49 protein-coding genes and 3 tRNA genes (1 of these 52 only partly in view) are annotated in these 57,671 nt (G+C 67.4%); 29 read left to right on the top strand and 23 right to left on the bottom strand.

Features of this window, described 5'->3' with window-relative positions; genetic code table 11:
* Positions 1–4,686: 4,686 nt before the first annotated feature.
* The 8 genes from BLV63_RS02420 to rpmH all read right to left on the bottom strand — a co-directional run bounded on the left by BLV63_RS02420 (position 4,687) and on the right by rpmH (position 10,500).
* Positions 4,687–5,961, bottom strand: a complete 1,275-nt coding sequence (locus tag BLV63_RS02420) for a ParB/RepB/Spo0J family partition protein (protein WP_066213582.1) — start codon at positions 5,959–5,961, stop codon at positions 4,687–4,689.
* 75 nt (positions 5,962–6,036) lie between these two features.
* The gene (locus BLV63_RS02415; RefSeq protein ID WP_139244723.1) at positions 6,037–6,924 is read right to left on the bottom strand and encodes a ParA family protein; all 888 of its coding nucleotides are present in this window, start codon (positions 6,922–6,924) and stop codon (positions 6,037–6,039) included.
* Positions 6,925–7,243: 319 nt separating this feature from the next.
* Positions 7,244–7,948 carry a 16S rRNA (guanine(527)-N(7))-methyltransferase RsmG gene (gene rsmG / locus BLV63_RS02410; protein WP_082724113.1) on the bottom strand — a complete coding sequence of 235 codons (705 nt, stop codon included), beginning with the start codon at positions 7,946–7,948 and terminating at the stop codon, positions 7,244–7,246.
* Between the two features lie 97 nt (positions 7,949–8,045).
* Positions 8,046–8,567, bottom strand: a complete 522-nt coding sequence (locus BLV63_RS02405; protein WP_066213580.1) for a Jag family protein — start codon at positions 8,565–8,567, stop codon at positions 8,046–8,048.
* Positions 8,564–9,526 carry a membrane protein insertase YidC gene (gene yidC, locus BLV63_RS02400; protein WP_066213578.1) on the bottom strand — a complete coding sequence of 321 codons (963 nt, stop codon included), beginning with the start codon at positions 9,524–9,526 and terminating at the stop codon, positions 8,564–8,566. Before yidC ends, BLV63_RS02405 begins: the two co-directional genes overlap by 4 nt.
* 14 nt (positions 9,527–9,540) lie before the next feature.
* Positions 9,541–9,930, bottom strand: coding sequence for a membrane protein insertion efficiency factor YidD (gene yidD, locus BLV63_RS02395; RefSeq protein ID WP_066213575.1), 390 nt, complete (start codon positions 9,928–9,930; stop codon positions 9,541–9,543).
* Entirely contained in the window at positions 9,927–10,325 is a 399-nt protein-coding gene (gene rnpA / locus BLV63_RS02390) for a ribonuclease P protein component (RefSeq protein WP_074783944.1), read from the bottom strand. The genes yidD and rnpA overlap by 4 nt, the downstream gene beginning before the upstream one ends.
* Positions 10,326–10,362: 37 nt before the next feature.
* Complete coding sequence (rpmH, locus tag BLV63_RS02385) at positions 10,363–10,500, bottom strand: 50S ribosomal protein L34 (protein WP_003800212.1); 138 nt, start codon at positions 10,498–10,500, stop codon at positions 10,363–10,365.
* Between the two features lie 463 nt (positions 10,501–10,963).
* Between rpmH and dnaA the strand changes: the two genes are divergently transcribed.
* The 12 genes from dnaA (at position 10,964) to BLV63_RS02330 (ending at position 24,124) form a co-directional block, all read left to right on the top strand.
* A complete protein-coding gene (dnaA, locus tag BLV63_RS02380; protein ID WP_066213572.1) occupies positions 10,964–12,394 on the top strand; it encodes a chromosomal replication initiator protein DnaA in 1,431 nt (476 codons plus the stop codon).
* A 563-nt stretch (positions 12,395–12,957) separates the two neighbouring features.
* On the top strand, positions 12,958–14,082 hold the full coding sequence (gene dnaN / locus BLV63_RS02375) for a DNA polymerase III subunit beta (RefSeq protein ID WP_066213569.1): 1,125 nt from the start codon (positions 12,958–12,960) through the stop codon (positions 14,080–14,082).
* Between the two features lie 25 nt (positions 14,083–14,107).
* Positions 14,108–15,016, top strand: coding sequence for a phosphogluconate dehydrogenase (NAD(+)-dependent, decarboxylating) (gene gnd / locus BLV63_RS02370; RefSeq protein ID WP_496559492.1), 909 nt, complete (start codon positions 14,108–14,110; stop codon positions 15,014–15,016).
* 9 nt (positions 15,017–15,025) lie between these two features.
* Complete coding sequence (gene recF, locus BLV63_RS02365) at positions 15,026–16,276, top strand: DNA replication/repair protein RecF (RefSeq protein ID WP_066213567.1); 1,251 nt, start codon at positions 15,026–15,028, stop codon at positions 16,274–16,276.
* Complete coding sequence (locus BLV63_RS02360; RefSeq protein WP_066213565.1) at positions 16,266–16,808, top strand: DciA family protein; 543 nt, start codon at positions 16,266–16,268, stop codon at positions 16,806–16,808. Before recF ends, BLV63_RS02360 begins: the two co-directional genes overlap by 11 nt.
* A gap of 360 nt (positions 16,809–17,168) precedes the next feature.
* Positions 17,169–19,223, top strand: a complete 2,055-nt coding sequence (gene gyrB / locus BLV63_RS02355) for a DNA topoisomerase (ATP-hydrolyzing) subunit B (protein ID WP_066213563.1) — start codon at positions 17,169–17,171, stop codon at positions 19,221–19,223.
* A gap of 79 nt (positions 19,224–19,302) precedes the next feature.
* Positions 19,303–21,972, top strand: coding sequence for a DNA gyrase subunit A (gyrA, locus tag BLV63_RS02350; RefSeq protein WP_066213560.1), 2,670 nt, complete (start codon positions 19,303–19,305; stop codon positions 21,970–21,972).
* A gap of 104 nt (positions 21,973–22,076) precedes the next feature.
* Positions 22,077–22,721: a DUF3566 domain-containing protein gene (locus BLV63_RS02345; protein ID WP_066214110.1), complete on the top strand. Its 645-nt coding sequence runs from the start codon at positions 22,077–22,079 to the stop codon at positions 22,719–22,721.
* A gap of 131 nt (positions 22,722–22,852) precedes the next feature.
* Positions 22,853–22,926 (top strand) — tRNA-Ile (locus BLV63_RS02340).
* Positions 22,927–22,956: 30 nt separating this feature from the next.
* Entirely contained in the window at positions 22,957–23,073 is a 117-nt protein-coding gene (locus tag BLV63_RS18750) for a DLW-39 family protein (protein WP_217640435.1), read from the top strand.
* An 11-nt stretch (positions 23,074–23,084) separates the two neighbouring features.
* Positions 23,085–23,160 (top strand) — tRNA-Ala (locus BLV63_RS02335).
* A gap of 67 nt (positions 23,161–23,227) precedes the next feature.
* Entirely contained in the window at positions 23,228–24,124 is an 897-nt protein-coding gene (locus BLV63_RS02330; protein WP_066213557.1) for a DMT family transporter, read from the top strand.
* A gap of 45 nt (positions 24,125–24,169) precedes the next feature.
* Here BLV63_RS02330 and BLV63_RS02325 read toward each other — a convergent pair whose 3' ends face one another.
* On the bottom strand, positions 24,170–25,000 hold the full coding sequence (locus BLV63_RS02325) for a glycosyltransferase family 2 protein (protein WP_066213554.1): 831 nt from the start codon (positions 24,998–25,000) through the stop codon (positions 24,170–24,172).
* A gap of 123 nt (positions 25,001–25,123) precedes the next feature.
* Positions 25,124–26,176, bottom strand: a complete 1,053-nt coding sequence (locus tag BLV63_RS02320) for a hypothetical protein (protein ID WP_066213551.1) — start codon at positions 26,174–26,176, stop codon at positions 25,124–25,126.
* A gap of 218 nt (positions 26,177–26,394) precedes the next feature.
* On the opposite strand from BLV63_RS02320, the gene BLV63_RS02315 reads away from it, so the two are divergent.
* Both BLV63_RS02315 and BLV63_RS02310 read left to right on the top strand, forming a co-directional pair.
* Positions 26,395–26,937, top strand: coding sequence for a peptidylprolyl isomerase (locus BLV63_RS02315; protein WP_066213542.1), 543 nt, complete (start codon positions 26,395–26,397; stop codon positions 26,935–26,937).
* 6 nt (positions 26,938–26,943) lie between these two features.
* On the top strand, positions 26,944–27,798 hold the full coding sequence (locus tag BLV63_RS02310) for a rhomboid family intramembrane serine protease (RefSeq protein WP_066213539.1): 855 nt from the start codon (positions 26,944–26,946) through the stop codon (positions 27,796–27,798).
* Between the two features lie 507 nt (positions 27,799–28,305).
* On the opposite strand, the gene BLV63_RS02305 is transcribed toward BLV63_RS02310, so the two are convergent.
* Entirely contained in the window at positions 28,306–30,348 is a 2,043-nt protein-coding gene (locus BLV63_RS02305) for an NADPH-dependent 2,4-dienoyl-CoA reductase (protein WP_066213536.1), read from the bottom strand.
* Positions 30,349–30,645: 297 nt separating this feature from the next.
* Positions 30,646–30,897 carry a cell division protein CrgA gene (locus BLV63_RS02300; RefSeq protein ID WP_066213533.1) on the bottom strand — a complete coding sequence of 84 codons (252 nt, stop codon included), beginning with the start codon at positions 30,895–30,897 and terminating at the stop codon, positions 30,646–30,648.
* Positions 30,898–31,079: 182 nt separating this feature from the next.
* Here BLV63_RS02300 and BLV63_RS02295 point away from each other — a divergent pair, with 182 nt between their 5' ends.
* The 3 genes from BLV63_RS02295 to BLV63_RS02290 are packed head-to-tail and all read left to right on the top strand — an operon-like array spanning position 31,080 to position 32,606.
* Entirely contained in the window at positions 31,080–31,796 is a 717-nt protein-coding gene (locus BLV63_RS02295; protein WP_255218037.1) for a class E sortase, read from the top strand.
* 4 nt (positions 31,797–31,800) lie between these two features.
* Positions 31,801–31,971, top strand: a complete 171-nt coding sequence (locus BLV63_RS18585) for a hypothetical protein (RefSeq protein ID WP_169795514.1) — start codon at positions 31,801–31,803, stop codon at positions 31,969–31,971.
* Positions 31,968–32,606 carry an anthranilate synthase component II gene (locus BLV63_RS02290; protein ID WP_066213527.1) on the top strand — a complete coding sequence of 213 codons (639 nt, stop codon included), beginning with the start codon at positions 31,968–31,970 and terminating at the stop codon, positions 32,604–32,606. Before BLV63_RS18585 ends, BLV63_RS02290 begins: the two co-directional genes overlap by 4 nt.
* A gap of 134 nt (positions 32,607–32,740) precedes the next feature.
* Here BLV63_RS02290 and pknB read toward each other — a convergent pair whose 3' ends face one another.
* Genes pknB through BLV63_RS02255 form a run of 7 tightly spaced genes read right to left on the bottom strand, consistent with a single transcriptional unit; the run spans position 32,741 to position 42,307 of the window.
* A complete protein-coding gene (gene pknB, locus BLV63_RS02285; protein WP_066213524.1) occupies positions 32,741–34,696 on the bottom strand; it encodes a Stk1 family PASTA domain-containing Ser/Thr kinase in 1,956 nt (651 codons plus the stop codon).
* 44 nt (positions 34,697–34,740) lie between these two features.
* The gene (locus BLV63_RS02280; RefSeq protein WP_066213522.1) at positions 34,741–36,456 is read right to left on the bottom strand and encodes a protein kinase domain-containing protein; all 1,716 of its coding nucleotides are present in this window, start codon (positions 36,454–36,456) and stop codon (positions 34,741–34,743) included.
* Positions 36,453–37,916: a peptidoglycan D,D-transpeptidase FtsI family protein gene (locus tag BLV63_RS02275; protein WP_066213517.1), complete on the bottom strand. Its 1,464-nt coding sequence runs from the start codon at positions 37,914–37,916 to the stop codon at positions 36,453–36,455. The genes BLV63_RS02280 and BLV63_RS02275 overlap by 4 nt, the downstream gene beginning before the upstream one ends.
* The gene (locus tag BLV63_RS02270; RefSeq protein ID WP_082724112.1) at positions 37,913–39,388 is read right to left on the bottom strand and encodes an FtsW/RodA/SpoVE family cell cycle protein; all 1,476 of its coding nucleotides are present in this window, start codon (positions 39,386–39,388) and stop codon (positions 37,913–37,915) included. The genes BLV63_RS02275 and BLV63_RS02270 overlap by 4 nt, the downstream gene beginning before the upstream one ends.
* Positions 39,385–41,073 (bottom strand): protein phosphatase 2C domain-containing protein, encoded by a 1,689-nt coding sequence (locus tag BLV63_RS02265; RefSeq protein WP_066214107.1) that lies wholly within the window; start codon positions 41,071–41,073, stop codon positions 39,385–39,387. The genes BLV63_RS02270 and BLV63_RS02265 overlap by 4 nt, the downstream gene beginning before the upstream one ends.
* A 2-nt stretch (positions 41,074–41,075) precedes the next feature.
* Positions 41,076–41,567 carry an FHA domain-containing protein FhaB/FipA gene (locus BLV63_RS02260; RefSeq protein ID WP_066213514.1) on the bottom strand — a complete coding sequence of 164 codons (492 nt, stop codon included), beginning with the start codon at positions 41,565–41,567 and terminating at the stop codon, positions 41,076–41,078.
* The gene (locus BLV63_RS02255; protein WP_066213510.1) at positions 41,564–42,307 is read right to left on the bottom strand and encodes an FHA domain-containing protein; all 744 of its coding nucleotides are present in this window, start codon (positions 42,305–42,307) and stop codon (positions 41,564–41,566) included. Before BLV63_RS02255 ends, BLV63_RS02260 begins: the two co-directional genes overlap by 4 nt.
* Before the next feature lie 339 nt (positions 42,308–42,646).
* Here BLV63_RS02255 and BLV63_RS02250 point away from each other — a divergent pair.
* The 3 genes from BLV63_RS02250 to BLV63_RS02240 all read left to right on the top strand — a co-directional run bounded on the left by BLV63_RS02250 (position 42,647) and on the right by BLV63_RS02240 (position 44,049).
* Positions 42,647–42,729: transfer RNA gene (locus tag BLV63_RS02250), tRNA-Leu, on the top strand.
* Positions 42,730–42,914: 185 nt separating this feature from the next.
* Positions 42,915–43,346 (top strand): VOC family protein, encoded by a 432-nt coding sequence (locus BLV63_RS02245; protein WP_174521266.1) that lies wholly within the window; start codon positions 42,915–42,917, stop codon positions 43,344–43,346.
* A gap of 25 nt (positions 43,347–43,371) precedes the next feature.
* The gene (locus BLV63_RS02240; protein ID WP_066213502.1) at positions 43,372–44,049 is read left to right on the top strand and encodes a winged helix-turn-helix transcriptional regulator; all 678 of its coding nucleotides are present in this window, start codon (positions 43,372–43,374) and stop codon (positions 44,047–44,049) included.
* Here BLV63_RS02240 and BLV63_RS02235 read toward each other — a convergent pair.
* Entirely contained in the window at positions 44,046–44,729 is a 684-nt protein-coding gene (locus BLV63_RS02235; protein WP_066213499.1) for a TetR/AcrR family transcriptional regulator, read from the bottom strand. The genes BLV63_RS02240 and BLV63_RS02235 overlap by 4 nt on opposite strands.
* A gap of 170 nt (positions 44,730–44,899) precedes the next feature.
* Here BLV63_RS02235 and BLV63_RS02230 point away from each other — a divergent pair, with 170 nt between their 5' ends.
* Positions 44,900–46,300 (top strand): flavin monoamine oxidase family protein, encoded by a 1,401-nt coding sequence (locus BLV63_RS02230; RefSeq protein WP_066213496.1) that lies wholly within the window; start codon positions 44,900–44,902, stop codon positions 46,298–46,300.
* A 191-nt stretch (positions 46,301–46,491) separates the two neighbouring features.
* Here BLV63_RS02230 and BLV63_RS02225 read toward each other — a convergent pair whose 3' ends face one another.
* Positions 46,492–47,661, bottom strand: coding sequence for a serine hydrolase domain-containing protein (locus tag BLV63_RS02225; RefSeq protein WP_066213493.1), 1,170 nt, complete (start codon positions 47,659–47,661; stop codon positions 46,492–46,494).
* A 157-nt stretch (positions 47,662–47,818) separates the two neighbouring features.
* Here BLV63_RS02225 and BLV63_RS02220 point away from each other — a divergent pair, with 157 nt between their 5' ends.
* On the top strand, positions 47,819–48,196 hold the full coding sequence (locus tag BLV63_RS02220; RefSeq protein ID WP_066213491.1) for a VOC family protein: 378 nt from the start codon (positions 47,819–47,821) through the stop codon (positions 48,194–48,196).
* Between the two features lies 1 nt (position 48,197).
* Positions 48,198–48,983, top strand: coding sequence for a LysR family transcriptional regulator substrate-binding protein (locus BLV63_RS02215; RefSeq protein ID WP_066213487.1), 786 nt, complete (start codon positions 48,198–48,200; stop codon positions 48,981–48,983).
* A gap of 122 nt (positions 48,984–49,105) precedes the next feature.
* On the opposite strand, the gene BLV63_RS02210 is transcribed toward BLV63_RS02215, so the two are convergent.
* Positions 49,106–50,602 carry an amino acid permease gene (locus BLV63_RS02210; protein WP_082724111.1) on the bottom strand — a complete coding sequence of 499 codons (1,497 nt, stop codon included), beginning with the start codon at positions 50,600–50,602 and terminating at the stop codon, positions 49,106–49,108.
* A gap of 402 nt (positions 50,603–51,004) precedes the next feature.
* Positions 51,005–51,973 carry a bile acid:sodium symporter family protein gene (locus BLV63_RS02205; protein WP_066213485.1) on the bottom strand — a complete coding sequence of 323 codons (969 nt, stop codon included), beginning with the start codon at positions 51,971–51,973 and terminating at the stop codon, positions 51,005–51,007.
* A gap of 269 nt (positions 51,974–52,242) precedes the next feature.
* On the opposite strand from BLV63_RS02205, the gene BLV63_RS02200 reads away from it, so the two are divergent.
* The 6 genes from BLV63_RS02200 to BLV63_RS02175 all read left to right on the top strand — a co-directional run.
* On the top strand, positions 52,243–53,040 hold the full coding sequence (locus tag BLV63_RS02200; protein WP_066213482.1) for a MoaF C-terminal domain-containing protein: 798 nt from the start codon (positions 52,243–52,245) through the stop codon (positions 53,038–53,040).
* A gap of 121 nt (positions 53,041–53,161) precedes the next feature.
* Complete coding sequence (locus tag BLV63_RS02195; RefSeq protein ID WP_066213479.1) at positions 53,162–54,328, top strand: ABC transporter substrate-binding protein; 1,167 nt, start codon at positions 53,162–53,164, stop codon at positions 54,326–54,328.
* A 9-nt stretch (positions 54,329–54,337) separates the two neighbouring features.
* Positions 54,338–55,198: a branched-chain amino acid ABC transporter permease gene (locus BLV63_RS02190; protein WP_066213476.1), complete on the top strand. Its 861-nt coding sequence runs from the start codon at positions 54,338–54,340 to the stop codon at positions 55,196–55,198.
* Entirely contained in the window at positions 55,185–56,951 is a 1,767-nt protein-coding gene (locus BLV63_RS02185; RefSeq protein ID WP_066213473.1) for a branched-chain amino acid ABC transporter ATP-binding protein/permease, read from the top strand. The genes BLV63_RS02190 and BLV63_RS02185 overlap by 14 nt, the downstream gene beginning before the upstream one ends.
* Positions 56,948–57,637 (top strand): ABC transporter ATP-binding protein, encoded by a 690-nt coding sequence (locus tag BLV63_RS02180; protein WP_066213470.1) that lies wholly within the window; start codon positions 56,948–56,950, stop codon positions 57,635–57,637. The genes BLV63_RS02185 and BLV63_RS02180 overlap by 4 nt, the downstream gene beginning before the upstream one ends.
* Before the next feature lie 30 nt (positions 57,638–57,667).
* Positions 57,668–57,671 carry the 5' portion of an amidohydrolase gene (locus tag BLV63_RS02175; RefSeq protein ID WP_066213467.1) on the top strand. Its footprint extends 1,625 nt past the window's final position, so 4 of the gene's 1,629 nt are visible here — the first part of the coding sequence; it begins with the start codon at positions 57,668–57,670; its stop codon lies off the right edge, out of view.

Here is a 57,671-nt window from a genome sequence, read left to right as displayed (position 1 = left end):
CCCACTGCGCCTCGAGCTCGGCCAGGTCAGGAGAAGAATCCTGCAGTATCCGTCGGGCGCCCCACCGGCCATCGCGCAGCCTAACGGCATCCTCTCGTCCGAGGCGCGGCGCGAAGGCTCCGCCCGGTCACCATCCGATCATTCCGACCGTCACCATTCCGACATGGCGGAGAGACCGGCCCAGCCCACTCGGCGCCCTGGCTGGCTGGTTCTCCGGACGCCCCACCCCAGGGCGACTGGGGGGTCCATCGGATCACGGAACAGCACTCTGACTGCCCCTGAACGGCGTGATGCACCCATCTGTAGCGGAGGGTCGCCTCGCACTCATCGCGCGCTCTGTGTCAAGGGGTCTGGGTGGCAGATATAGTCCAGCGCGTCCTTGAACGACACTCGTCTCAGATGCTCAACCGACGGTGACCACTGGGGTGCCGGGGAAGGCGCATCTGCAAGCGCAACCATGGGGGATCTTCAGCCGCTGAGCGCCTCTCAGGCTGCCGTAGAACCGGCGGGGAGACGTACCGCACCTCCAGGTCTCCTCGCGCCTTCTGCGCCTCCTGACGCCCTACGGAACACCACGAGGGACCAAAACCCCAGAGCCTTCGCACGACGACGCCAGCAGGCACTCAGTCGCGACCACCTACAGTTTCACGTGAAACACACGGGGACGAGCCTTGCCATGTCGGAGCTGCATCCCAACGCGGGCATTCACATCCTGCCCGTCGACTCCGCGCCTCGACCTCACCACCAGCCCACAACGGTCAGTGAGTACCCACACGCCGAAGAATCTCGAAGGCTCCAACCGTTCCACAGAAGTCCGAGCGCCCATCAGCTCCAGCTTCCAGACATCGCGCAGGTGAAGCCGTCCAAACACGAGATCTGGACCAAGGACTCGCCTCTCTTGCGCTCGATGGTCCTCACCGTCAGGCGCACCGCCAAGCCTGAGACCCGCGCCTGGTGAGTGACATCTCCGATGCCTAGGCATCGCCCCAACCGCCAGGGGACGATCATCCAGAGGCGACCAGCAGCGTGCAGGCTTTCAATCCTTTGTTTCACGTGAAACAGGAACGTCGGCCCTGCCCCGGCCCACCAGCCTTGGCTTAGCACTCAGACCAGCGGTTCGCCATGCGGCCCGTCTTCCAGGTTGGGAACGTTCGAAACGAAGCGCCGTGAGACCGGAAGTTTGGCCAGGTGATCGCCACACCGCTCCGAATTTCAATCCCTGACAGACGGCCCAAACTATCGAATTTCCACTATCGCCCGCCCACCCAGCAGCAGGTGACCAACGGTCCCTGAGGCAGAACATGCTTGCCTCCAGCGCCACGGAAGTACCCACTGTCGCCACTGCGCCCCACGCTACGCCTAGCGCGGGTAGCCACACCGTCATACTTCAAGTCTGGGCTGCAGCGAAGAGAACTTCGAACGGGAGAACGCTGCCCCACATGGCGATCGGCGAAGCGCAGAGCCTCACGAGCGCGCCACGGGGGATTGGAATCCGGCCACACTCTCCACTAACCCAGGACCGCGGCCACGATGGCCGACCGGGGCCAGAGGGTCCTTACGTAGCCCAGGACCCACAGGCGCGCTGAGCCGGGATTGACCGAGCCTCCAGTTCCTCCGCCCCACCGGCCTCCACGGGGTCCAGACGCGGCTTCTCTCAGGATCTGACCCACGATGAACTCAACGCACTCGCTGCCGATACATTGAACCGTGGCGAGACCAGCCGGGCCACCCCAACCCGCTCCGCGTCGCCACGGCCCAGGGCAATCTAGGCCATCCACATCCAGGCCACACGCCTCAGTCCGCTTCCGACCAGTCACGGCCCCTTCAGTTCCTTTCTGATGGCTTGACCCAGATCGGTTCACCTCGGATCAGGTCGGTTGATCTCGTGCAGGTCGGCGCCCATCGACGAACTTTCCAGTAGACTTCGAGGGACCTGTTCGGAGGCTCCACCGAAAGCCGTCCCGAAGGAGGTTGGGCCGATCGGATCTCTTCAGGGCAGCGAACCACACCTCAGGTTTCCACAGGACTTATCCACAGATCTGTACACAGGCATCCCGAGGTACCGGAAGAGAGTGATGTGGATCATCGTAACGTTATCCACAGCGGCTTGTGGATAGAAGTAGGCCTCCCGTTTCACGTGAAACGCCATTTCTCTCACCCGGGCCCGCCTCCTCCAGACATATTCGGCAAGGCGTAGGGGACAGAGATCAGACTCGAACTGTGGGCCCAGTAACGACTCCATGAAGGTGCACGATTCCGCGAGATCACGCCGATTCCGGGCCTAAAGCGCTGCTCAGCCATCCGTTCCTCCTCCAAAACGGACAGATCTGACCGGCCGGCTGAGAGTGGTCGCCGTAGGCCAGTGAGCGTCCAAAGGAGGCCACGCATCGTCGCTGCGGAACGGGCGCACCGGCAGATCCATCCACAGTGACGAAAGCCGGGAATCATCAGGGCCGGTCCAGTGCGCATATCACCCCTCTGCTGTCCACAGAGTTATCCACAGAGTCTGTCCACAGCGTGCAGGCGGACCTCTCAGGAGGGGACGGTGGCCTACAGAGCGGCCTCTCGCGGCCCATCTTGCCGAACTCGAGCTCAACGGCGGACTGCTATCGACAGGTGCTGTGCGCCATGCTCAGCGAGCGTGTGCAGCCGCAGTACCTTCCACAGCCATCGCGATGGTGGCGCGACCTCACCAACAGCCTCTTCCGGCACACTCCAGCACAGCCGTCCGCCGAGCTAGGTGAAACATCCTCAGCTACGCAGATCGATCCGGTGATGACGACCAGCCACCACCACGTTGCCGGAACAATGGAGTCACGGCCGCCCGGGCGCAGATATCCGCCCTGGTTCACACCGGCAAGACGGAATAGTCCGAGCTCCGCAAAACTTGGAAGCGCAGGGAGCTACAAGTTCAAAGGACGTTTCACGTGAAACACCAACAGGAGCCCTGGCCGACTCCACACGAGTTCGATGAGGTCGCCATTGCTCCTCCGCACCGAGAATCCCACGGAGAGCCCCACGACCGCGGCATGTGATGATGTGAAGACCAACCAGGGGACCTGACGCCGCCCTAGAGGGCCCATGAGACGCCCTCCTCGGGTCTCTCGCTGTGGAGCCCCCTGAGACCCGGCGTCCCTCGCGCGAACGACCCACAGAGCCTCCAACGGGTCACGCGGTCAGGACTGGGCCGTGGCGAATACGACCGAGGAGCGCGACGGCGATTCAGACGCTCGGAGTCGCGCCTTCCCGCCTCCCGTCTGGTTCCTCCCGGCGTCACTGCGGTCTGGACCAGCGATGACGAGCCGCTCATGCGCTACCGTGACCCTGCCAGCGCACCACCTACATCGCACAAGCGGTCGATCCTGGGTTGTCTAACAACCCGTCACGCCGCAGGGGAGCAGTCCGTGACTGATGACCCTCGGTTGGGAGAAGCGCGTCGTACGGGACGACCATGATGGCAAGTACCAAGAGAGCAGAGGCGGTCAGAGCACTAATCGAAGCTTGCTGCGTCGCGATTGGTGGCCCTATCTGCTGCCCGCCGGAAGAGAAGCTCGCCGGCGCACCCAGCAACAACTGACCACGAACGATGAGCCGTAGGCATGGCCTGGTACCCTGCTGAAGTTAATTTCAATCTACCATCTGAATCCCGATGGAAAAGTTCCGAGCAGGGGTGAAGCACTGTCGGCTGTCTCGAAGAGCCGGTTCAGAGGGTGTTCCTCAAGGTCGTCGTGCTGAGTCGGACCACCTGCGGAGTCACATCAGAGTGGACGACCACGTCTCACAAGTCTGTGCGGCACCACAACGCCCCACATTCGGCGCCAACTTCGCCGCTGCACGTGTGGATAGTGCTGTGTCGCGCAAGGGCGGGCGAAATGCTCCAGGAGCTGCTGATGTTTCACGTGAAACAGCATCCCCGAGAATGCAGTGGAGCGAGACCGGCCCGGAATTCTGGCACCGGCCTTCCGATCGCAGCTCACGGATCACCCACGGCAAATGTTCGGCGGGCTCCCCAAATTGGGTGTATGTGACTGCCCCACAGGGATCGCCTGGGCAACCAACCAGGCGATGACGGCAATAGGAGCCGAATGCGGGTATGTCATATCGGGCGAGGCTGATGGGTATTCATGCCCGCACGGGGACATCCCCGAAGCCGAGCCGAGTCGGTTGAAGTTGGTTCGAATTTCATCGGCATTCCTCGGATCCTGCGCAGAAACTGAGGTGATCAGATGTGCCCTGGACGACGGGCCATGGGCCAGGCAACCGGCATTCACGAGTCCCATCAGCGTTTCACGTGAAACATATCGGCCTCGGGATTGAGTCGGCGGAACCAATGGGCAACGCAACCCGTGTGCCGGGGGAGCGCGCCTCTCGACGGCGGGGAGCGCGCCTCTCGACGGCGGGAAGCACCCCTAGCACAACAGATCCGACCGCCGATGGATTCGCCCGGTCGGGAACAGTCGACGGACAGCTCCCCTAAAGCAGCAAGCCGCGCAGTCCCGCCACGAAGCACAGGGAGCTCTCCGTCGTCAGCCATCGCAGAATTCAGGTACCGCACGCCCTTCAGACCGATCCGAGAACTCACGTCGGCTGGGTCGAGGGCATGACAGCACCCCGGAACTCATCCCGGAGACACCAAAGGGGGCCTGTGTTTCACGTGAAACACAGGCCCCCTCCGGAGGCACGACGCTAGGACGGGTTGATGACATCCATGATTCGATTGAGATCATCGACGCTGGCAAACTCAATGCTGACACGTCCCTTTCGGGCGCCAAGAGTGATCTTGACGTTCGTATCAAGGCGATCCGCGAGCGAAGTGGCCAGGTAATCCAGCCGCTCGTGCCGTGCGGTATTCCGCGGGGCCGCGGGCTTCTTGGGATCTCCGGGATCCTGGAACAGCACCACGGCCTCTTCCGTCGCTCGCACCGAGAGACCCTCGGCGACGATGCGCTGTGCCAGGCGTTCCATGGCCGGAGCGTCCGGCAGACCCAGCAGCGCACGCGCGTGCCCTGCTGACAGCACTCCGGCGGCCACGCGTCGCTGGACCAGGGGAGGAAGCTTCAACAGGCGAATGGTGTTCGACACCTGAGGACGCGACCGGCCGATCCGGTCGGCGAGCTCTTCGTGGGTGGCGCCGAAGTCCTCCAGAAGCTGCTGGTACGCGGCCGCTTCTTCGATGGGATTCAGCTGGCTGCGGTGGAGGTTCTCCAGCAGAGCGTCACGCAGGAGGTCGTCATCGGTGGTCTCACGGATGATCGCGGGGACGGTCTCCAGGCCGGCTTCCTGCGTCGCACGCCAACGCCGCTCGCCCATGACCAGCTCGAAACCGGTTCCCTCGGGCTTCCGGCGGACCACGATCGGCTGCAGAACACCGATCTCGCGCACGGAATGAACGAGTTCCGCCATGTCCTGCTCGTCGAACTCCTGGCGGGGCTGACGAGGGTTGGGGGAGATGTCGCCCACCGGGATCTCAGCGAACTGAGCACCGGGCACCGGAACCAGCCCGTCCTGCGCGCCGGCGTCGTCTGTGACAGGGGCGGCGGCCGACGCTGCGGTGTCAGGGGTGGACGCTTCCGAAGCCTTCGGACGACGCGTGCGCGTCGGCTTCTCGGACGCAGGAGCAGCCTTTGCCTCTGGATCCTTCGCCGAGCGGGCGGGTGCCCTCTTCACGGCGCTCTCCTTGGCGGCCGCGGCCTTCCCGGAGTCCTCGACGGCCTCGGAACTGTCGGCCACCTTGGTGGGCCGCTGAGCGGCCTTCTGCGGCTTCTCAGTGGGAGCAGCCACCTTCTGCGACGCCGGGCTGGTTTCCACAGCCTTCTTCGCACCATCCTCTTCGCGGGTCCGCTGGGGAGCGGGGAAGAACAGATCCACCGGTCGGGTGGTGGGCGCTGCACTGCCCGCATCGGCAGCATTGGGGATCAGGGCACCCAGACCACGGCCCAGGCCACGTCGCTTTTCACTCATGTGGGATTCCTCCCTCCTTCCGATGGCGCGAAATCAATCGCAGGGGTTTTTTCTCTGGTCGTTCTGCTTCACGCATCAGCTGCGCTCGGCGATCTCAGCAGCTGCTTCCAGATAGGAGAGCGCTCCGCTTGAGTTCGGATCATACGTCAGCACCGTCTGCTGGTAGCTCGGGGCTTCCGAGATTCTCACCGAGCGAGGAATGACAGCTGAGAGGACCTCCTGGGGGAAGTGCTCCCGGACTTCGGCTGCTACCTGGGCCGCGAGGTTGGTCCGTCCGTCATACATCGTCAGCAGAATCGTCGAGACCCGCAGATCACCGTTGAGGTGCTTCTGGATCATCTCGATGTTCTTCAACAGCTGGCTCAGACCCTCCAGAGCGTAGTACTCGCACTGGATCGGAATGAGGACCTCCTGCGCAGCGCAGAAAGCGTTGACGGTCAGGAGCCCCAGGCTGGGCGGGCAGTCGATGAAGATGAAATCGAGCCGCTCCAGACCCTGCTGCTCACGGTGCTTGGCATACACGTCGATCGCGCGGCGAAGCCGCTGCTCACGGGCGACGAGAGAGACGAGCTCGATCTCCGCGCCTGCGAGGTGAATCGTGGCCGGCGCACACTGCAGACGATCGATGTCCGGGCAATCGGCCACGACGTCGGCGAGGGGGAGGTCGTTGATGAGGACGTCGTAGATGGAGTCGACCTCAGCATGGTGTTCGATGCCGAGAGCCGTCGACGCGTTGCCCTGAGGATCGATGTCGATGACGAGGACATTCAGTCCCGCGGACGCCAGAGCGGCCGCGATGTTCACCGTCGTCGTCGTCTTGCCGACGCCGCCCTTCTGGTTCGACACCGTGAAGACGCGAGTGGCTTTCGGCTTGGGCAGTACGCGGCCCGCAAGCTTCTCCCGCCGTCGCGTCTCACTCGCCAGTTGCCGCGCGATGGGGCTTGACTCGTCAATCGAATCGATCACAGTACTCGCCTTCTTGCCAGGCGTTTCACGTGAAACGCCTTCTTTCGATGCATTATCAACCGAATCAGGTTTCTTAGGCGCGGGTCGAGTCGGTACGCTGCGGACCTCCGTGGAACGTGCGGAACCCAGCTGAACGAAGGGCGGGATCCGGTGCACGGTACTCTCGCGTTCACTCACGGGACACACTCTTTCTCCTGGACATCTCTCCGACCGACTTCTAGCCTAACCGCTCGGCCCTCCGGCCGACGGGCGGCCTTCACAGAGCGCGCGCCCCGCCCACCCTGAAGGAAGGCATCCCCGAGGGCGTGCGCAGCCGTCAGTTCTGCTTGCCGACCTTCACCCGGACCACCGTCGTGGACTCCTCGAGGAGGTCCTCGCCGCACACCACGATGTCCGTCTTCACGGCGCCCAGCTTCTTGAGCACTTTCTGGGCCTTGTCGATCTCATCCTGAGCGCTCCGGCCCTTGATCGCCACGAGTTCTCCACGGCCTTCCAGGAGGGGCAGCGTCAGGCGTGCCAGCTTGTCCAGCGCACTCACCGCCCGGGCGGTCACCACGGTGAAATCCTCGAGTCCCACGGCGGCCTCGGCCCGGCCGCGCCACACCACCACGTTGTCCAGCCCGAGATCGTCAATGACCTCCTGCAGCCAGATGCAGCGGCGTTCCAGCGGTTCGATCAGCGTGAGTTTCAGATCAGGCCGTGCGATGGCGAGACAGAGACCGGGAAGGCCGGCGCCGGATCCGACGTCCGCGACCACGGCATGCTCGGCGATGCAGGATTCGATGACCGCGCAGTTGAGGACATGGCGGCTCCACAGACGCGGGACTTCGCGAGGGCCGAGGAGACCGCGTTCGATGCCCGACGTCGCCAGGTGTTCCACATAGCGCTCGGCGAGCGGCAGACGGTCGCCGAAGATGCGCTGCGCAGCCTCCCGCTCTCCGTCGGTCAACGTGGCGTCGGCTGCGGACACCTCAAGGGCGTTCTCAAGGTCCTGTGCCGACTCGTCCTGGATGGGGGACATCCGTTCCTCTCCTGATCTGGTTCGAGGGCCGTGCGGCCCGTGATCTCCTGTGGAAAAAAGCGACCCGCCCGGTCCTGAGGGCCGGGCGGGTGGAAAGTCAGTCTGCGCTGACCACGATGTGCCGTCGGGGGCCTTCACCCTCGGATTCGCTCACGAATCCGAGTTCGGCCACCGCGTCATGCACGATCTTGCGCTCGTAGGCGCTCATCGGCGCGAGGGCGACGCGGCCGCCGTCGCTCTTGACGCGATCCACGGCGTCCTGGGCGATCTTGGAGAGCTCCACGGTGCGGCCACGGCGGTAACCGTTGATGTCCAGCACGAGGCGCGAACGGTTCTCCGTAGCGGACAGGACGGCCAGGCGGGCGAGCTCCTGCAGGGCCTCCAGCACTTCACCGTCCTGGCCCACGAGGCTGTCCAGCCCGTGGTCCTCGCCGTCGGCCTCGATGGAGATGTAGGTGCGGCCGTTGCGGACCTCGATGTCGATGTCCCCATCGATGTCGGCGATGTCCAGAAGCTCTTCGAGGTAATCCGCGGCGACGTCGCCTTCCTCGTCAAGACGGTTCACGTTCTCCGGAGCCTCGGTCACGGCGGTCTCCTCGGCGGGCGTCTCTACACTCACTTCTTCTTCTTCCGGTTGTTCTTGCGGCTCGGCTGGTAACGCTGTCCCTTGGGCTTCTCCGGCTCGGCCGGGATGTCCTCCGGGGCGACCTTCTTACCCGTGGTGACGTCGATCGGAGCGAGGCCCTTGGCCTTGCGGCGCTCGTTGAGCTCGCGGGCCGCCTGGGAACCGGGGGTCGGCATGCGGCGGATGACGTAGAACTGCTGGCCCATGGTCCACAGGTTGGAGACGGTCCAGTAGATCAGGACACCGATGGGGAAGTTGATGCCACCCACGCCGAAGACGACCGGCAGGATGTAGAGAAGCATCTTCTGCTGGCGCATGAACGGGCTGGCCAGAGCTTCCTCGGACATGTTCTTGGCCATGATCTGCTTCTGGGTGATGAACTGCGAAGCGGTCATCGCCAGGATCATGATGATCGACAGGATCCAGACGGACACTCCGCCTCCGTGGAGCAGTGCCGAAGAGAGCGGAGCGCCGAAGATGGAGGACTTGTCGAACTCGATGACGTTCTCGTGGCTCAGGGCGCTGATGCCCTCCCCCTTCTCCTTGGCCTGCGAGATGCCGGACAGCACCTGGAAGAGGGAGAAGAAGAACGGCATCTGGATCAGCATGGGAAGACAGGCCGAGAACGGGTTGGTGCCGTGCTTCTTGTAGAGGGCCATCTGCTCCTGCGCCATCGCCTGGCGGGAGAGCTGGTCCGTCTTGCCCTTGTACTTCTCCTGGAGCTTCTTCAGGTCCGGCTGCAGGAGCTGCATGCCGCGCTGGGCGCGGATCTGCTTCACGAACACCGGGATCAGGGCCGCACGGATCACGACCACCAGGCCGATGATGGACAGGGTCCAGGTCCAGCCGGATTCACTGGGCAGGCCCAGGAACGTGAAGGCTTCGTGGAAGCCCAGCATGACAATGCTGACCAGCCATTTGAAAGGCGCCAGTATCGCCCCAAAGATGTCCATGATGTGTCCCTCAATCAGGCCGCGGAGCGGCGCTCTTCTTCAGTGGTCTTGGCTGCGGCCGAGCCGGGCCCGGTGTCCTGCGGCAGGTAGTCGTGCGGGTGGTTCAGCATGACGATCCGCGGCACCCGGTCCGCCGGCCACGAACGGCCACCCTCCGGCACCGGATCCAGGCCGCCGTCGCTCCACGGGTGGCAGTGCAGCAGGCGCCGGCCCGCAAGCCAGCTTCCCTTGACCGCACCATGGACGGTGACCGCTTCCAGCGCATAGGCGGAACAGCTGGGGAAGTACCGGCACACCTGCCCGTAGAGCGGTGAGACCGCCAGGCGGTACAGCTTGAGCGCGCCGATCAGGATGTTTCTCGGCAGATCGATGACACCGCGCGCGACGGCGAACGCCACGTTCACGCTCGAGCCTCGCCGGTGGCGGAGTCCGCCCCGGACCGCTCGCGCGTGCGCGCGGCAAGACGGCGCTGTGCCACGGCGAATGCCTGATCCATGTCCGCCACGAGTTCCTCCCAGTCCGCCTGTGCCGCCGCCGGCAGGGAACGCACCACCACATCGATTCCAGCGGGGTGTTCCTGCAGCAGTCGGGCACCGATCTCCCTCAACCTCCGCTTAACGAGGTTGCGGACCACAGCGTTCCCGACCGCCTTCGACACGATGAAGCCGAAACGGCCCGGCGCGTCCGGCGACGAAAGGCATGCAGATAGAACTAAGTTCCGGCGCCCTACACGGACACCGGAACGAAGTGTGGTGGAGAAGTCGGCAGGAAGCCGCAGGCGGTTCTGTGCGGGAAGCACTCTGTCGCCAGGCCTGGCTCGGGTCGACTAGTCGGCTTTACGCCGAGAGCTCAGTGCGGCCCTTGCCACGGCGGGCAGCCAGGATGGCGCGGCCTGCACGGGTACGCATACGAAGACGGAAGCCGTGCTTCTTGGCACGACGGCGGTTGTTCGGCTGAAAAGTCCGCTTGCTCACGGTGGTTGCTCCAGTTGTTTGACGGGACGCGTCTACCTGGATCGCGGGGAAGCAAAGGCTGACGCAAAGTTTGTACTCACCCACGGGACGAACGGAACGGCTGGCTGCCATGTTCGGCCCTGAAGTGTGGGCGTGGACCCCCCATGAGGACATAGGGGACTAGTCAACGTTAGGGCAGGCGGGAGCAGGGCGTCAAATCTAGAGCATACCCACACCCATCCACAGGGGAGTGGACAAGAAGCTGTGGAAACTGTGGACGAGCGCGGTTCCCGGCCATTCCGCGGAACCACATCCATGTAATTATCCACAGGCCGGAGGCTGGCTATCTTCTGGATTTTCGATCGTCTACAGTGTCTCAGTAGCCGTTTTCCACCGATTGTGCATAACACTGTGGAAAAGTGCGGTCCATCACGACGGTACAGCGCGGCACGACGTACGGGAACCCCAGAGTCAGAAAGTCACGGTGCGCATGGACGAGAGCAATCACGCAGACACGGTCGGTGGTCCCTGGCGCCAGGTGGTCCATCTTCTGGAGCGGGATCCGCAGGTCTCCCCACGTCAGCGCGCTTTCGTCTCCCTCGCCCAGGCTCAGGGCCTGGTCGGTTCCACCCTCCTGGTGGCCGTCCCCAACGAGATGACCCGTGACGTCCTGATCAACCAGGTGAAGGATTCCCTCGACGCCGCCCTGCGCGAGGTGTTCTCCGATGAGATCCGCTGCGCGATCGACGTGGACGCCAATCTCTCTCCCGTCGCGCCCGCCGTGCCCGCCGCCGTCGTGATCCCCGAAGAACTGGACATCGAGACGCCGGCCAGCGAGGTCCGGGCCCAGCCCACTCCGCCGAGCAATTCCCAGGAGTTCGGGCGGCTCAACCCCAAGTATCTCTTCGACACCTTCGTGATCGGGCAGTCGAACCGCTTCGCGCACGCTGCCGCGGTGGCGGTCGCCGAGGCGCCGGCCAAGGCCTACAACCCGCTCTTCATCTACGGTGACTCCGGACTGGGCAAGACCCACCTGCTGCACGCGATCGGCCACTACGCCCGTCGCCTCTACAGCGGGATCCGCGTCCGCTACGTGAACTCCGAGGAATTCACGAACGACTTCATCAACTCGATCCGCGACGACGAGGGCACCAGCTTCAAGCAGATGTACCGGAACGTGGACGTCCTGCTGATCGACGACATCCAGTTCCTGGCCGGCAAAGACGCCACGATGGAGGAGTTCTTCCACACGTTCAACGCCCTGCACCAGAACAACAAGCAGGTGGTCATCACCAGCGATCAGCCGCCCAAGGCGCTCGACGGTTTCGAGGACCGCCTGAAGTCGCGGTTCGAGTGGGGCCTCCTCACGGACATCCAGCCCCCGGAACTGGAGACCCGTATCGCCATCCTCCGCAAGAAGGCTCTCAGCGAAGGGCTCTCCGCGCCGGATGAAGCGCTCGAGTACATCGCTTCCCGCATCTCCAGCAACATCCGTGAACTCGAAGGCGCTCTCATCCGCGTCACCGCGTTCGCCAGCCTGAACCGCCAGCCCGTGGATGTGGCCCTGGCCGAGATGGTCCTCAAGGATCTCATCACCGATGAAGGCGCTCAGGAGATCACGGCGTCCCAGATCCTCGACGCCACGGCGGACTACTTCAAGCTCTCGCTCGACGAGCTGTGCAGCAAGTCCCGTACCCGTACGCTCGTGACCGCCCGTCAGATCGCCATGTACCTCTGCCGCGAGCTCACGGACATGTCACTGCCGAAGATCGGCCAGGAGATCGGCGGACGGGACCACACCACGGTGATGCACGCCGATCGGAAGATCCGCGAACTCATGAGCGAACGCCGTCAGATCTTCAATCAGGTCACCGAGCTGACCAACAAGATCAAGCAGCAGCAGCGCGAAGCCTGAGGGCCTCTGCGGAACCCACTCCTTATTAACTTAACTACACCTGTGGATAAACCTGGGGACAGTTAAGTGGAGAAGCCCGCGCGATGGTCTTAAAACCTCCAGGGACGCTGTGGATCCCCGAAATGGCGCTTGAGCGCTGCCCACAGGCACGCTGCGGTTGTCGGCATTAACGCCCACAGCGAGTCAACAGGGCCCTTCCGCGGAAGGACGCGGCTGGATCCGGTTATCCACAGAATCCACAGCAGTTATTAACACTACGAATCCCAAAAGATCTGAAAATCGTGAGATAACAACTTCCCTCCGCCCTGGCACCCGTCCCACAAAATCCCGAGGCCTCCGGCCCCCGGGACCGGAACACCCTCGACGACCGGTCCCCGGGAACCCGTCAGACGAGACGCCGGACGCCTGGATCCCAAGGTGAACCCGGCATCGCCGGATCCGCCCGGATCCCGTGAGCTCGGCCACCCGTGCACCACTTGGCTCCGGGGCCGGGTATTCTTGCAAGCTGAATCCGACTAAGCTGGGCGCAACGAGCTCCCGTACTTGAAAGGCGGCACCCTTCCGTGAAGTTCAGAGTCGAACGGGACGTTCTCGCCGAGGCAGTGAGCTGGGCAGCACGCTCACTTTCTCCCCGGCCACCGGTACCGGTTCTCTCTGGTCTCCTCCTCAAAGCGGAACACGGGACGGTCAGCCTCTCGAGCTTCGATTACGAGACGTCGGCACGTCTGGAGATCCCTGCTGAGATCCGTGACGAAGGCACGATCCTCGTGTCCGGCCGTCTGCTCGCCGACATCTGCCGCAGCCTTCCCTCCGCGCCGGTCGACATCGAGACCGACGGGTCGAAGGTCACGCTCACCTGCCGCCGCAGCTCGTTCCACCTCGCGACCATGCCGGAGAACGAATACCCCGCTCTCCCCGCGCTGCCCGACAGCAACGGCATGGTCGACGGAGCGGCATTCTCGCAGGCCGTCAGCCAAGTGATCATCGCCGCGAGCAAGGACGACACCCTGCCGATCCTCACCGGTGTGCGGCTGGAGTTCGAGGACGACCTCATCACGTTCCTCGCCACCGACCGCTATCGCCTGGCCATGAAGGAACTCCCCTGGGCGCCCACCACTCCCGGGCAGTCCATGTCCGCGCTGGTCAAGGCGAAGACCCTCAACGAAGTTGCCAAGACCCTCGGCGGCAGCGGCGAACTGAAGCTCGCGATCACTCAGGACGACTCCCGGCTGATCGCCTTCGAAAGCGCCGGACGCGCCACCACCTCCCTGCTGGTGGACGGCGATTACCCCAAGATCCGTTCGCTCTTCCCTGAGACCACGGCCATCCACGCCGTGGTCAACACCTCCGAACTCGTGGAGGCCGTCCGCCGTGTCTCGCTCGTCGCTGAGCGGAACACCCCGGTGCGTCTGGCTTTCACTGATGGACAAGTCCACCTCGATGCCGGCACGGGCGAAGACGCCCAGGCCTCCGAAGAGCTGGAAGCGCGTTTGGAAGGCGAGGACATCACGGTCGCGTTCAACCCCGGTTACCTGATCGAGGGTCTGAGCGTCATCGAGACCCGGTTCGTCAGGTTCTCCTTCACCTCCGCTCCGAAGCCGGCCATGCTGACGGCTCAGGCGGAGCTCGAGGGCGAGGACTCGGACGACTACCGCTACCTGGTGATGCCCGTCCGCCTGCCGAACTGACGTGCGAAACCAGCTAAGGAAAGAAGTGGACGCCATGCACATTGGTTTGATCGGGCTCGGCAAGATGGGCTTCAACATGCGGCAACGTCTCCGCGATGGCGGCGTGACCGTCACCGGATTCGACCGCAACCCGGAGAAGACCGACGTCGCGAGCGTGGACGAGCTCATCAGTGCGCTGCCCACCCCGCGCGTCGTCTGGGTCATGGTTCCCGCCGGTGAGATCACCGACGCGCTGATCCGCGAACTCTCCGAAAAGCTCTCCCCCGGTGACCTCGTGATCGACGGCGGCAACTCCCGCTTCACCGAAGACCAGAAGCACGCCGCACTCCTCGCCGAGAAGGGCATCCGCTTCGCCGACTGCGGTGTGTCCGGCGGTGTCTGGGGTCTGCAGAACGGCTACGGCCTCATGGTGGGCGGCAGCGCCGAAGACGTCGAATCGGCCATGCCGGTGTTCGACGCGCTCCGCCCGGAGGGTCCCCGTGAGGACAGCTTCGTCCACGTCGGCGACGTCGGCGCTGGTCACTACGCCAAGATGGTGCACAACGGCATCGAGTACGGCCTCATGCAGGCCTACGCCGAAGGCTACGAACTGCTCGCCGCCAAGGACATCATCAAAGACGTGACCGGAACCTTCCGTGCCTGGCAGAAGGGCACCGTCGTGCGCTCGTGGCTGCTCGACCTGGCGGTCAACGCGCTGGAAGAGGACCCGGGCCTCGACAAGATCGCCGGCTGGGCCGATGACTCCGGTGAAGGCCGCTGGACCGTGGAAGAGGCGATCGCCAACGCGGTGCCCGCCCCCGCCATCACCGCGGCGCTGTTCGCCCGTTTCGTCTCCCGCCAGGAGGACTCGCCCGCCATGAAGATGGTGGCCGCCCTCCGCAACCAGTTCGGGGGCCACGCCGTCAAGCAGGCCGGCACCGACGCTGCGCAGTAGTCTCCTGGCGTGTACCTGGCGCATCTCTCGCTGACGGATTTCCGCAGTTACCCTCAGCTTGAACTCCCGCTGGAGCCGGGCGTGACCGTCCTGGTCGGGTCCAACGGCGTGGGCAAGACCAACGTGATGGAAGCGATCGGCTACCTCTCCACGCTCGGTTCGCACCGCGTCTCTTCGGCCCAGCCGTTGCTGCGGTTCGGCACCGAACAGGCGTTCATCCGGGCGCGGCTGGTCCGTGGTGAGCAGCAGGCCAGCGTGGAAGTAGAGATCAACGCCGCCAGGGCCAACCGGGCCCGCATCAACCGGGGGAACCCGGTGCGGGCCCGGGACATCCTGGGCCTGGTCCGTTCGGTGCTCTTCGCACCGGAGGACCTGGCCCTGGTCAAGGGCGAACCGGCCGTCCGGCGCCGGTTCCTCGACGAACTGCTCGTGACGCTGGAACCGCGCCACGCGGGGACGCGCGCCGATTACGACCGGGTCCTCAAACAGCGGAACGCCCTGCTGAAATCAGCCCGCGGCGGACGGCTGTCCTCCGCGCAGGAGGCCACCCTCGATGTGTGGGATCACCACCTCGCGGCCAAGGGCGCCGAACTGCTTCATGCCAGGCTCGCCCTGGTCCGGAGCCTTCAGCCTCATATCGACACCGCCTACGCCTCCCTCACCGACGGCTCGAAGATCGCGCGCGCCCAGTACCGCTCCACGGTCGCCTTCGAGACCGAGGCGGGTGCGGCGGACGCGCCGCCCGCTCCACCCGCAGCGGACGACGACGGCGGCCCCGCCGTCGTCGGGATCCCTGCGGCTGAGGATGACGCGGCGCGTCTCGCCGGAGACGACGTCGCCCGCCTCACCGAGCGCTATCTGCTGGCGCTGAAGGCGAGTCGGCAGCAGGAGGCCGACCGTGGCCTGACCCTCGTGGGGCCACATCGCGAGGAATGGGAACTGCTCCTGGGACAAGCGCCCGCGAAGGGCTTCGCTTCCCACGGCGAGACCTGGTCCTTCGCCCTGTCCTTGCGCCTGGCCGCGTACTACGCCCTGCTCGAGGACGATCTGTCCGGGACCCAGGCCCCCATCCTGATCCTGGACGATGTCTTCGCCGAGCTCGATGCCCAGCGCCGGGCACGTCTGGCGACGATCGTGGCCACTGCGGAACAGGTGCTGGTCACGGCCGCGGTGGACAGCGATGTGCCCCCGGAGCTCGCCGGTTCCAGGGTCCGGGTGCTTCCCGGCACGGTCCTTCCGGGAGACGGCGATGGTGCGTGAGCCGGATCCGGGCACACCCGAACAGGAGGGCCCCGACGCCGCACGTGACGCTTTGCGGCGTGCGCGCCGCGCCGCCGAGTTGCGCGGTGAGATCCGCAGCAGGTCCACGTCCGGATCGCTCGAAGGGCCGAGGCCGGCGAAGAAGAAGGCCCGTCCCTCCCGCGAATTCGGGCTGGGCCGGGACCCTCAGGGCGTCGGCTCGATCATGGGACGCCTGGTGGCGGACCGTGGCTGGAGCTCGCCGGTCGCGGTGGGATCGGTGGTCAGTCAGTGGCCGTCCTTCGTCGGTCCGGAGGTCGCCGCGCATTGCCAGGCAACCGGATTCGCGGGCACGACGCTGACGGTGCGTTGCGATTCCACGGCCTGGGCGGCCAATATGCGTCTGCTGCGCCCCAGCCTGCTGGAGAAGTTCCGGACCGAAGTGGGGCCGGGGATCGTGACGGTGATCGAGATCCACGGACCCAACGCGCCGTCCTGGAAGAAGGGGCGCCGGAGTGTGCCCGGACGGGGTCCACGCGACACCTACGGGTGAAACGCTCCACGGCCTCCAGGAGCTCTGAACGCCCCGTGAGCCGTATCCCGGGCCATCCGAGAGCCCTCCGAGAGCGCCAAGAGCCCGTTGCGGGCCGGTCAGAGCTGTTTTTCTTCGCGAGGAGCGTCCCAGAATCAGGAATCGTTCAGTTCTAAAGGGTAGAATGAAGGGTGAGGCTCAGAGCGCCGCTTCGTGACGGATCCGGCGCTCGATCCATGTCCCGGGACCGCACCGGCGGTGCCTCGCGCCGGAGGACCCATGGAACGAGCACCACACACGTCAGCCCGTTCATGTCAGCCGACCGCCGTGGCGGATGGCTGGCCGAGCACGCTTTAAGAGCAACGAAGGAAAGACACGCCTGTGGCCATTGAGAACGCCGAACACCCAGACGCCGATCCGCAGCCGGAAAGCGGACTGTCCGCCACCACGCAGCGCGACTACGGCGCCAGTGACATCACCGTCCTTGAAGGTCTGGAAGCCGTCCGCAAACGGCCCGGCATGTACATCGGTTCGACCGGACCCCGCGGTCTCCACCACCTCGTCTACGAAGTCGTGGACAACTCGGTGGATGAGGCCCTGGCCGGGTACTGCTCCCACATCGAGGTGGTGCTCCAGGCCGACGGCGGCGTCAGCGTGGTGGACGACGGCCGTGGCATCCCCGTGGACATCCACCCGACCGAGGGCAAGCCCACGGTGGAAGTGGTCATGACCATCCTGCACGCCGGCGGCAAGTTCGGCGGCGGCGGTTACTCCGTCTCCGGTGGCCTGCACGGCGTGGGTATCTCCGTCGTGAACGCGCTGTCCCGCCGCGTGGACACCGTGGTCCGCCGTCAGGGACACGCCTGGCGCATGTCCTTCGCCGACGGCGGCAAGCCGACGGGCCCGCTGGTGAAGGGCGAGGAGACCGAGGCGACGGGCACCTCCCAGACCTTCTACCCGGACCCCGAGATCTTCGAGACCACCGAGTTCGACTTCGAGACGCTCCGCGCCCGATTCCAGCAGATGGCGTTCCTCAACAAGGGCCTGCGCATCACGCTGACGGACGAGCGCGAGATCGAGACGCCCGACGAGGACCTGGATCTGGACCACCTCAATGAGGCCGAAAGCGGTCCGCGGACCGTGGTCTACCAGTACGACAACGGTCTCCTGGACTACGTGGTCCACCTCAACAAGAGCAAGAAGACCGAGCTGGTCCACCCGGACGTGATCTCCCTCGCGACCGAGGACACCGACAAGCAGATCTCGCTCGAGATGGCGATGCAGTGGACCACGGCGTACTCCGAGAGCGTCCACACCTACGCGAACACCATCAACACGCATGAGGGCGGCACCCACGAGGAAGGTTTCCGCGCCGCGCTGACCACCCTCATCAACCGCTACGCCCGCGAGAAGAACATCATCAAGGAGAAGGACGACAACCTCACCGGTGATGACATCCGTGAAGGCCTGACCGCCGTCATCTCGGTGAAGCTCTCCGAACCGCAGTTCGAAGGCCAGACCAAGACCAAGCTCGGCAACTCCGAGGCCAAGGGCTTCGTGCAGCGCGCCGTGACCGAGGAATTCGGCGACTGGCTCGAGCGCAACCCCGGCCCCGCGCGGGACATCATCCGGAAGGCGATCAACGCCGCCCAGGCACGGCTCGCGGCCCGGAAAGCGCGTGACAACGCCCGCCGGAAGAGCCCGCTGGAGTCCTTCGGCATGCCCGGCAAGCTCTCCGACTGCTCCTCCAAGGACCCGTCGCGCTGCGAGGTGTACATCGTGGAGGGTGACTCCGCAGGCGGTTCCGCCAAGCGTGGCCGCAACCCGGAGACCCAGGCGATCCTGCCGCTGCGCGGCAAGATCCTGAACGTCGAGCGTGCCCGCCTGGACAAGGCCCTCGGCAACGCCGAAGTGCAGTCGATGATCACGGCGTTCGGCGCCGGGATCGGCGAGGACTTCGACCTGGAGAAGCTGCGCTACCACAAGATCGTGCTCATGGCCGATGCCGATGTGGACGGCCAGCACATCACCACGCTGCTCATGACCCTGCTGTTCCGTTACATGCGGCCGCTCATCGAGAACGGTTACGTCTACCTGGCGCAGCCTCCGCTGTACCGCATCAAGTGGTCCAACGCGACCCACGATTACGTCTACAGCGACGCCGAGCGTGACGCCGCGCTGGCCAAGGGACAGGCCGAGAACAAGCGCCTGCCCAAGGAGAACGGCATCCAGCGCTACAAGGGTCTCGGCGAGATGGACTACACCGAGCTCTGGGACACCACCATGGATCCCGACCGCCGCACGCTGCTGCAGGTCACCATGGACGACGCCCTCGCCGCGGACCAGGTGTTCTCGGTCCTCATGGGCGAGGATGTCGAATCCCGCCGTAACTTCATCCAGCAGAACGCCAAGGACGTCAGGTTCCTGGACATCTAGGCGAGCCGGCGACGGCGGTCGAGTGCCGCCGTCGTGCGCCTGATCCGGAACTGATCAACGTGAAACGAAAGACGGAACGATGAGTGACGAAACTCCCGAAATCCCTGGCATGAAGAGCCCTGAGGCCGCCATCGAGGGCACGCTGGTGGACCGCGTCGAGCAGGTCGACCTGCAGACCGAGATGCAGCGCTCCTACCTCGATTACGCCATGGCCGTGATCGTGGGCCGCGCCCTCCCGGACGTCCGGGACGGCCTCAAGCCGGTGCACCGCCGCGTCATCTACGCGATGTACGACGGCGGCTACCGCCCCGACAAGGCGTTCAGCAAGTGCGCCCGCGTGGTCGGCGACGTGATGGGCACGTACCACCCGCACGGTGACATGGCGATCTACGACGCCTTGGTCCGCCTCATCCAGGACTGGGTGATGCGTTACCCGCTCGCGCTCGGCCAGGGCAACTTCGGCTCCCCGGGCAACGACGGCGCGGCCGCCCCCCGGTACACCGAGACGAAGATGTCGCAGCTCGCCATGGAGATGGTCCGGGACATCGACGAGGAGACCGTCGATTTCCAGCCCAACTACGACGGCCGCAGCCTCGAGCCGACCATCCTGCCGGCGCGGTTCCCGAACCTGCTGGTCAACGGGTCCTCCGGCATCGCGGTCGGCATGGCCACCAACATCCCGCCGCACAACCTCCGCGAAGTGGCGGACGGCGTGCAGTGGTACCTGCAGAACCCGGACGCCACCCGCGAAGAGCTCCTCGAAGAGCTCCTGGTCCGCATCAAGGGACCGGATTTCCCCACCGGCGCCACGATTCTGGGCCACAAGGGCATCGAGGACGCGTACCGCACGGGCCGTGGTTCCATCACGATGCGTGCCGTGGTCAACGTCGAGGAGATCCAGGGCCGCACCTGCCTCGTGGTCACCGAGCTGCCCTACCAGGCGAACCCGGACAATCTGGCCGTGAAGATCGCCGAACTGGTCAAGGACGGCAAGGTCCAGGGCATCGCCGACCTGCGCGATGAGACCTCCGGCCGCACCGGCCAGCGCCTCGTGATCGTGCTCAAGCGCGACGCCGTGGCCAAGGTGGTCCTGAACAACCTCTACAAGCACACCCAGCTGCAGGAGAACTTCTCCGCGAACATGCTGGCGATCGTGGACGGTGTGCCGCGCACGCTGAGCCTCGACGCGTTCATCCGCCACTGGGTGACGCACCAGTTGGACGTCATCGCCCGACGGACCCAGTACCGTCTGCGCCGTGCCGAGGAAGAGGCGCACATCCTGCGCGCGCTCCTCAAGGCGCTCGACATGCTGGATGAGGTCATCGCCCTGATCCGCGCGTCCAGCACCACGGAGGCCGCCCGCGATGGTCTGATGGAGCTGCTCGAGATCGACGAGCTCCAGGCGCGCGCCATCCTCGACATGCAGTTGCGCCGTCTGGCCGCCCTGGAGCGCCAGAAGCTCCAGGAGCGTCACGCCGAGCTCGAAGCGCTGATCACCGAGTACAAGGAGATCATCGCGTCCGAGGACCGCCAGCGCGCGATCATCTCCGAGGAGCTGGCCGGGATCGTCGAGAAGCACGGCGATGACCGCCGCACGCAGATCCTGCGCGGCTTTGACGGTGACATGTCCATCGAGGACCTCATCCCCGAGGAAGAGGTGGTCGTCACGATCACCCGCGGCGGCTACGTCAAGCGCACCCGCAGCGACAACTACCGCTCGCAGCAGCGCGGCGGCAAGGGCATCAAGGGCGCCCAGCTGCGCGGCGACGACGTCGTGGAGCACTTCTTCGTCACCACCACCCACCACTGGCTGCTGTTCTTCACCAACCTGGGCCGCGTGTACCGCGCGAAGGCGTACGAACTGGCCGAGGCCGGCCGTGACGCCAAGGGCCAGCACGTGGCGAACCTGCTGGCCTTCCAGCCGGACGAGCACATCGCCCAGGTCCTCGACCTGCGCGACTACCAGCAGGCCCCCTACCTGGTGCTCGCCACGAAGGGCGGTCTGGTCAAGAAGACCCGCCTGGAGGACTACGACACCAACCGCAGCGCCGGCGTGATCGCCATCAACCTGCGCGACGGCGACGAAGTGGTCTCGGCCCAGCTGGTCAGCGAGACGGACGACCTCATCCTGGTGTCCCGCAAGGGTCAGTCGATCCGCTTCACCGCCGACGACGAGGCGCTGCGTCCCATGGGCCGCGCCACCTCGGGCGTCACCGGCATGAAGTTCCGCGAGGCCGACGAGCTCCTCGCCGCCGATGTGGTCACCGAGGACTCCTACGTGTTCGTGGTGACCGAAGGTGGCTACGCCAAGCGCACCGCGGCCGATGAATACCGCCTGCAGAACCGTGGCGGCCTGGGCATCAAGGTGGCCAAGCTCGCCGAGGAACGCGGTGATCTGGTCGGCGCTCTCATCGTGGATGAGAACGACGAGGTCCTCGTGGTCATGGAAGGCGGCAAGGTGGTCCGTTCCTCGGTGCAGGGCGTCCCCGCGAAGGGCCGCGACACCATGGGCGTCATCTTCGCCAAGCCGGACAAGAACGACCGCATCATCGGCGTCGCGCGCAACACCGAGCGCGGTCTGGAGGCCGAGGATTCCGGTGAAACACCGGACGATGCCGCAGGCGATGACGTAACGTTGAGTCAGAACACGGACGGCGCCGATGCGTCCGTCCCCGTCCAGGACACCGAATCCGGCGAATCCGGTTCGGACGATCCGCAGAGCAATGAAACCAGTGGAGGTACCGCGTGAGCCCCTCGAACTCGAGCCCCTTTGAGAGCCGACCGACGAAGGACGAAGGCTCCGCGAACCCATCCGGTGGTTCCGCCGACAAGGGCGGTCAGCCGTCCCGGCCGGTGGCGTCCCCCTTCGAAGCCCCGCAGCAGCCGAAGCCTCAGGCCAAGCCCGCCGCGGAACAGCAGCGCCAGGCTCCCGCCTCCCGTCCGGCCCCGGCCGTGAGCAAGTCTCCCGTCCCCGGCGCCACGGGTGCGGCACAGGGTTCCGCGAACGCTTCGCGTCCGGCCGACGCGCGGCCGGCGCAGGCCCGCCCGGCGCAGGCGCGTCCCGCCCAGGCTCCTGCGGGTCCGGCCGCTTCCGCCGCCACCGCGGGGCTCGTGAAGCCCGCGCCCAAGGCAAAGGTGCGCCGTGCCAAGCTCATGATCAGCAAGGTCGACCCGTGGTCGGTGCTGAAGATGTCCTTCCTGCTCTCCGTGGCGCTGGGCATCGTGACCGTGGTGGCCGCCCTGGTCCTGTGGACCGTGCTGGACCTGACCGGCATCTTCAACCAGGTCAACAAGCTCGTGGGCGACGTGGCCGGCAGCGAAAGCGGCGGCTTCGACCTCCGGAAGGTCGCCTCGCTCGGCCAGGTCGTCTCCTTCTCCACGATCATCGCCGTGGTGAACGTCGTGCTCCTCACGGCCATCTCGACGCTGTCCGCCGTGCTGTACAACCTCGCCGCCACCCTGGTGGGCGGCGTGGGCGTCACACTCACGGACGACTGAACGGCCCCTTCGAGAGCCAGCCTCTGATCGGCCGGGACACCGTGTGCACGGTGTCCCGGCCGATTTGGCTTGGGCAGGGAAGTCCTGTAAAGTCTTATCTCGGCCCGATCGAGGAGACTCGTAGGCTGTGGGGGCGTATAGCTCAGGCGGTTAGAGCGCTTCGCTGATAACGAAGAGGTCCCAGGTTCAAGTCCTGGTACGCCCACGGAACACCGAGTTCACGGAACGAGGCACCATGAAGAAATTGCTCGTCATCGCACTGGCAGTCGCTTCCGTGGTCATCGTGAAGAAGGCCCGGGAGTCCGAAGCCCAGAAGGGTGCCTGGAAGCAAGGAACCGATACGGTTTCCTGACCGGGATTTCTGGGGGCATGGCGCAATTGGTAGCGCACCTGCTTTGCAAGCAGGGGGTTAGGGGTTCGAGTCCCCTTGCCTCCACCAGCACAAAAGGATCGTCGCAAGACGGTCCTTTTGTTTTGCCCCCACGACGACGGCGGAAGGCTGAGGCATGAACGCATTGATGGCCACGCTGGGCATCCTCGGAGTCTCCGCCTCGGGACCGCTGGTCTCCGCCACGCTGGCGGGCACCACGGTCGGGGCTCTCGCGATCGCCTTCTGGCGCAACGCGATCGCCGCCGTCGTGATGGGCGCTCCCGAACTGGCCCGCCGCCCACAGTCCTTCACCCGGGTGAGCCGCCGCTCGCTGGTGTGGAGCGGCGTCGCGGGAGTCGCCCTGGCCTTCCACTTCGTCTGCTTCTTCTACTCGCTCGAGCTGACCAGCGTGGCCGCCTCCACGGCGCTCGTCTGTCTGCAGTCGGCCTGGATCGCCCTCATCCAGCTCTTCCGCGGCACGAAGCACTCCTGGCACGTCCTGGCGGGGCTGGGGGTCTCCTTCATCGGCGTCGTGGCGATCACGGGCTTCGACATGGGGTCGTCCCCTCAGGCGCTCTGGGGCGACATCCTGGCGATCCTGGGCGGCATCCTGGCGGGTGTGTACACGCTGGCCGGCAGCAAAGCCCGGGAGGACATGACGACGGGCGCCTACACGGGGATCTGCTACGCGTTCTGCGCCCTGGTGGTCCTGGTGATGGCGCTCGTGGGGCGGCAGCCGCTGGTCGGGTTCGAGCTCAACGGCTGGCTCGGCATCCTGGCCATCACGGTGGCCGCGCAGCTCCTCGGCCATACCTCGCTGAACTACCTGGTGGGCCACATGAGCGCCCTCGTGGTGTCCATGCTGGTGCTGCTGGAGATCCCGGGAGCCGCGATCCTCGCCGCGGTGTTCCTGCACGAAGTGCTCCCCGCGGGGACCTATGCCGGCCTGGCCCTGATCATCGCCGGCCTCGCGATCGTCATCGCCGGGCAACGGGGAAGACGGGAGAATCTCGAGGAAGCGCCGATCGACTGACGCCGCCAGGCGGGTCAACCCGGCAGAACGTCGGCCCGCCGCGCGCTAGAGCCCGCCGCGCTCCGGCACCGCCGCCGTCGCGCTGTGGATGGCGCGGAGGATCTTCGCCGGGAAGTAGACCGAGTAGAAGACCACCATCGGTGCTTTCAGGGCGATCTTCTTGATGTTGTGGGCCTTGTAGGTGCGGTCGAAGCGGGTCACGTAGTAGCTGTAGTCCCGTGGCGAATCCTCCAGCCGGCGTGCGGACATCCCCGAGACCATGGTGGGGACGTACTGGACGCGGAGGCTGTGCTCGGCCAGATGTAGCGAGAGGTCGATGTCCTCATGCATCTCGTCCTTCTCATCCAGGCACGTCTCGGAGCGGATGATCTCCCAGGCGCTCTTCCGCAGGGCCATGTTGGAGCCGAACAGGAAGTGGTACTCGTGGCGGGCCAGCCGCAGCATGAGCTGCCGCATCCGGTCGTCGGCCTTCTGGCCCCAGCGGCGCAGCGGCATGTCGTAGTAGAGCACGGGACCGGTGGCCGCCTGCACGGTGGGGTCCAGGAAGGCGTTCTGCACCTGCTCGACCCATTCGGGTTCCAGGACGGAGTCGGCGTCGATCCGGCCGAGCACTTCACCGCTGCCGTAGTCGAGCCCGGCGTTGCGGGTGGGAATGAGCCCCTGGGCGTCATGCTGCGCCACGAGGTGGATGGGTGATTCGGGGTATTCCAGCTGCATGGAGCGGACGATCTCCGCCGTCCGGTCCGTGGACTTGTTGTCCACCACGATGATCTCGTGGGCGGGGGAACTCTGATAGATGGCCGCCGTCAGGCACTGGCGGATGACGCTCTCCTCGTTGTAAGCGGGGATCACGATCGACACACTGGGCCGGTTCACTCAGTCCTCGATTTCCAAAACACGGATGCGCCCGATGGGGCTTGATCCCCTCAAACATAGCAAGACGCCCCGCCGGCAGGGTGGCCGACGGGGCGTCTTGCGGTGCACGTGCCGTGCTGGAGGCTACTTGCCGTCCGCGGCGTCCTTCACGTCGGAGGCGACCTCTTCGGCCTTGTCCTTGGCCTCCTCGACCTTCGCCTTGCCCGCCTCGGCGGTCTTCTGGCTGGCCTCGTGGATCTTCTCCGCGGCGCGGCGGGCCGTGGTGCGGGCGCGTTCGCTGACGTCCGCAGCGGACTCCGACGCCTTCTCCGTTTTCTCCTCCACGGCGGCCTTGGCCTCCTTCACACCGGCTTCGGCGGCGTCGCCGGCCTTCTCGGCGACGTGCTGGGCCTTGGTGGCGACCTTCTCGCCGGCGTCCTTGACGGCCTCGACGACGGCGGGCGCGCTGTGTGCGGGGCCGGAGGACTGGGCGGGGCGGTCCTGAGGACGCTCCGCCGGCACCTTCCACGGATCCTGCGTCGGGCGAGAGGCCTTCCAGACGGCCACACCGGCCGCGACCGCGGCGCCGATCACCGCAAAGACCAGGAGGCCCTTCTTCTTGCCCTTCTGGGGCTTCGCAAGCTGCTGGTTCGCGGCGTCAGCGGCGGCAGACGCGATCTGGCGGCCCTGCTGACCGAGCTCGGAGGCCTGCTCCTGCAGCTGGTTCACCACGGGGGAATCGGCGAAGCGGCGGGCGACCGCGTCGATCTGCTCGGGCGCCTGCTCCAGGCCGTGGTGCACGGCCTCGGAAGCCTTGCCGAGCTGCTCGGAGATCAGGGGGAGGTATTCGCTCACCACCTTGTCCCGGGCGGTGGCGAGAGCCGGAGTGGTCTTGTCCAGGGCTTCCTGGATGCGCGGGCTGGCCTCCTCCACGGCGTCGTGGATCTTCGGGCCGAGGTGGGCCAGGCCCTCCTGGAGACGAGGGGTCACGGTGGCGACGCCGTCGGCCAGGTTGTGGGCCGCGCTCTTGAGGCCGTCCTGGATCTTCGGCGACGCCGTCTCGATGCCCTGCTGGATCCGGGGCACAGCCCAGTTGACGGCCGCTTCGACACGCGGCGCCGCCCAGTCACGGGCCTGTTCGATGCCCTGCGTCACGCCCTGCTCAAGGTCCCGTGCGGAATTGACGGTCTTTTTCATGGTGCCTCCTAGCATCAACACTTCCTGTGGAGTGAAGCCCGTCAGTCCCATGACGGCGACCGGCAGGCACTCTGCAGTGCTTGGTGTCCTTAGCAGTCAGCCTAGTTGCATTTCCTGATGTGCGGCTATGTGGAATGTATCGCGGCGCAAGATTTCACCCACCGCGGAACCCAGCCCACCTCCAGGAGCCCCTCAGCGCTGCGTGGGAGAATCGGGACATGAGTATTGCAACCGCCAAGGCAACCATCCACACCAACCAGGGCGACATCGTCGTCAACCTCTTCGGCAACCACGCGCCCAAGACGGTCAAGAACTTCGTCGGTCTCGCCACGGGCGAGCAGGCCTGGACCCACCCGGAGACGGGCGAGGACAAGACCGGCACCCCGCTGTACGACGGAACGATCTTCCACCGCATCATCAAGGACTTCATGATCCAGGGCGGCGATCCCCTCGGCCGCGGCGTCGGCGGCCCCGGCTACCGCTTCGATGACGAGATCCACCCCGAGCTGAACTTCAACGAGCCGTACAAGCTGGCCATGGCCAACGCCGGCATCCAGATGGGCCAGGGCACCAACGGTTCCCAGTTCTTCATCACCACCATCCCCACCACCTGGCTGCAGGGCAAGCACACCATCTTCGGTGAGGTGGCTGACGAGGAGTCCCGTAAGGTCGTCGACGCGATCGAGGGCGTCCGCACCGGCATGGGCGACCGTCCGGTCGAGGACGTGGTGATCAAGAGCATCGAGATCGAGCAGCTCTAAAACCGCATGAGTTACGGAACCCCGGCGGCCGGAGCGGTCCCTGTCTGTCCACGCCATCCTGACCGAGTCTCCTATGTGAGCTGCCAGCGCTGTGGCCGGCCGGCCTGCCCGGAATGCCAGAGGCCGGCGGCCGTCGGGGTTCAATGCGTCGATTGCGTCCGTGAGGCGCAGGCGTCGGCGCCGCGAGTGCGCGGCGCCTTCGGCGGCGCCGTGGCCACCGGCCGCCCCGTGGTCACCTGGGGGATCATCGCCGTGTGCGTGGCGGTCTACGCCCTGCAGTGGCTGATCCCGGGTGACTTCATCTTCCAGAACTTCGCGTTCGCGAACATCTACGCGGGCTCTGAGCCGTGGCGCATGCTCACCTCGGCCTTCCTGCACTCGCAGGGCAACATCCTGCATCTCGCCCTGAACATGTACACCCTGTGGATCTTCGGTCAGGCCCTGGAGCCGCTGCTCGGGCGGGCGCGTTACCTGGCTCTGTATCTCATCTCCGCGGTGGGCGGCTCCGTGGGCTATCTCCTGCTGACCCCCTGGCTGCCGGTGGTGGGCGTCGTCGGCGCCTCGGGTGCGATCTTCGGGCTCTTCGGCGCCATGCTGCTCGTCCAGCGCCGCCGTGGCGGGCCCATGACGCAGCTGTGGGTGCTGCTCGGGATCAACCTGGCCTTCGGCTTCCTGGTGTCCGGCATCGCCTGGCAGGCCCACTTGGGCGGTCTAGTCACGGGAGCCGCGTGTGCGGCCGTCCTCGTGGGCACCGGGCGCTCCCAGCGGGCGCCGCTCTGGCAATGGCTCGGATTGGGCCTGGTGACCGTGGTTCTCGTCATCCTGACCGTGTGGAAGGACAGCACTCTGCCGCTCCCGTAATCCACAGGGGTTGTCCACAGTGTTAATAAGTTACAGCGCTGTAGTTCAAGAGCATCGAGTCCGGGATTGAGCCGGTCTCCATGAAATCCCCAGATGTTATCCACCCCTGTGGATAACATCTGGGGATTTTTTTGTGGATTTGTGGGCGAGGTGGTCAGAAGGGGATCCGGCTCCGGTCCGGTTCTCCGAAGAGGTCCGCCGGCCCATCCGGTGCGAAGCGAACTCCACAGGGAGCTGTCGGCTCACGGGGCGCGCTCTATCCACAGGAGATGTCCACAGCTGTGGCTTTCTGTGGATCGGTACATGACGCATCATCGAACCCGAATCCCTGCCATGGCGGTTCGGACCGCAGTTTCCCACAATTGCTGTCCACAGCTGTGGATAACTTCGTCATGAGCTATGCAGAGGGTGTGTGTAATCCAGAGTGGACGCTCACTTATCCGCGCGGCCCCGGTTTTGTCGCAGGGGACCGGCAAGCGCTTGATGCGCGCTCTTCGGTGTGACGGCTCAGAAGGCCGCGGCGAGCTCCGTGCCTTCGCGGATGGCACGCTTCGCATCGACCTCCGCGGCGAGGGCCGCTCCTCCGATCACGTGCACGCTCTGTCCGAGCCGCTCCAGTTCTCCGGCGAGCGAATTCACGGATTCCTGCCCGGCGCAGATCACCACGCTGTCCACTTCGAGGATGCGCGGATCCTTCCGCTCGGCGCCGAAGCTGAGGTGGAGGCCGGCGTCGTCGATCTTCTCGTAGTTGACGCCGCTCAGCTGCACCACGCCCTTGGCCTTCAGGGAGGCCCGGTGGACCCAGCCCGTGGTCTTGCCCAGTCCCGCGCCGATCTTGCCCTCTCGGCGCTGCAGCAGGTAGACGGTGCGGGGGCTGGGCTGATGGTCGGGACGCTCCAGGGCGCCCGGAGCGTCGGGATCGGTGCTCACGCCCCATTCGCGGCGCCACAGGTCGAGGTCGAGACTCGGCGACTCCTGATGCGTGAGGAACTCGGAGACGTCCACGCCGATGCCGCCCGCGCCGATCACGGCCACCCGGGAGCCGGCCTGGCGGGCTCCCCGGACCAATTCGGCGTAGCTCATGACACTGGGGTGGTCGATCCCCGGAATGGCGGGCATCCGCGGCTCGACGCCGGTCGCGACGACCACCTCGTCGAAGGCGCCGGCCAGTTCCTGGGCCGTCGCCCGCTGGTTGAGGCGCACCTCGACGCCGAGCAACTCCAGGCGCCGCGTGTAGTACCGCAGGGTTTCGGAGAACTCCTCCTTGCCCGGGATGCGCTGGGCGATGCCGAACTGTCCTCCGATCGTGTCTCCCGCTTCGAAGAGGGTGACGGCGTGCCCACGTTCGGCGGCCGTCACCGCGGTGGCGAGTCCGGCCGGCCCGGCCCCGACGACGGCGACGCGCTTGCGGAGCACGGTCGGGCCCAGGGTGAGGGTGAGTTCCCGGCCCGCACGGGGATTGACCAGGCAGCTGACCTTGCGGCCCGAGAAGGCGTGGTCCAGGCACGCCTGATTGCAGCCGATGCACGTGTTGATCTCGTCCACGCGACCGCTCGCGGCCTTGAGGGACCACTCCGGATCGGCCAGCATCGGCCGCGCCAGCGAGACCGCCTGGATGCCGGTCCCGGCCAGGACCTCCTCCGCGACGGCCGGCATGTTGATGCGGTTCGACGCCGCCACGGGGATGCTCACGGCTTTGGCGACCACTTCGGTGAATTCGGTGAACGCGGCGCGCGGCACGGAGGTGACGATGGTGGGGACGCGGGACTCGTGCCAGCCGATGTCGGTGGTGATCATCCCGGCGCCGGCCGCTTCGAGTTCGCGCGCCAGGTCCAGGATCTCCTCCTGGGTCTGACCCTGCGGGACCAGGTCCGCCATGGAGAGCCGGAACAGGACCATGAAGCCTTCCCCGGCCGCGGCGCGGATCCTGCGCACGATCTCCACTGGCACCCGACGCCGGGCGGCCGGGCTCCCGCCCCACTCATCGGTGCGCTGGTTGCTGCGTGAGCTGAGGAACTGGTTGATGAAGTAGCCCTCGCCGCCCATGATCTCGACGCCGTCGTACCCTGCGGCCTGCGCCAGCCGCGCGCAGCGGACGAAGCCGTCGATCTGGCGCTCGACGCCGCGGGAGCTGAGAGCCCGGGGCGTGAACGGCGTGATGGGGGCCTTGAGCCGCGAGGGCGCCACGATGAGCGGGTGGTGGCCGTAACGGCCGGCATGCAGGATCTGTAAGGCGATCCGGCCGCCGTCGCGGTGCACGGCCTCCGTGACCTTGCGGTGCGCGCCGAGCTGACGGCGGGAGGTGAGGCTGGACCCGAAGGGTGAGAGCCATCCACTGAGGGTCGGGGCGTAACCACCGGTGACGATCAGCCCGGCGCCGCCGCGGGCGCGCTCGGCGTAGAAGGCCGCGAGGGCGTCCGCGTCCTTGCGGTGGTCCTCGAGACCCGTGTGCATGGAACCCATGATGATGCGGTTCTTCAGCCGGACGCCGTCGACGGTGAGCGGGCTGAACAGCAGGGGGAAGGCCTCGGCCTGGGAGCTGTGGTTCACGCCACTATGTTACTCGCCAGTAACTTGTTTGGCCAAGGGTTCGGAATGCTTTTCCACAGCTTGTCCCCACTGTGGGTAACTTACACCTGTGTAAGTCAGGGTCCCGGAATTGCGGGGATCGGGCGGCGGGCGGTGCGAACAGCAGGTTTTCCCACAGAAATATCCCCACTGTGGATAACTTGCCTGTGATGTTGTGGACGAGACCGGCGACGAGTCGTCGGCGCGGGCCCCTTCCCCGGAGACGACGCAGGACCCTCCCCGGGTCGGGACGGGTCCTGCGAGCGGGGCCGGTGCGGTTCAGGACCGCCAGCGGGTGGTCATGAGGAATCCGACCAGGAGCAGACCGAATCCGACGCCGATGTTCCAGCCGTTCAGGGCCGGGATCGGCAGGAGACCGCTGGAGATGTAGAAGGTCATGATCCACAGCAGGCCGAGGATCATGAGGCCGAACATGACAGCCTTGTACCAGGTGGGGGTCGGCTTGATCGCCTTGCCCTGGGTGGCGGCGGCCGGGCGGGACACGCGGCGTCGCTGTTTGGACTCAGGCATGGGGCTCCTCCATTGGTGTTAAGCGGACGACCAGCCGGCCTTGATATCCTGCTGGGACACGCTCGACCGGCCGCGGACGCCGGGGCGCAAGCGGTTCAGACTCCCATGGTAGCCGCTGGAACCCTGGCCGATCTGAGCGTGTGCCATCAGGGACCGCTTGGTCCAGCGAAGAGGAGGCTCCGGTGCGCAAAGTCATCCAGGTGTTGGGTGAGCTCCTCATGACCGCCGGCCTGGTCCTCCTGCTGTTCGTCGGATGGGACCTCTGGTGGACGAATGTCACGGCGGACCATCAGCAGGAACAGGCCGTCCAGAGCTTCACGCGGCAGTTCACCCCGCCTGCGGCGCCACCCGCCGGCAGCGCCGAGCGGGACTTCGGCGCCCCACGCGTGGCGCAGGCTCAGCCCCACGGTGAGATGCTCGGCGTCGTCTACGTCCCCCGCTTCGGCAGCGACTATTCGCGCCCGCTCATCCAGGGCACCAGCCAGGACGTCCTGGACACCCTGGGACTCGGCCACTACGACAAGACCGCCATGCCGGGCGCGCTCGGCAACTTCGCCGTGGCCGGGCACCGGCAGACCCACGGTTCGGTGCTGGACAACATCCACCTGCTGCAGCCTGGGGACAAGATCTACGTCCAGACCCGCGAGGGCTTCTACACCTATGTGTACCGCAACACCGAGATCGTCCTCCCCAACCGGGTCGACGTCATCCTCCCGGTGCCCACGGTCCCCGGAGCCCAGCCGAAGGAGCGCCTGATGACCATGACGAGCTGCAATCCGCGCTTCGGGTCCGAGGAACGCATCATCGCGTATTCCGTCATGGAGAGCTGGCGTCCGCTGAGCGCGGGCGCACCGCGGGAGATCGCCCCGCTCGTCGCCAAGGTTTCAGGAAAGGGCTGAACGCATGTACTCATGGATCTTCCGTCATCTTCCCGGGCCGCTCTGGCTCAGGATCCTCCAGACCCTGATCCTGGTGGCCGTGGCGCTGTTCCTCATGGTCCAGTTCCTCTTCCCCTGGATGGCCCAGTTCACCTCCTTCACCGACTCGACGATTGGTTCCGCGCAACGCCCATGAGCACTTCAATCCTGGTCATCGACAACTACGACAGCTTCGTCTACACCCTGGTGGGTTATCTCCAGGAGCTCGGCGCCGACACGACGGTGGTGCGCAACGACGACGTCTCGCTCGACGAGGCCATCGAACTCGCCGCCACCCGCGACGGCGTGCTGGTCTCCCCGGGTCCCGGCAACCCCGCGGGGGCCGGCGTGTGCATCGAGCTGATCAAGTGGTGCGGCGAGCACGCCAAGCCGATGCTCGGCGTCTGCCTGGGTCACCAGGCCCTCGCCGAGGCCTACGGCGGGACCGTCTCCCACGCTCCGGAGCTCATGCACGGGAAGACCTCGCAGGTCGAACACGGGACGGATCCGCTCTTCGCCGACGTGCCCTCGCCGTTCACCGCCACCCGCTACCACTCCCTCGCCGCGGAGAACGATTCCATCCCCGCCGAGCTCGAGGTCACGGCCCAGACCGCCAACGGCGTCATCATGGGGCTGCGCCACCGCACCGCGCCCCTCTGCGGCGTCCAGTTCCACCCCGAGTCGGTCCTCACCGAGGGCGGTTACCAGATGCTCGGGAACTGGCTGGAGTCGCTCGGTCTCGCCGGAGCCGCCGCCAAGGCGTCCACGCTCTCGCCCCTGATCCGGAAGTAGCGCGACCGGAAGCCGCGCGACCGGCGGATCCGCCGACGGAAGAGCCCCCAGGACCGTCCGGTCCTGGGGGCTCTTCTCTGCCTGGTGCGAGTCCGTCTGCTGCGAGAGCGCGACGTCGACGGGCCGCGGGAGCGTCAGCCGCCGTCGGCCGTGGGTTTCCCACTCGGGGTGGCGGACGGGGTGCTGCTCGGCGTGGGCGGCGGGGTGGGCTTGCGGGCGACCGTCAGGACGACCGTGCCGCCCTGATCGATGCGGTCCTTGGCCGCCACGCTCTGACCGGTGACTTGGCCCTCGGGGACCACGGCGTTGTCCTTCTCCTCGACCCCCACTTGCAGGCCGAGACCCTCCAGGACGGTGGTGGCCTGGTCCACGGTCTGCCCTCGCAGCTCCGGAACCTCGACCTTGCCCGTGGACACGATGATCTGCACCGCGCCGTTGACGGGCACCGTCTGGCCCGAGGCCGGCTTGGTGGCGATGACCTGATTGGCCGGGACGGTCGCGCTGTCCGCGAAGGACGTCACGGGAGTGCTCTTGAGTCCCGCGGCGCGCAGGATGTCCCGGACGGCGGCCTCACTCTGCCCCTGGAGCTTGTCGGGGATCTGAACCGCCGTGGGGCCGGCGGACACCACGAGCTTCACGTCCTTGTTGACCTCGATCATCTCCCCTTCCCGGGGATCCGTCTCGATGGCCGTGCCCTCCGGGACGGTCGCACTCGCCACATGCGTCACCTTCGGCTGGAGGCGGGCGTCGTAGAGCTTCTGCATGGCCGCCGACTCGGTCAGCTGCGCCACGGCCGGAACCGCGACCATCTCCACCGGGATCGGGCGGGTGAGCCAGCTGTAGATCCCGAAGCCGGCGCCGCCCAGCACCATGAGCACGAAGATCCAGATGGTGACCATGAGACCGCGTCGGTGACGGCGGTGTTTGCGCTGGGCCTGCTGCACCTCGGGGAGGTTCCGGATCTCCGGCAGGAGCACGCGGAGCTGGTCCTGCGTCAGCGTGAGGGCGTCCTCGGCGGTGCCGTACGGGGCAGGCGTGACGTCCGCGGCGGCTTCGGCGCCATGCCCGGCGCCATGCTCCGGAACCTGGGCCAGGGCGGTGGTGGATTCGCCGGCCGCGCCTCCCGCAGCCCGGTGGCGCGCCGTCGTCTGCTGCTCGACGGCGGCCGTGAGCGCGTCCGCCGGCACCGCCACGAGGTTCGCCGCGGTGGAGTCCTGGGGCGCGTCGTGCACGGCGACACCACCGAGGGCGGCGCGCAGGGCGCGCCGGAAGGCCGCGGCGTCGGGGAACCGGTCCTCGCGCCTCTTCCTCATGGCCTTGGCCACGACGGAATCCAGCGCCCCGCTGACGTCGGGGTTGAGCTTGCTGGGCGGCACCGCGATGCCCTGGACGTGCTGGTACGCCACGGACACCGGGCTGTCGCCCTGGAACGGCGGCTTGCCGGTCAGCAGTTCGTAGAGCAGGCAGCCGGCCGAATAGAGGTCACTGCGGGCGTCCACGGTCTCGCCCAGGGCCTGCTCCGGGGAGAGGTACTGGGCGGTGCCGACCACGGCCTGGGTCTGGGTCATGGTGGCAGAGGAGTCGGTCACGGCCCGGGCGATGCCGAAGTCCATGACCTTGACCCTGCCGGAGTCGCTGCGGACCATGACGTTGCCGGGCTTGATGTCCCGGTGCACGATCCCGGCCTTATGGCTGTACTCGAGGGCGGCCAGCACCCCGAGCGTGTACTCGACGGCCTGGTCGACGGACACCTCGCCGGCCTTGAGGAGGCCCTTGAGGGTCTCACCCTGGACGATCTCCATGACGATGTACGGGGCTTTCACGCCGTCCACACCGTCGCCCTGGATCTCCTCCCCGGAGTCGTAGACCGCCACGATGGACACGTGGTTCAGCCCGGCCACGGATTGCGCCTCGCGCCGGAAGCGGGCCAGGAACTGGGGGTCCCGGGCCAGATCCGCACGCAGGATTTTCACCGCGACATCCCGGCCCAGGCGCAGGTCTGTGCCTCGGTACACGTCGGCCATGCCGCCGCGACCGATCAGATCGCCGAGTTCGTAGCGTCCGTTGAGGACGCGTGTGCCGGTGGACAGGTGAAGCTCCTTACTACAGGGAGAGGCCGCTCAGGGGCCAGGACTCAGGGAGTGGCCGACGTCGTGGGCTTCGGGGTCGGGGTGGACGGCGGCTCAGGGGCGGTGATCGTGTACGTCACCGTGCTGCCCTTGGCCACCTCGGTGCCCGACGGCGGGTTGAAGCTCACCGTGCCGGAAGGGGCCGAGCCGGAGGCCGCCTGCGGGACCAGACCGGCGCCGGTGAGCGCCTGGCGGACCTGGGCTTCGGTGACCGAACCGTTCAGATTCGGGACCGCGACCATCTCCGGGCCGGTGGAGTACGTGACCGTGATCGTGGAGCCCTTGGCGACCGGGCCGGACGGGTTGACGTCCGTGACGGTTCCCGAGGCCTCCTTGCCCACCACGCCCTTGGCGTCCACCCGGAGGCCGAGGGCGATGAGCTCGTTGCGGACCGTGTTGATGTCCCGGCCGTTGTACGCGTCCGGGATGATGTTGACGGTGTCCGGCGTCGACGGCGTCTCGCTCGGCGTGGGGCTGCTGGGCGTCTCCGACGGCGTCTGGCTGGGTGTGGTGACCACCGTCTTGGGCGTGGTGGCGACCGGGGCGCTGGATGTGTCCGACTTGGGGCTGAAGAAGCCCGCCGAGCTCAGCCACACGCCCAGGAAGATCAGGGCGGCCAAGACGGCGAGGATGATCAGCGGCCAGACCCAGGCGCTGCGCTTCTTCTCCTCGCGCTCCGGAGTGGGCTCCTCGTAGTCCTCTTCGTCCTCCGTCAGCCAGTTCCGCTCAGCCGTCAGTTGCTCCGGCGGCACGACCGGCAGGGCGGAGGTCGCCGTCGTCGCGCCGACCGGGGGGACGACCGTGGTGGCGGCCGTCTGCTGGACGTCGACGGGAGCGGTGATGGGGCCCGTGGTCGACTCGAAGAGGAGCATGCCAGGGACCGCACGGTGGGCCGCGTCGATGTCTCCGCGGCGGATGGCCTCGGCGGCCTCGGCGAGTTTGAGGGCGTCGGCCGGACGGTTGGCCGGATCCTTGGCCAGCATCGACATCAGCAGGGCGCGGATCGGCTTGGCCAGCGAGTCGGGCAGCGGCGGCGGGGCGTCGTTGACCTGGGCGAGGGCGATCGCGATCTGCGACTCGCCGGAGAACGGACGGTGCCCCGTGAGGCACTCGTACCCGATGATGCCGAGCGAGTAGATGTCGCTGGAGCCCGTGGCCGTCTGGCCGGTGGCCTGCTCCGGCGCCAGGTACTGAGCGGTGCCCATGACCTGTCCGGTCTGGGTCAGCGGCACCTGGTCGGCGAGGCGGGCGATGCCGAAGTCCGTGATCTTGACGTGCCGGTCCGGCGTGATGAGCAGATTGCCCGGCTTCACGTCACGGTGCACCAGGCCCTTCTCATGCGCGACGGCGAGGGCCCGCGCCGTCTGGGCGATGATGTTCAGCGTCAGGTCGGGGCTGAGGACGTGCTCACGCTCGATGATGGTCGACAGCGGCTCGCCCGGCACCAGTTCCATGACGAGATAGGCGGAGCCGCCCTCTTCGCCGTAGTCGAAGACGTTCGCGATGCCCTCGTGGTTCAGCAGTGCCGTGTGGCGGGCCTCGTTGCGGAAGCGCTCGAGGAAGCCGGGATCGCCCGTGTACTCCTCCTTGAGGATCTTGATGGCGACCGTGCGACCCAGGACCTGGTCCTGCGCACTCCAGACCTCGCCCATGCCACCGATGGCAATGCGCGTGGTCAGGCGGTACCTCCCGCCGAGAGTGATTCCAGACGTTGGCCTCACTTGTTCAACACCGCCTCAAAGAGTTTCTTCGCGTTAGGACTGGTCAGTTGCGCTCCGGTGGCCGAGTTCACGCCGTGGAAGGCGAGGGTCACGACCACCTGGGGATTGTCCGCCGGGGCAAAGCCGGTGAACCAGGAGTTGTTGTAGTCATCGGCCGTGAGCTCGGCGGTGCCGGTCTTCGCGGCGACCTTCACTCCGGGGATGGCTGCCGGGGCGGCGAGACCGTTGTCCACCACACCCACCATCCAGTCGGTGATCTGACGGGCGACCTCGGGACTCGTGGCGGTCCGCAGCGGCTCCGGCTTGTACTCGGCGAGCACCCGCAGATCGGGAGCGCGGAGTGCCTTCACGAGCTGCGGCTTCATCTGCACGCCGCCGTTGGCGATGGCACTCGTGAGCATGGAGATCTGCAGCGGGGTCACCTGGACGTTGTACTGGCCGATGGCCGACTGGGCCAGCTGGGGCTTGTCCAGGTCCGTGGGGAAACGGCTCTGGGCGTACTGCAGGTCCAGCCGGTCGCCGAGGTCCTGCCCGATCCCGAAGTTCTTGGCCGTTTCGGCGATCTTCTTCTCACCCAGGTCCAGCGCGATGCTGGCGAACGGGGTGTTGCAGGAGTTGGCCAGGGCGAAGTCGAATCCGGCCTTGTCCTTGGCGTAGCACTGTCCGCCGCGGTAGTTCGGCAGCGTGTACTGCAGGCCGGGGAACGTGAGTTCCGCGGGGTTCGGGAGGACCGAATCCTTGGTGTACTTGCCGGATTCGAGCGCGGCCGCCGTGTCGATCAGCTTGAAGACGGACCCGGGAGCCATGAGCGCGCCCGTGGGACCGGAGACGTTCTGGTAGAGGTTGATGCCCTTGGTCGCGTCCAGCTTGGCCTTGGCGGCCAGCGCGGCGTCGCTGTCCAGGGTCGCCACCGTGTTGGGGTCGTAGGACGGCTTGGAGACCATGGCCAGGATCGCGCCGGTCTTGGGGTTCTGGACGACGGCGTAGCCTTCGATGTCATCCGGGAGGAGATCGTAGGCGAGCTTCTGGATCTTGGGGTCGATGGTGGTCTCGACGTTGGCGCCCTGAGGCTGCTTGCCGAGGAACAGCTGGCGCACCCGCTCCAGGAACTGCTGGTCCGAGTCACCCGTCAGGGCGCCGTTGAGTTCGCGCTCCAGGCCGGTGGATCCGGCGCTGCCATTGGTCGAGAAGTATCCGGTGATGCCCGCGTAGAGGGCGCCGCCCGGGTAGCTCCGCTTCGACTTACAGGACTCGGTGCCGGGCACCGATTCCGCGATGGGCTGACCACCGGCCAGGATCGTCCCGCGGTCGCTGCAGAGGTTCCGCTGGAGAGCGCGGTCGTTCAAGGCGTTGGTGCTCAGGTCCTGGGCGCCGACGACCTGGATGTAGCTGATGGCGCCGAAGAGCAGGGCGAAGAGCGCCACGGTGGCGATCCAGGCGTTGCGGATGGACTGATTCACGGGTGCACCTCCTGACTGCTCTGTGCCGTGCTCGGTGTGCCGCTCTGGGCGGTGCCCAGGGCGGGGGTCGTCGGCCGCGACGGCACTTCGGCGGTCGCCGAGGGGCCGGTCACGGGAGCTTCACCGTCACGCAGCGGGCTGGTGTCGACCGGACCGCGGGCCACGTTGGAGATCATGAGCAGCAGGCCGGCGACGATCCAGTTGGCCAGCAGGGAGGACCCTCCGGCGGCGAGGAACGGGGTGGTCAGGCCGGTCAGCGGGATGAGGCGCGTGACGCCGCCGATGACCACGAAGCACTGGACGGCCATGACGAAGGACAGCCCGACGCCGAGCAGCTTGCCGAACGAGTCCCGCGTGCCGAGTGCCGCACGGAAACCGCGGGTGATGAGCAGGAGGTACAGCAGAAGCATCGCGGACAGGCCGATCAGGCCGAGCTCCTCGCCGAATGAGGCGATGATCATGTCGCTGTTGGAGAACGGGACCCGGTTCGGCTGTCCCTGGCCGAGCCCGGTGCCGAACACGCCGCCGTCGGCCATGCCGAAGAGGCCTTGCACGATCTGGTAGCTGCCGCCGAGATCGCGGTTGTAGATCTCGGGGTCGAAGGCGTTGGACCAGCTCTCCATGCGGTACTTCACATGCGAGAACAGCTGCGCCGCCACGACGCCGGCCACGGCGATGAGCACCAGGCCGATGATGACCCAGCTGACGCGGCCCGTGGCCACGTAGATCATCACCATGAACAGGCTGAAGAACATGAAGGACGTGCCCATGTCCCGCTGGAGCACCAGGATGCCGATGCTGACGGCCCAGGCCGCAAGCATGGGCCCCATGTCCCGGAAACGGGGGAACTGGAGCTTGCCCACCTTGCGGCCGGCCAACAGGATCAGGTCGCGGTTCACCGAGAGGTACCCGGCGAAGAAGATGGCCAGGGTGATCTTCGCGATCTCGCCGGGCTGGAACGTGAACGGGCCGAGCTTGATCCACAGATTGGCGCCGTTGATCTCACCGGCGGACAGGCCGGGCACCAAGGGCAGCACGAGCAACACGGCACTCGCGGCCAGCGAGATGTAAGTAAAGCGCCGTAGACGGCGGTGGTCCTTGAGGAACCAGATGAGGACGATCGTGCACACCACGGCGATGAGCGTCCAGCGCAACTGCGTGTTGCCGACGTCGCTCTTGGGGCCGTCAAGGCGGTGGATCATGGCCAGACCGAGGCCGTTCAGGGCGACGACGATCGGAAGAATGAACGGATCGGCATACTTCGCGCGGAAGCGCAGGGTCATATGCACCGCGAGTGATGCAACGACGAGGAGGATCGACTGGAACCAGAAGTCCTTGTTGAACGAATCCGGGTTGTTGATGCCGACCATCACGCTGGCGCCGATCCCGACCAGGAGGGCGAGGACCAGGAGCACCAGCTCGATGTTGCGGCGAGGCTTCACGACCGGCTGGGCGGCGACTGCTGAACTCATCGGGCACCTCCACAGGCGGCGGGCGAGGACGGCGTGCCCGACGGCGACGCCGCCGCGGACGGTTTCGCGGTCGCCGACGAGCTGGGCTTCGGGGTGGCCTTGGCCGGGCTCGCGGAGCTCTTGGCACTCGGGATGGCGGACGGCGACGGGGACACCGTGGGGCACTGACGCTCGTCGAAGTCGTGGCCGAGGCTGAGGTTGCGGACCACCAGTTCGGCGTCCGGCAGATCGCGCGCCGGAATGGTCTCCTTCACCCGCTGCTGGGAGAACGACGGCAGGCTGCTCACCTGGATCTCGGTCACCGAGTGCACGGTGGAGAGCTTGATGGGCCCGAGCTGCTGTGAGACGCCGTTGTAGATGGCCACGCGGCCGTCCACCTCGCCCACGTAATAGCGCGTCTGGGTCCAGGCGTACCCGAACCAGAGGCCCACGCCGACGACGGCGAGCACCACGAGGGTGACGGCCCAGCGGAACCAGCGACGGCGCGGCCTCCCGACAGGTGCGGCCGTTTCCTCGTCGGCCGCCGCGTCCGCGCTCTCCTGCCGGTGCGTGAGGACGGTCGCCGCGCGCCGCGCGACGGCGCGTCCGGCGATGTTGGGGATCTTGCCGGTCTCGAGGGCCAGGGCCGCGGCTCCGACGAGTTCGTGCGGCCGGGCCTCGAGTTCGAGGCGAAGGACCTCGGCCGTGAGGTGCGCGCCGAGATTGGGGTCGGTGCGGGTGTCCTCGGCCGGGGCCGGGGTGAGGAGGACCGTGTTGACGCCCTCCTGGAAGGAGGGGTCGGGGCCGGGATTCCCGGACTTCGGCTCCGCGGCGTGAGCCGGATCGGTGAGATCAGCCTCGGTGTCCGCAGCGATGGGGGCCTCGGCCTCGGCGCCGGAGTCCGAGGTGGCGGCCGCCGCGGAGGAGGCCGCGTCGTCGTCGGCGATGATGTCCAGGACGATGACGGTGACATTGTCCGGGGAGCCGGCGGCGAGAGTGAGCTCGATGAGCTGATCGGCGGCGCGGGCGACCGATGCGGTGCCACGGACGACCGCTTCCACCATGTGGTGCGGGACGAAGTTCAGACCGTCGGAGCAGAGGAGCCAGCGGTCGCCCTCGCGGGCCTCGAGTTCGTTGAGATCCAGTTCGGGGCTGGCATCCACATCGCCCAGGACGCGCATGAGGACGTTCTTGTGGGGGTGGGTCTCGGCTTCCTCGGGGCGCAGCCGGCCTTCATCGACCAGGCGCTGCACGAACGTGTGGTCCACGCTGACCTGCTCGAACGCTCCGTCGCGGAGACGGTAGGCGCGGGAGTCGCCGATGTGGGCGTAATTGAGCTTGCCGTCGGCGAGGAGCAGGGCGGTGACGGTCGTGCCCATGCCGGCGAGGAGCGGATCGACGTGGACGAGCTGGGAGAGGATCGAGTTCGCGGTCTGGATCTCGTCGGCCAGGACCGTGCCGGCGTCGCCGTCGTAATCGTCATGGTCGAGGTGGATCAGATCGAGGACGGTCGATGCGGAGGCGACGTTGCCGCCCGCGTGGCCGCCCATGCCGTCGGCCACCACGGCCAGGTGGCGCCCGGCGTACGCCGAGTCGTCGTTCTTGGCGCGCACGAGCCCCACATCGGACCGTGCGGCATAGCGCATGACCAGATGCGGCCGGGTCTCCTCAGGGCCCAGCTCTGCGTTCTTCTCCTCGGATGCCAAGGTCACGGCCTCAATTCGATGACCGTCTTGCCGATCCGGACCGGGACGCCCAGCTCAACGGGGAGCGCTCGCGTGAGCTGCTGATCGCCGAGATAGGTGCCGTTCGTGGAGCCGAGGTCTTCGATGAACCAGCGGCTGCCCTGCGGGAAGAGGCGTGCGTGGCGGCCGGAGGCGTAATCGTCCTCGAGGACCAGGGTGGCCTCCTGAGCGCGTCCCAGAAGGATCGGGCTGGACGCCAGGTCCAGGCGGGTTCCCGCGAGGGGTCCTTCGGTGACCACCAGGTGCCGCGCCTGCTGCCGGGCCACGGGAGCCTGGGCCTGGGCGAGTTCCGGGTGCTTACGGAGCTGCCGTGCGGTCAGGGCTCCGGTCTTGGCCGTGCCGCCGATCATGAGGTCCCGGCGCATGGCCGAGACGATGCTGAAGATCAGGACCCAGATCAGCAGGAGGAAGCCGAAGCGGAGGGCCGTGACGGTCAGATCGCTGAGTTCATTCATGCGTTCCTCCCCGGGTTGACGGGAATGAGCCGGAAGATCATGCGGGTGCGGCCCATGGTGATGACCGAGCCGTCCGTCAGTTCCATGCTGCCGTTGAGCCGCTGGCCGTTGATGTAGCTGCCGTTGGTCGAGCCCAGATCCACGGCCCAGCTGGCGTTGCCCTGGGTGCGGATCTCGAGGTGCCGGCGGGAGACCCCGGTGTCGTCGACCGGGATGTCGGCGTCGGAGGCGCGACCGAGGATGATGCTGGCCGCGTTCAGCGAGTAGCGCTGATCGTTCAGGTCCAGGACCGGCTGGACCTGGGTGGGGGCGCGCTCGGGAGCCGACGGCGGCACGTGCCCGCGGGACGGCGCCGGCGCCGAGCCCTGGGCCTTGTCCGCGCGGGACTCGATGGTCACGTCGCCGGCTTTGAGGTCGGGTTCGCGGACGAAGGCCACACGCACCGGCCCGGGGAGCGTGTACCCCTGGCTCTTGGCGTGGGCGATGACGACGTCGCACAGTTCCTCGGCGAGGGCCGTGCCCCAGTCCTCGGCGCGGGCGTAGTCGGTCTCGCCCAGCAGGACTTCGAAGCTGTTGGGGGCGATGCTCCGGCTCGTGGAGACGGTCAGCACCTTGTTGTCCATTTCGCGCCGCAGGAGGCTGGCGATCTCCACCGGCTGCAGCTGAGCCTTGGAGCCACCGCTGAAGACGCCACGGACGGCCTTTTCCAGGCCGCGTTCAACACGGTCGAGCAAGCCCATGACGTACTCCTTTCCTCTCGGTTCCTGAGGGACATCACCCAGGGACGGCCGACGGCGAAGTGCCGGCCATTGAATCCGATACTACTGTCCAGGCTCCTTCAGCCCCTACCCCGGAGTGCCTTAAACGCCCGGAATCGGCAGAACTCCCAGCAACTTCCCACCGGGTCTCCGCCCTGAGGGGGAGGGGCCGGATGCCAGCGGTGGGGCGGCGGAGCGCGACCCGTGGAGGGTGAGGTCCGCCCGCCGAGGGGAGGGGGTGGCACCCGATTTCACATTCCGGCTCCCTCATGGTTATGATTGTTCCCGTTGCTTTCACCGGTCACGGGGAAAGCGAAGTGCGCGCGAGTGGCGGAACGGCAGACGCGCTGGCTTCAGGTGCCAGTGTCCGAAAGGGCGTGGGGGTTCAAATCCCCCCTCGCGCACAAAGGGAAACTCCCGGTTCAGTGAACCGGGAGTTTTTTGTTGTCCGAGAGGCGGTGAGCCTCGGGCGGATCCGCGCTCCAGAGATTCCGCCGCACCCGTTGACACCCGGTGTGCCGCGCGTCACGATGGAGTTACTTGCAAAAAGCAAGTGCCATCACAGCATCGGAGTATCGACGTGAGCACCATGATTTTCGTGAACCTGCCCACCAGCGACCTGGATCGGGCCAAGACCTTCTACACCTCCCTCGGCTTCAGCATCAACCCGCTTTTCACCGATGAGAACGCGGCGTGTGTGGTGCTGGACGAGAACGTCTTCTTCATGATCCTGCGGCGCGAGTTCTTCTCCACCTTCACCACGCGTGAGCTGGTGGACCCCGCCACCCAGGTCCAGGTCCTCAACGCGATCAGCCGGGACTCCCGTGACCACGTGGACAGCACCGCCGAAGCGGGCCTGGCCAACGGTGGCAAGGAGCACCGCGACCCTCAGGACCTCGGCTTCATGTACTCGCGCTCCATCGAGGACCCGGATGGCAACATCCTCGAATTCGTCTACATGGAGCCGCAGGCCGTGGAGAACGGTCCGGGCGAGCACGTGGCCGAGCAGGCAGCCGGCTGAAGGAACTGACGACAAGGAGGAGCGCATGGCCGCGCGGAATTACGGCCAGTACTGCGGTGTGGTGCGGGCCCTGGAACTGGTGGGGGAGCGCTGGGCGCTGCTCATCGTCCGGGATCTCCTGGTGGGCCCGCGCCGCTACTCCGATCTGAAGAACGGCCTGAGCCGCATCCCCACCAACATCCTCAGCGACCGGCTCAAAGAACTCCAGGCCGCGGGGCTCGTGCGGCGCGTCCCCGTGCCGCGCTGCGGGCTGGTCTACGAGCTCACCCCTTACGGCCGGGAGCTGGAGGACGTGGTCCTCGCGCTCGGCCGCTGGGGTTTCAAGGCCATGGGAGAGCCGCGGGAGGGCGACGAGGTCACCGCGGACTCCCTCACCATGGCGTTGCGGACCGCGTTCGACGCCGAAGCGTCCGCGCGCACTCCCGCCACGGTGTTCACCCTCCACCTGGGGGACGTCACGCTCGTGGCGCGGGCCGCGGAGGGGCGGCTTGACGTCGTCGGCGGGGCGGAGGCGCAAGCAGCCTCAGGTGAGTCGGACGCCGTCGAATTCGCCGCCGGGCCTCAGTTGCGGGAGCTGATCGCCGGGACGCTGTCCCCGGACGAGGCGCAGCACTCCGGCGCTCTTCACGTGCTCGACGGCGACGCGCGCCTCCTCGAGCGCTTCACGTCCCTCTTCCACCTGGACGGAGCCGTGGCCGCCTAGGCGGGTGACGTCGCGGGCAGCAGAGCGCGGAAGCCGCCGATCAGCGCATCCAGGCCCATCGTGAAGGCCCGGTCCGGGTTGCTCCCGCCTTCGGCCTCCTCGAAGCTGGCCACGGCCGAGGTGAAGTGCGGGGTCCGCTCGCCCTCGGAGCCGGTGCTGAAGATGTCCGCCGGGGCTGTCGCGTCGTAGGCCGAGCCGAAGATGAAGGACTCCAGGGCGACGATGGCGGGGACGATCCGCGCTTCCGGGAAGCCCGCCTGGCGGAATCCGGCGCTCACCGCCTCATACATCGCCAGCGTGCGCGGGGCGTCGGTCACCGGCAGGACCGCGATGATCGGGATGAGCGGCGTGTGCTGCGCGAAGACCTCGCGGTAACTCCAGGCCCAGTGCCGGACGGCGTCCTCCCACGGCTCCTTCTCGAAGGCGCTCACATCCACCTGCGCGGCGAGGTGGTCCTCCACCAGGATGAGGATCTCCTGCTTGTTGGTGACGTGGTTGTAGAGCGCGGAGGGGGAGACCCCCAGCTTCTTCGCCATGGCCGACATCGTGAGGCCCTCATACCCCTTGACCGTCACCAGTTCCAGGGCGGCCTGGACGATCGACTCATGGGTCAGGACGGCCTTGATGGGCCGGCCCACGCGTCGACGGGGGGCCTGGTCCTCAGTGCTGGGGGTGCTCATGGGGATCCTCGTTCTTCAGGTCTGGGGCTTGCACCACTCTAGCGGGACGAACATCCGGGCCCGGGGGTCTTTTGCGGGAAGGGTCACATGGGTTATAGTCATTCTAAATGAATGATGTTCATTTAGTGACGATGGTCACGGCACCACTGACCCATCCGCTTGGAGGAAAAATGCTCACTCTTGATCGCGACGTCGTGATCGTCGGCGCCGGCCCGTCCGGCCTGACCGCAGCCCGTCGACTCAAGAAGGCCGGCCTGAGCGTGGCCGTCCTGGAAGCGCGCGACCGTGTGGGTGGGCGCACCTGGACCGACACCATCGACGGCGCCATGCTCGAAATCGGCGGCCAGTGGGTCTCCCCGGACCAGACCGCGCTCATGGAGCTCCTCGACGAGCTCGGCCTCGAGATGTACTCCCGCTACCGTGAGGGCGAGTCCATCTACCTGGGCGCCGACGGCAAGCTCAGCCGCTACACCGGCGCCAGCTTCCCGGTGAGCGAGGAGACCGCGGCCGAGATGGACCGCCTCACCGCCATCATGGACGAGCTCGCCGCCGAGATCGGCGCCGAGGAGCCCTGGGCCCACGCGAAGTCCCGCGAACTCGACACCATCTCCTTCCACCACTGGCTGCGTCAGAACTCCAGCAACGAAGAGGCCTGCAACAACATCGGCCTGTTCATCGCCGGCGGCATGCTGACCAAGCCCGCTCACGCCTTCTCCGCGCTGCAGGCGATCCTCATGGCCGCCTCCGCGGGCTCCTTCACCAACCTCACGGATGAGGACTTCATCCTCGACAAGCGCGTGGTGGGCGGCATGCAGCAGGTCTCCCTGCTCCAGGCCGCGGAACTGGGCGACGACGTCGTGCTGGACTCCCCGGTCCGCACCATCAACTACACCGAGGACGGCAACGGCGGCTACAAGGTCGTGGCCGAGTCCGACCGCGCCGTGGTCAACGCCCGCTTCGTCATCATGGCCGTGCCGCCGAACCTCTACAGCCGCGTGTCGTTCAACCCGCCGCTGCCCCGCCGCCAGCACCAGATGCACCAGCACCAGTCCCTGGGCCTCGTCATCAAGGTCCACGCCGTGTACGAGACCCCGTTCTGGCGCGAGAAGGGCCTCTCCGGCACGTGCTTCGGCGCGGACTCCATCGTCCAGGAGGTCTACGACAACACCAACCACGAGGACACCCGTGGCACCCTGGTGGGCTTCGTCTCCGACGAGAAGGCGGACGCCATGTTCGAGCTGAGCGAAGAGGACCGCAAGGCCGCCATCCTGGACGCCATCGCGGTGTACCTGGGCGAAGAGGCCAAGAACCCCTCCGTGTTCTACCTGTCCGACTGGGGCTCCGAGGAGTGGACCCGTGGCGCCTACGCCGCGAGCTACGACCTGGGTGGCCTGAGCCGCTACGGCAAGTCCCAGCACGACGCCGTGGGCCCGATCTACTGGTCCTCCTCCGACCTGGCCGCCGAGGGCTACCAGCACGTCGACGGCGCGGTCCGCATGGGCCAGAAGACCGCCGACCGCATCATCGCCGCGAACCAGGAACTGCGCCAGGAAGCCCTGAGCCAGGCCTGATCCCCTGCACTCCAGGATCCCCGGCGGAGCGCGGCTCCGCCGGGGATCCTTCTGAAACGTCCCGGCCCGTGCCCAGGGCCGGGGCACGCCTCGCAACAGGCACGCGACGCCGCACCGGAGCTGACTCCCCGGTGCGGCGTCGGCGTTTAACGCGGGTGCGGCGGGTGCCGCCGGCTGCCGCCTGTCGACTCTCAGAGCTCCGCGAGATCCTCCCGCAGCGCGCGGACGACGGCGGTGGCGCGGCCGGCGTCGGGCTCCATCCAGTTGCTGAGGTAGCCGAAGCCGATGCCGTGCTCAGGTTCGGCGAAGCCCAGCTGCCCGCCCGCGCCGTAGTGGCCGAAGCCCGCGGGGGTGAGGAGGTCCTGGTCGACGCCCGGCAGCTGGAACCCCGCGGCGAAACGGTCCTCGCCGGGGCCGGGGATGTCCAGCTCCAACGGGCCTTCGCTCACGACGGTGAGCGCATCGGCCAGGGCGGCGTCGCCGAGGAGGCGCTCGTCGTCGTCGTGCACGGTGGCCGACCAGAAGGCCGCCAGGGCGCGGGCCGTGGTGATGCCGCCCGCGGCGGGGAATTCGTGGCGATGGAAGAGGGGGTCGTTGGCGCCGGTGTCCTCACCCACGAGGGTCGCCGGCAGGGCGCCGCCCAGCTCCGGGCCATGAGCCGCGTACGGGTTGGGCAGGGACAGGCGGTCCTGGACGCCCCGCAGATAGCCATCGGAGGGGCCGATGTGGGCCACCCGGTGCTCCTCCGCGGCCGGCAGGCCGAGCCAGCCCTCGGGGTGCACCGGACCGAAGACCTCGGCGAAGTGTTCGCCCGGGGTCTTGCCCGTGACCCGGCGGATCAGCTCGCCGCTCAGCCAGCCGTGGGTGATCGAGTGGTAGGCGTATCCGGCGCCGGGCTTCCAGAGGGGCTCCTGGTCCGCCAGCAGGGCCGTCATGAAGTCCCAGTCCAGCACCTGCTCCCGCGTGAGCGGGACCCGGACGGCCGCGAGACCGCCGCGGTGCCCGAGCGTCTCCCGCACCGTGAGCCGGTCCTTGCCCCGCGCCCCGAACTCCGGCCAGTACTGCGCGAGAGGCACGTCGTAATCGATGAGTCCCTGTTCCACCAGCCGGGCCACGAGCACGGAGGCGAGTCCCTTGGTGACCGAGAAGATGACCGCGGCGGTGCCCTCCTGCCAGGGCTCCGCCGTGCGGGCGTCCTTCACACCGCCCCAGAGGTCGACCACTTTCTCGCCGCCGCGGTAGACGGACAGGGCCGCGCCCATGTCCGGACGGCCGTCGAATCCTTCCACGAACGCTTGTCGCGTGCGCTCGAAACCGGGGGCGGTGGTGCCGTGGACGGCCGGGGTGGACGCTGTGCTCATGAGGATCCTCTCGGGAGAGCCGTGCCGGGGAATGCGTGATGTCAGTCCGAAGCTATCGCGTTTTCGGCTCCCGCGGTGGAGGATTCCGCGACGTTCTGCCGGGTTCCCGTCCGGCCTCGGGGCTGGACGCCGGGCACAGGACGCCTAGGCTGGTCTCATGCGAGTGAAGATGTGCAGTATCCATGTGACCGACCCCGCCGCGGCGCACGCCGTGTACACCGAGAAGTTCGGTTTCGACACCCTGATGGCGATCCCGGAAGCCAATCTCTTCATCGTCCAGGACGCCTCGATCCCGGGCGGACCGGGCCTGCTGCTCGAACCCAGTGACAACCCCATCGGCGAGGACTACCGCTCCCGTGTCTACGAAGCCGGGATGCCGGCGATCGTCTTCGGCGTCGAGGATGTCGCCGCCGAGGCCGAACGTCTCGCGGCTGCCGGACTGCGCGTGCTGGGCGAGCCCGTCGTGGACCCGTCCGGGACCTACGTGGACGTGGACGACTCCTGCGGCAACCTCATCCGCCTGCACCAGGACTGATGTGGATTCCCTGACCTTCCTGTACGTCCCGGGCGTCACGCCGGGGAAATGGATCCGCCGCTGGGAGGAGCGGATGCCGCAGATCGCGCTGGAGCGCCGCCTGGTGGACGACGACGCCGCAGCCACCCTGGCGCTGCTCGATGCCGGTGAGGCGGACCTCGCCTTCGTCCGCGTCCCCGCCGGGACCGCCGCGACGCTGCGTGAGGGCCGTTTCGCGATCCCGCTCTACGAGGAGCAGCAGGCCGTGGTGGCCGCCAAGGGCCACGAGATCGCGGCCTTCGAGGAGCTCGCCCTGGAGGACCTGGAGGGGGAGACCCTGCTCGACAACTCCCGTGAGGGACTGCAGGCGCTGGGCGGCCTGGAGATGGCGCTGGAGGTCGTGGCCAGTGGCGCCGGGCTCCTGGTCCTGCCGCTGCCCGAGGTGCGGCACCTGAACAATCCGGAGGTCGTGGCTCGCCGGCTGCACGACACCGCGCCGAGCGAGATCGTCCTCGTGTGGCGGCAGGACGCGGATTCGGACCGGATTCAGGAGTTTGTGGGGATCGTCCGCGGCCGTCGTGCGGATTCCGGCCGGCAGCCCTCGGTGAACCAGGAGCAGCAGGCCCAGGCGGCCAGGGCCCGGAAGACGCGCAGCGCCGTGGCCGGAGCTCATGGGGCGTCCAAGGGCAAGGGCGGCGCCCAGAAGGGGCGATCCGGCGGGAAGCCGGGCCCCGGGAAGCCGGGTGGCGGCAAGGGGTCCGGTCGCGGGCGCGGCAAGCCGCCGTCGTCGGGCCGTAAAGGGCGCTGAGCACGCGCCTGCCTGCTCGTTGAACGCCGAGTTCGGGGGTTCCTTCCGAAACCGTGGTCTGCAGACCGCGAAACCGGAAGGAACCCCCGAACTCGGCGCTTAAGGCGTCGGGGCGGTGCGCGTCAGACGGCCGCGGGGACCTGCTCCGGCTCGGTGTCCGTCGCGGTCTCGGTGGCCGGGGACTGCTCGCCGACGCGCTTCTTGCGGCCCTTGCCGTAGCGGAAGTGGAAGAACACATAGCAGGCCACCGTGAACGGGACGCCGATGTAGAGGGCCGCGACCTGGGTGGGGTCGAAGGCGATGCCCACCATCGAGGCGAAGCAGGCCGTGAAGGCCAGGATCGGCACGAGCGGGAAGAACGGCGCCCGGTACGGCAGGGCGCGCACGTCGCCGCCGTTGCGGACGAAGGCCCGGCGGTGGAAGAAGTGCGACGCCGCGATGGACATCCACACGGCCACCGTGGCGAACGCGGCGATCGAGATGAGCACCAGGTACACCGTGGTCGGGGCGACGATGCTGCTGACCAGGGACGCCAGACCGCCCACGAGGCTGACCAGGAGCGCGATCATCGGGATGCCCCGCTTGGTGAGCTTCGCGAAGGCCTTGGGGGCGTGGCCCTCGTCGGCCAGGGAGAACAGCATGCGGGCGCAGGAGTACAGGCCGCTGTTGCCGGCGGAGAGCAGCGCGGTGATGACCACGAAGTTCATGATGTCCGCGGCGTACGGGATGCCGAGCTCGGAGAACACCGTGACGAAGGGGCTCTCGTCGAGGCCGGCCTTGTCGTAGGGGATGGTGGCCGCGATGACGGTGATCGCGCCGATGAAGAAGATGACCAGACGGAGCACCGTGGTGCGCATGGCGCGGGGCACGCTGCGGACGGGGTCGGCGGTCTCACCGGCGGCGACGCCGATCAGCTCGGAGCCGGAGAACGCGAAGAGCACGGCGAGCACGGTGACCATGACGCCGGTGAAGCCGTTCGGGAACAGGCCGCCGGGGGTGTTGAAGTTCTCGAAGAGGTGCGGGTAGTGGCCCTGCGCGGCCGGGTGGAAGCCGATCAGCGCGGCGCCGCCCAGGATGATCAGGCCGACGACGGCGGCGACCTTGATCATGGCGAACCAGAACTCGCTCTCGCCGAAGACGCGGGAGGAGATGGCGTTCATGGTGAACAGCACGGCGGCGAAGATCAGGCAGAAGATCCAGACCGGCACGTCCGGGAACCAGCGCTGCATCATGACGCCGGCCGCCGTAAACTCGGAGCCGATGGCCACGGCCCAGGTCAGCCAGTACAGCCAGGCGGTGGTGAAGCCGGTGGCGGGTCCCATGGTGCGGGCGGCGTAGATGTGGAAGGCGCCGGAGACCGGGTACGCGATGGCCAGCTCGCTCAGACAGGCCATCACGAGATACACGACGACGGCGCCGATCAGGTACGCGATCACGGCGCCGAGCGGGCCGGCCTGGGAGATCGTGTAGCCGGAGCTGACGAAGAGGCCGGAGCCGATCACTCCGCCGAGCCCGATCATCACCAGGTGCCGGGTGTCCATGGACCGCCGGAGCCCTTGCTGAGGTGGTTCGGGCGTCGATTCCTTCACGCCGGATTCGTGGAGCGGGACAGCGCTCATGGATCCTCCAGGGGGTGGTGCAGCGGTGAAACGGGCGCGCGGAGGCCGCCGGTCAGGACCGGATTCTGCAAGGGTTGCGGTTTCAGGGTAGGGGTTCAGCGTTCCCTGCGACCATGTTGGTGATCAAGCTAACACCGGGCGCGCGGCGGCCTGAGACCTTCACCACAGCGGTTAAGGATCCTCAAGGAAGGGCCGCGTGGAGGCGGTTTGAGCAACAGGAGCGCTGATGCTCGCCGCTCAATGTTTCAAGCATTGCTGATGAATGGTGCTATGGTCCCCCGCCGTTCGACAGGGGGGGGGTTCGCTTTGCCGGGCTGAACTCGCTACTCCGGGGCTGAACTCGCTGTCCTTGGTCGCGAGGTCGAACGGGGGATAGCGAGTTCGGCGTGGGGTGGGGCGCCGTCAGTCCTGGAGCGGTTTCCGGGCCAGCCAGGCCGCCACGACCGCGCCGGAGATGTTGTGCCACACCGAGAACACCGCCGAGGGCAGGGCCGCCAGCGGGCTGAAATGCGCGTTGGCCAGGGTGGCGGCCAGCCCGGAGTTCTGCATGCCCACCTCGAACGCCAGGGCGCGCCGGGCCCGGCCGTCCAGTCGGCCGACCTTGCCGGCCAGGTAGCCCAGCCCCAGGCCGAAGCCGTTGTGCAGCACGACGGCCAGGAAGACGATGCCGCCCGCCGCCACGAGCTGGGACGCGCTCCCCGCCACCACGACGGCCACGATCAGCGAGATCACCACGGCCGAGGCCCACGGCAGGGCCGGTAGGATCCGGGCCACGGCGTTCCGGAGGAAGAGCCGCGCGAGCAGCCCCGCGACCACCGGAAGCAGCACCGTCTTGAGGATGTCGAGGACCATGCCGCCGGCGTCGATGTGGAGGAAGGAGCCGGCCAGCAGGAGCGTCAGGGCCGGGGTGACAAGGGGTGCGATCAGGGTCGAGACCGAGGCGACCGCCACGGACAGCGCGACGTCTCCCTTCGCCAGGAACGCCATGACGTTCGACGCGGTGCCCGACGGCGCGCAGCCCACGAGGATGACCCCGACGGCCAGCTCGGGCGGCAGGTGCAGCAGCACGGCGATGGCCCACCCCGCGCCCGGCATGATCACGTAGTGCGCCACGATTCCCAGCAGCACCGCCCACGGGCGACGGGCCACGGAGGCGAAATCCGGGGGCGTGAGGGTCAGGCCCATGCAGAACATGATGACGCCCAGCAGGTACGGCACGGACGGCGCCAGGGGCTTGAAGACCCCGGGCGCCACGAAGCCCGCGATGCCGGCCGCGAGGACCAGGAGCGGGAACACCGTCACCGCCAGGCGGGCCACCTTCGCTTCGGCGGCCAAGGCGGGATTCTCCAGAGAGGTGCTGTCCGTGGGCATGCCCTCATGCTGGCACGACGGCGGGTGGGAGCCAAAGCGCCCGGCGGCGCCCGCCGTCGCACGTCCCGGTCGGAGTCAGTCGCCGCCCGGCACCCGCGGAACCGGACGTGACTTGCCCTCCGCGGTACGCCGGTTGACTCTCGGTGCCCGAACGAAGGGCCCGTTCTTGTTGGGGCCCGCCCCCGGATCAACCATGAAGTGACGTGGATAACACCGAAGGCCGTGCGCGGGAGCACCTCGCGGACCGGCTGAGGACCGGGAGGAACACTGTGACCACAACGACCGAGACCGACTCCGACGACTGGCGGACCTACGACGAATTCGCCGCCGGCATCGACACCTACCGGCTGCCCTCCGCGAACCTGACCGGCACGGTCCTGGACGTCACCCTCGACGACGGCACGAACCTGCTGCTGTCCTTCGGGGAGCACCAGGTCAGCTGGCGGGCGGAGGGCCGGATCCAGGAGAGCGGCGCCACCGACCCCTATGACGCGGTCGCCGTGCGGGATGACGTCTTCTTCGTCAATCTGCCGCTCGAAAGCCGGGAGCGGGAGTCACTCACCCTCGTCTACTCGGCCACCACCCGCCGGGCCGCCGCGGTGCGCTCGCGGATCGCGGCCGAGGCGGTCGACGGCACGCCGCAGGTGCAGCAGGACTTCTGGGCCGGCGTCGTCGGCGGCGGGGAGGCGACGGGCGCGGCGCCCGGCCCGAGCCGCGACCTGATCGGCAAACGCAACATCTACCGCTACAGCCCGGAACACCTCTACGAACACGTCTACATCTCCAGTCGGCGCTACGCCTGGCAGTGCCTTCAGGGCGTGCAGCGCGGTCACGGGGACATGGACCTCTCCACGGTCTGGAAGTTCGACGACGGCCTGTACCTCTTCTGCTTCCGCGAGTTCCGGATCGCGGTGGCGAGCGTCTGGCTGCACGACCTCGGCTACCAGCTCCGGACCACGGGGATCTTCCTCGGGCTCAACGGGGCGGGGGAGTCCGAGCACTCACGGGCCGGGGGCCACATCTATCCACTGGGGTCGGTGTCGTATCCCGATGAACAGCCGGTCTGACTCGTCGACGCGGCCCGGAGCCGCCCCCATCCGACCGTCCGGCCCAGGTCCGGACACCACCACCCCGGGCGAGAGCCCACGGACCGCCGCGATGGCGCGGCGGACAAGCAGGAGGAACACCATGAAGAAAACAGCACTGGGCTCGCTTGCCGCCCTCGCCGCCGCGGCGCTCGTCCTCTCGGGGTGTTCCGGCGCGGACGGGGGAGGCGGTGGCGGCTCGATCGTCGTCGGCTCCGTCAACACCAAGTCCGGTGCGGCGACCTTCCCCGAATCCTCGCTGGCGGCGAAGGCCGTCTTCGACGCCTTCAATGACGCGGGCGGCCTGAACGGGAAGAAGATCGATTACAAGGCGCTCGATGACAAGGGCGACCCGGCCGGCGCCACCGCCGCGGCCCGTGAGCTCGTCGGGTCCGACGAGGCGGTCGCCATGGTCGGCTCCGCCAGCCTGCTCGAGTGCGATCTCAACGCCAAGTACTACGAGCAGCAGGGGATCGTCTCCGTGCCCGGCATCGGTGTGGACACGGGCTGCTTCAACAACAAGAGCATCTCCCCGGCCAATGTCGGCCCATACAACGACATGACGCTCACCCTGACCTACGGGTCCGAGGTCAAGAAGCTGAACGACATCTGCATCCTGCTCGAGATCGCGGGATCCACGCGGCCCAGCTACCAGGCCGCCATCGACAAATGGACCGCGGCCACCGGGAAGAAGCCCAAGTACGTCGACGACACCGTGCCGTACGGCGCCGCGGACTACACGCCGTACATCGTCAAGGCACGCCAGCAGGGCTGCAAGGCGCTCGCGGTCAACGGCGTGGAGCCGGACGCGATCGCGCAGGTCAAGGCCGCGAACGCCCAGGGCTGGAACGACGTCACCTGGCTGTTCCTGACCAGCACGTACAGCGAGAACTTCGCCAAGGCCGTGGACAACGCCGGAGCCGGGATCTACGTCCCCGCCGAGTTCTACCCCTTCACGGAGCAGAGCGACATCACCAAGGAATGGCGGGATCTCATGACGAAGAACAACATCCCGCTCACCTCCTTCAGCCAGGGCGGCTTCCTCGCGGCGAAGCACTTCATCGAGGCGATCAAGACCATCAAGGGGGACGTCACGCGTGAGTCGGTGGCGAAGGCCCTCCGCGACGCCGCCCCGATGTCCAACCCGATGATCGGTGACCCGTACAAGTTCGGGCAGGTCCCCGCGGCCGGCTGGCCCATCGTGCTCAAGTCCGGCACGCATCGCTGGGAAAAGGCGGCCACCGACTGGCTGCGCCTTCCGAAGAGCTGAGGTCCCCGCATGCTTGAAGGCGCACTCTCCGGCCTCGCCGCCGGAGGACTCTACGCGGTGCTCGGGGTCTGCCTGACGCTCATGTCCCGGCTGGTCCGGGTGGTGAACTTCGCCCAGACGGCCACCGGGATGTTCGGCGGATTCTGCGCGGTGTGGCTCGTCACCCGTGGTGGACTGCCGGTGTGGCTGGGGTCGGTGATCGGGGTGCTGATCGGCGGGGCGCTGGCCGCGGCGATCGGCTGGATCGCCGCCACCTGGCTGTCGGAGGCGAGCACGACCAACCGGTCCGCCATGACGGTCGGTCCGCTCCTGCTCCTGGTCTCCCTGTCGTTCATCCTCTTCGGCAACAAGCCCCAGCCCTTCGCGCCGCTCGTGCCCGGGCCGGCGCTCGTGGTCGGCGGGGTCGCGATCAGCTGGGTGGCCGTGGTCATGGTCGTCATGGCGGTCGCCGTCGCGGGCGCGGTGCACTGGCTCCTCACGCACACGAGCGTGGGGACGCGGTTGCGGGCGCTCAGCGAGCGGCCGACGACGGCGGAACTCCTGGGCATCCGCTCCCGGCCCCTGTCGATCGCGGTCTGGTTCGTCACCGGCGTCGTGAGCTCCTTCGCGATCATCCTGGTGGCGCCCTCCCAGGCGAACGACGCGACCAGCCTCGCGATGCTGATCGTGCCGGCCGCCGCGGCCGCCCTCCTGGGCGGTTTCCGCCGGCTCAGCCTCGCGGTGGTGGGTGGCCTGGTGCTGGGGATGCTCTCCGGCCTGGTCGCCCAGATCGACGGGGTGGCCTTCATCCGCAACTTCCTGCCGTTCCTGCTCATCGTGATTCTGCTGCTGTGGACGCAGCGAAAGGAGGTGTGGGATGCGGCGCGCTGAAACGTTCTCCTCCCGGCCCTGGTTCCGCCTGGGCTGGCCCGTGCTGGTCGCCGCGGTGGCGATCGGCCTCGGCTCGGTGCTCAGCACCTCCCTGTCCGGGTACTTCGTGTTCCTGGGGGTCTCCGCGATCACCGCGGCGATCGCGATCCTCGGCCTGGGCGTGGTCACCGGCTCGGCCGGCATGATCGCGCTGTGCCAGATGACCTTCGCCGCGATCGGGGCATGGGTGGTCGCGGGCCTGAACCTGATCAACGCTCCCGGCGGCTTCACCGTCTGGCTCCTGGCCGGTGGGCTCGCCGCGGGTGTCGCCGGCGTCCTGGTCGGGCTCCCGGCGCTGCGTCTGCGCGGGGTGAACCTCGCGGTCGTGACCCTGGGCTTCGCCGCCGCAGCGGACGTCACCCTGGTGCAGCTGCAGTTCCCGGGATCCGCGGACGGCGTGGCCGTCGCGCGGCCCGAACTCTTCGCCACCGACCGGAAGTACTTCTTCTTCAGCGTGATCGTGCTGACCCTCTGCGCCCTCGGGGTCTTCTTCCTGCAGCGCAGCCGGATCGGTTCGAGCTGGAAGTCGGTGGCGTTCTCCGAGCGAGGGACGGCGTCCGCGGGCCAGAGCGTCCGCACGGCGAAGCTGACGGCGTTCGCGGTGAGCGCGGCCCTCGGCGGGATTTCGGGCGGGCTCCTGGCCGGTCAGGTGCAGCTGCCCTTCGCCTCGAGCTTCACGCCCTTGCTGTCCCTGGCCCTGTACATCCTGGCGGTCATGTCCGGAGCGCACCTCATCGACATGGCGATCTTCGGCGGGATCATGTGGGTGGCGGTCCCGGAGCTGCTCAAGCGGTGGGGCGTTCCGCAGGACTGGGGTTTCGTGATCTTCGGCCTGCTCGGCATCCAGGCGCTGACCAGCGGTTCCACCCTCGGTGACGCCATCCGCGGCGCCCTGCGGCGCCGTCGTCGGTCGGCTCCGGAGCATGCCGTGCCGCAGCCGGCCGCAGCTCGTGAAGAGGAGGCGTCCCCCGCGCTCCCCGACGACGCCGGGGAGGACTCCCGCGAACCCGTCCTCGTGGTGGAGGGCCTGAGCGTGCGGTTCGGGGAGCTCAAGGCGCTGGACGGGGTGTCCTTCAGCTTGCCGGAGAAGGGCATCATGGGGCTGATCGGGCCGAACGGTGCGGGCAAGTCGACCTTCGTGGACGCCCTCAGCGGGTTCCTGCCCCGGCATGGCGGCACGGTGCTTCTGGACGGCGCCGATCTGGCGGGCCTGACGCCCACCGAACGGGCGCGGCGCGGGCTGCGGCGCAGCTACCAGCAGGACCGGGTGCCGCCCGAGCTCACCGTCGAGGCGTATCTGCGGTTCGTGGCCCGGGCGCGGCTCAGCCGGGAGGAGATCGACGGGACGCTTGCGTTCTTCGGCTGCCCGCCGGCCACCGAGCGGCTCTCCGGCGTCGACGTCGGCACGCGCCGGATCGTCGAAGTCGCGGCCGCGGTGCTCGCCCGGCCGCGGGTCCTGATCCTGGACGAACCCGCCGCAGGCCTCTCCCACGAGGAGCACCTGGCCCTCGCGGAACGCCTCAAGGCCATCCCGGAACGGTTCGGCGTGGCCCTCATCATCATCGAGCACGACCTGGACCTGGTCCGTTCCGTCTGCCCCTGGCTCACGGTGCTGGACTTCGGCAAGGTCATCGCCTCCGGCCGGCAGGCCGAGGTCATGGCGGATCCCGCCGTGCTCGCCGCTTATCTCGGCACGACGGAGATGATCGCATGACCACTCTCACCCTCGACGGCGTCGCGGTCAGCCGCGGCGCCGGCCCCGTGATCTCCGGGGTCAGCTTCACCGTGAAAGCCGGCGAGGTGCTCGCCCTGGTGGGCCCGAACGGCGCCGGCAAGACGAGCCTGATCGAATCGATCTCCGGGGTCGTCGCGAACTCCGCCGGATCGATCAGCCTCGGAGGCCGGCGGATCGACAAGCTCTCCCGGGTGCAACGGGCGCGCCAGGGGATCGTGCACGTCGAGCAGGGCCGGGCGGTGTTCCCCTCGCTCACCGTGCGGGAGAACCTCTCGCTGACGGCCCGCACCCCGCAGGCCCTGGCGGAGGCGCTCGAGAACTTCCCGGAGCTGGAGAAGCGGATCGACTCCCCGAGCGGTCTCCTCTCCGGTGGCGAGCAGCAGATGGTGGTGCTCGCGCGGGCCTTCGCCGCGAAGCCGTCCTTCCTGCTCATCGACGAGATGTCCCTCGGCCTCGCACCCGTGGTGTTCACCCGGCTCTTCCCGATCGTGGCGAAGATCGCCGCTACCGGGGTCGGGGTGGTGCTCGTGGAGCAGTTCACCGAGCTGGCCCTGGGGCTCGCGGAACAGGCCGTCGTCGTCGCGGGCGGGGCCGTCAGCTACAGCGGGCCCGCCGCCCGACTCCAGGACGACCCGGAGGTGCTGCACCGTGCGTACCTCGGCTGACCCCTTCGATGCCCTCTCAGGAGGCTTCTCATGA

Origin of the sequence: Arthrobacter woluwensis (genome assembly GCF_900105345.1) — a bacterium.
Taxonomy (GTDB): domain Bacteria; phylum Actinomycetota; class Actinomycetes; order Actinomycetales; family Micrococcaceae; genus Arthrobacter_E; species Arthrobacter_E woluwensis.
This window is presented reverse-complemented; position numbering and strand designations above follow the sequence as displayed.

What these genes read in the sequence shown, in the direction of transcription:
- BLV63_RS02310 (WP_066213539.1), top strand. Translation starts at nt 26,944, where the DNA reads ATGAGTTACGGAACCCCGGCGGCCGGAGCGGTCCCTGTCTGTCCACGC.
- BLV63_RS02260 (WP_066213514.1), bottom strand. Translation starts at nt 41,567, where the DNA reads ATGAATGAACTCAGCGATCTGACCGTCACGGCCCTCCGCTTCGGCTTC.
- BLV63_RS02320 (WP_066213551.1), bottom strand. Translation starts at nt 26,176, where the DNA reads ATGAAAAAGACCGTCAATTCCGCACGGGACCTTGAGCAGGGCGTGACG.
- BLV63_RS02330 (WP_066213557.1), top strand. Translation starts at nt 23,228, where the DNA reads ATGAACGCATTGATGGCCACGCTGGGCATCCTCGGAGTCTCCGCCTCG.
- BLV63_RS02180 (WP_066213470.1), top strand. Translation starts at nt 56,948, where the DNA reads ATGACCACTCTCACCCTCGACGGCGTCGCGGTCAGCCGCGGCGCCGGC.
- BLV63_RS02220 (WP_066213491.1), top strand. Translation starts at nt 47,819, where the DNA reads ATGCGAGTGAAGATGTGCAGTATCCATGTGACCGACCCCGCCGCGGCG.
- BLV63_RS02290 (WP_066213527.1), top strand. Translation starts at nt 31,968, where the DNA reads ATGAGCACTTCAATCCTGGTCATCGACAACTACGACAGCTTCGTCTAC.
- BLV63_RS02240 (WP_066213502.1), top strand. Translation starts at nt 43,372, where the DNA reads ATGGCCGCGCGGAATTACGGCCAGTACTGCGGTGTGGTGCGGGCCCTG.
- BLV63_RS18585 (WP_169795514.1), top strand. Translation starts at nt 31,801, where the DNA reads ATGTACTCATGGATCTTCCGTCATCTTCCCGGGCCGCTCTGGCTCAGG.
- BLV63_RS02225 (WP_066213493.1), bottom strand. Translation starts at nt 47,661, where the DNA reads ATGAGCACAGCGTCCACCCCGGCCGTCCACGGCACCACCGCCCCCGGT.
- BLV63_RS02230 (WP_066213496.1), top strand. Translation starts at nt 44,900, where the DNA reads ATGCTCACTCTTGATCGCGACGTCGTGATCGTCGGCGCCGGCCCGTCC.
- BLV63_RS02235 (WP_066213499.1), bottom strand. Translation starts at nt 44,729, where the DNA reads ATGAGCACCCCCAGCACTGAGGACCAGGCCCCCCGTCGACGCGTGGGC.
- yidC (WP_066213578.1), bottom strand. Translation starts at nt 9,526, where the DNA reads ATGGACATCTTTGGGGCGATACTGGCGCCTTTCAAATGGCTGGTCAGC.
- BLV63_RS02270 (WP_082724112.1), bottom strand. Translation starts at nt 39,388, where the DNA reads ATGAGTTCAGCAGTCGCCGCCCAGCCGGTCGTGAAGCCTCGCCGCAAC.
- BLV63_RS02190 (WP_066213476.1), top strand. Translation starts at nt 54,338, where the DNA reads ATGCTTGAAGGCGCACTCTCCGGCCTCGCCGCCGGAGGACTCTACGCG.
- BLV63_RS02255 (WP_066213510.1), bottom strand. Translation starts at nt 42,307, where the DNA reads ATGGGCTTGCTCGACCGTGTTGAACGCGGCCTGGAAAAGGCCGTCCGT.
- rsmG (WP_082724113.1), bottom strand. Translation starts at nt 7,948, where the DNA reads ATGTCCCCCATCCAGGACGAGTCGGCACAGGACCTTGAGAACGCCCTT.
- BLV63_RS02300 (WP_066213533.1), bottom strand. Translation starts at nt 30,897, where the DNA reads ATGCCTGAGTCCAAACAGCGACGCCGCGTGTCCCGCCCGGCCGCCGCC.
- BLV63_RS02205 (WP_066213485.1), bottom strand. Translation starts at nt 51,973, where the DNA reads ATGCCCACGGACAGCACCTCTCTGGAGAATCCCGCCTTGGCCGCCGAA.
- BLV63_RS02420 (WP_066213582.1), bottom strand. Translation starts at nt 5,961, where the DNA reads ATGAGTGAAAAGCGACGTGGCCTGGGCCGTGGTCTGGGTGCCCTGATC.
- BLV63_RS02315 (WP_066213542.1), top strand. Translation starts at nt 26,395, where the DNA reads ATGAGTATTGCAACCGCCAAGGCAACCATCCACACCAACCAGGGCGAC.
- BLV63_RS02210 (WP_082724111.1), bottom strand. Translation starts at nt 50,602, where the DNA reads ATGAGCGCTGTCCCGCTCCACGAATCCGGCGTGAAGGAATCGACGCCC.
- BLV63_RS18750 (WP_217640435.1), top strand. Translation starts at nt 22,957, where the DNA reads ATGAAGAAATTGCTCGTCATCGCACTGGCAGTCGCTTCCGTGGTCATC.
- BLV63_RS02195 (WP_066213479.1), top strand. Translation starts at nt 53,162, where the DNA reads ATGAAGAAAACAGCACTGGGCTCGCTTGCCGCCCTCGCCGCCGCGGCG.
- BLV63_RS02360 (WP_066213565.1), top strand. Translation starts at nt 16,266, where the DNA reads ATGGTGCGTGAGCCGGATCCGGGCACACCCGAACAGGAGGGCCCCGAC.
- BLV63_RS02185 (WP_066213473.1), top strand. Translation starts at nt 55,185, where the DNA reads ATGCGGCGCGCTGAAACGTTCTCCTCCCGGCCCTGGTTCCGCCTGGGC.
- BLV63_RS02245 (WP_174521266.1), top strand. Translation starts at nt 42,915, where the DNA reads ATGATTTTCGTGAACCTGCCCACCAGCGACCTGGATCGGGCCAAGACC.
- gyrA (WP_066213560.1), top strand. Translation starts at nt 19,303, where the DNA reads ATGAGTGACGAAACTCCCGAAATCCCTGGCATGAAGAGCCCTGAGGCC.